General features: G+C 70.4%; 49 protein-coding genes (2 of these 49 cut by a window edge). 25 read left to right on the top strand and 24 right to left on the bottom strand.

What is annotated here, in order from left to right:
• Positions 1 to 316 carry the 3' portion of a hypothetical protein gene (locus ABFX50_RS17330; RefSeq protein WP_346147570.1) on the top strand. Its footprint begins 74 nt before the window's first position, so 316 of the gene's 390 nt are visible here — the last part of the coding sequence; its start codon lies off the left edge, out of view; its stop codon occupies positions 314 to 316.
• A 227-nt stretch (positions 317 to 543) separates the two neighbouring features.
• Here the strand turns inward: ABFX50_RS17330 and ABFX50_RS17325 are convergent, their stop codons facing one another.
• The 3 genes from ABFX50_RS17325 to ABFX50_RS17315 form a co-directional block, all read right to left on the bottom strand.
• Positions 544 to 1,446 carry a septal ring lytic transglycosylase RlpA family protein gene (locus ABFX50_RS17325; RefSeq protein WP_346147568.1) on the bottom strand — a complete coding sequence of 301 codons (903 nt, stop codon included), beginning with the start codon at positions 1,444 to 1,446 and terminating at the stop codon, positions 544 to 546.
• A 248-nt stretch (positions 1,447 to 1,694) separates the two neighbouring features.
• Positions 1,695 to 3,221, bottom strand: coding sequence for an ATP-dependent DNA ligase (locus ABFX50_RS17320; RefSeq protein ID WP_346147566.1), 1,527 nt, complete (start codon positions 3,219 to 3,221; stop codon positions 1,695 to 1,697).
• A gap of 190 nt (positions 3,222 to 3,411) precedes the next feature.
• Positions 3,412 to 3,786: an FKBP-type peptidyl-prolyl cis-trans isomerase gene (locus ABFX50_RS17315; protein ID WP_183647212.1), complete on the bottom strand. Its 375-nt coding sequence runs from the start codon at positions 3,784 to 3,786 to the stop codon at positions 3,412 to 3,414.
• Between the two features lie 114 nt (positions 3,787 to 3,900).
• Between ABFX50_RS17315 and ABFX50_RS17310 the strand changes: the two genes are divergently transcribed.
• Positions 3,901 to 4,485 (top strand): SDR family NAD(P)-dependent oxidoreductase, encoded by a 585-nt coding sequence (locus tag ABFX50_RS17310; RefSeq protein ID WP_346147564.1) that lies wholly within the window; start codon positions 3,901 to 3,903, stop codon positions 4,483 to 4,485.
• Here the strand turns inward: ABFX50_RS17310 and ABFX50_RS17305 are convergent.
• Positions 4,449 to 5,888, bottom strand: coding sequence for a GuaB1 family IMP dehydrogenase-related protein (locus ABFX50_RS17305; RefSeq protein ID WP_346147562.1), 1,440 nt, complete (start codon positions 5,886 to 5,888; stop codon positions 4,449 to 4,451). The genes ABFX50_RS17310 and ABFX50_RS17305 overlap by 37 nt on opposite strands.
• Before the next feature lie 96 nt (positions 5,889 to 5,984).
• On the opposite strand from ABFX50_RS17305, the gene ABFX50_RS17300 reads away from it, so the two are divergent.
• Positions 5,985 to 6,437, top strand: coding sequence for a GyrI-like domain-containing protein (locus ABFX50_RS17300; protein WP_346147560.1), 453 nt, complete (start codon positions 5,985 to 5,987; stop codon positions 6,435 to 6,437).
• A gap of 3 nt (positions 6,438 to 6,440) precedes the next feature.
• Here ABFX50_RS17300 and ABFX50_RS17295 read toward each other — a convergent pair whose 3' ends face one another.
• The 6 genes from ABFX50_RS17295 to ABFX50_RS17270 all read right to left on the bottom strand — a co-directional run bounded on the left by ABFX50_RS17295 (position 6,441) and on the right by ABFX50_RS17270 (position 12,452).
• Complete coding sequence (locus ABFX50_RS17295; RefSeq protein WP_346147558.1) at positions 6,441 to 8,837, bottom strand: hypothetical protein; 2,397 nt, start codon at positions 8,835 to 8,837, stop codon at positions 6,441 to 6,443.
• Positions 8,838 to 8,876: 39 nt separating this feature from the next.
• Positions 8,877 to 9,434 carry a hypothetical protein gene (locus ABFX50_RS17290; protein WP_346147556.1) on the bottom strand — a complete coding sequence of 186 codons (558 nt, stop codon included), beginning with the start codon at positions 9,432 to 9,434 and terminating at the stop codon, positions 8,877 to 8,879.
• Complete coding sequence (locus tag ABFX50_RS17285) at positions 9,434 to 9,628, bottom strand: helix-turn-helix transcriptional regulator (protein WP_203946469.1); 195 nt, start codon at positions 9,626 to 9,628, stop codon at positions 9,434 to 9,436. Before ABFX50_RS17285 ends, ABFX50_RS17290 begins: the two co-directional genes overlap by 1 nt.
• Positions 9,629 to 9,670: 42 nt before the next feature.
• A complete protein-coding gene (locus ABFX50_RS17280) occupies positions 9,671 to 10,441 on the bottom strand; it encodes an ABC transporter permease (RefSeq protein WP_183647193.1) in 771 nt (256 codons plus the stop codon).
• Positions 10,438 to 11,262, bottom strand: coding sequence for an ABC transporter ATP-binding protein (locus tag ABFX50_RS17275; protein WP_183647190.1), 825 nt, complete (start codon positions 11,260 to 11,262; stop codon positions 10,438 to 10,440). The genes ABFX50_RS17280 and ABFX50_RS17275 overlap by 4 nt, the downstream gene beginning before the upstream one ends.
• Positions 11,263 to 11,351: 89 nt before the next feature.
• A complete protein-coding gene (locus ABFX50_RS17270; RefSeq protein WP_346147553.1) occupies positions 11,352 to 12,452 on the bottom strand; it encodes a CaiB/BaiF CoA transferase family protein in 1,101 nt (366 codons plus the stop codon).
• 78 nt (positions 12,453 to 12,530) lie between these two features.
• On the opposite strand from ABFX50_RS17270, the gene ABFX50_RS17265 reads away from it, so the two are divergent.
• From ABFX50_RS17265 to ABFX50_RS17250, 4 genes are all read left to right on the top strand, one after another.
• Complete coding sequence (locus tag ABFX50_RS17265) at positions 12,531 to 14,060, top strand: serine/threonine-protein kinase (RefSeq protein WP_346147551.1); 1,530 nt, start codon at positions 12,531 to 12,533, stop codon at positions 14,058 to 14,060.
• Positions 14,061 to 14,069: 9 nt separating this feature from the next.
• Positions 14,070 to 15,038 carry an NAD(P)-dependent oxidoreductase gene (locus tag ABFX50_RS17260; RefSeq protein ID WP_346147549.1) on the top strand — a complete coding sequence of 323 codons (969 nt, stop codon included), beginning with the start codon at positions 14,070 to 14,072 and terminating at the stop codon, positions 15,036 to 15,038.
• A 150-nt stretch (positions 15,039 to 15,188) separates the two neighbouring features.
• A complete protein-coding gene (locus ABFX50_RS17255) occupies positions 15,189 to 16,538 on the top strand; it encodes an FAD-binding oxidoreductase (RefSeq protein ID WP_346147596.1) in 1,350 nt (449 codons plus the stop codon).
• Positions 16,539 to 16,541: 3 nt separating this feature from the next.
• On the top strand, positions 16,542 to 17,801 hold the full coding sequence (locus tag ABFX50_RS17250) for a class I SAM-dependent methyltransferase (protein WP_346147547.1): 1,260 nt from the start codon (positions 16,542 to 16,544) through the stop codon (positions 17,799 to 17,801).
• A 192-nt stretch (positions 17,802 to 17,993) separates the two neighbouring features.
• Here the strand turns inward: ABFX50_RS17250 and ABFX50_RS17245 are convergent, their stop codons facing one another.
• Together ABFX50_RS17245 and ABFX50_RS17240 are read right to left on the bottom strand one after the other, a co-directional pair.
• Positions 17,994 to 18,560 carry a dienelactone hydrolase family protein gene (locus ABFX50_RS17245; protein WP_346147545.1) on the bottom strand — a complete coding sequence of 189 codons (567 nt, stop codon included), beginning with the start codon at positions 18,558 to 18,560 and terminating at the stop codon, positions 17,994 to 17,996.
• Positions 18,561 to 18,630: 70 nt separating this feature from the next.
• On the bottom strand, positions 18,631 to 19,836 hold the full coding sequence (locus tag ABFX50_RS17240; RefSeq protein ID WP_346147543.1) for an MFS transporter: 1,206 nt from the start codon (positions 19,834 to 19,836) through the stop codon (positions 18,631 to 18,633).
• A 65-nt stretch (positions 19,837 to 19,901) separates the two neighbouring features.
• Here ABFX50_RS17240 and ABFX50_RS17235 point away from each other — a divergent pair, with 65 nt between their 5' ends.
• Positions 19,902 to 20,279, top strand: coding sequence for a MerR family transcriptional regulator (locus ABFX50_RS17235; protein ID WP_346147594.1), 378 nt, complete (start codon positions 19,902 to 19,904; stop codon positions 20,277 to 20,279).
• A gap of 125 nt (positions 20,280 to 20,404) precedes the next feature.
• Here ABFX50_RS17235 and ABFX50_RS17230 read toward each other — a convergent pair whose 3' ends face one another.
• Together ABFX50_RS17230 and ABFX50_RS17225 are read right to left on the bottom strand one after the other, a co-directional pair.
• The gene (locus ABFX50_RS17230; RefSeq protein WP_346147541.1) at positions 20,405 to 20,944 is read right to left on the bottom strand and encodes a hypothetical protein; all 540 of its coding nucleotides are present in this window, start codon (positions 20,942 to 20,944) and stop codon (positions 20,405 to 20,407) included.
• 49 nt (positions 20,945 to 20,993) lie between these two features.
• A complete protein-coding gene (locus tag ABFX50_RS17225; protein WP_346147539.1) occupies positions 20,994 to 21,470 on the bottom strand; it encodes a hypothetical protein in 477 nt (158 codons plus the stop codon).
• Between the two features lie 150 nt (positions 21,471 to 21,620).
• On the opposite strand from ABFX50_RS17225, the gene ABFX50_RS17220 reads away from it, so the two are divergent.
• The gene (locus ABFX50_RS17220; protein WP_346147537.1) at positions 21,621 to 22,220 is read left to right on the top strand and encodes a class I SAM-dependent methyltransferase; all 600 of its coding nucleotides are present in this window, start codon (positions 21,621 to 21,623) and stop codon (positions 22,218 to 22,220) included.
• A 37-nt stretch (positions 22,221 to 22,257) separates the two neighbouring features.
• Here ABFX50_RS17220 and ABFX50_RS17215 read toward each other — a convergent pair whose 3' ends face one another.
• A complete protein-coding gene (locus ABFX50_RS17215) occupies positions 22,258 to 23,793 on the bottom strand; it encodes a long-chain-fatty-acid--CoA ligase (protein WP_346147535.1) in 1,536 nt (511 codons plus the stop codon).
• 128 nt (positions 23,794 to 23,921) lie between these two features.
• Between ABFX50_RS17215 and ABFX50_RS17210 the strand changes: the two genes are divergently transcribed.
• The 3 genes from ABFX50_RS17210 to ABFX50_RS17200 are packed head-to-tail and all read left to right on the top strand — an operon-like array spanning position 23,922 to position 27,594.
• Complete coding sequence (locus ABFX50_RS17210) at positions 23,922 to 25,460, top strand: GMC family oxidoreductase (protein WP_346147533.1); 1,539 nt, start codon at positions 23,922 to 23,924, stop codon at positions 25,458 to 25,460.
• 51 nt (positions 25,461 to 25,511) lie between these two features.
• Complete coding sequence (locus ABFX50_RS17205) at positions 25,512 to 26,741, top strand: cytochrome P450 (protein ID WP_346147531.1); 1,230 nt, start codon at positions 25,512 to 25,514, stop codon at positions 26,739 to 26,741.
• A gap of 4 nt (positions 26,742 to 26,745) precedes the next feature.
• Positions 26,746 to 27,594, top strand: coding sequence for an alpha/beta fold hydrolase (locus ABFX50_RS17200; protein ID WP_346147529.1), 849 nt, complete (start codon positions 26,746 to 26,748; stop codon positions 27,592 to 27,594).
• Here ABFX50_RS17200 and ABFX50_RS17195 read toward each other — a convergent pair.
• Complete coding sequence (locus ABFX50_RS17195) at positions 27,560 to 28,591, bottom strand: methyltransferase domain-containing protein (protein WP_346147527.1); 1,032 nt, start codon at positions 28,589 to 28,591, stop codon at positions 27,560 to 27,562. The genes ABFX50_RS17200 and ABFX50_RS17195 overlap by 35 nt on opposite strands.
• A gap of 253 nt (positions 28,592 to 28,844) precedes the next feature.
• A complete protein-coding gene (locus ABFX50_RS17190; RefSeq protein WP_346147525.1) occupies positions 28,845 to 30,041 on the bottom strand; it encodes a beta-ketoacyl-[acyl-carrier-protein] synthase family protein in 1,197 nt (398 codons plus the stop codon).
• Positions 30,042 to 30,166: 125 nt separating this feature from the next.
• On the opposite strand from ABFX50_RS17190, the gene ABFX50_RS17185 reads away from it, so the two are divergent.
• Positions 30,167 to 31,408, top strand: a complete 1,242-nt coding sequence (locus ABFX50_RS17185; RefSeq protein ID WP_346147523.1) for a cytochrome P450 — start codon at positions 30,167 to 30,169, stop codon at positions 31,406 to 31,408.
• 16 nt (positions 31,409 to 31,424) lie between these two features.
• Here ABFX50_RS17185 and ABFX50_RS17180 read toward each other — a convergent pair whose 3' ends face one another.
• Entirely contained in the window at positions 31,425 to 32,918 is a 1,494-nt protein-coding gene (locus tag ABFX50_RS17180; protein ID WP_346147521.1) for a hypothetical protein, read from the bottom strand.
• A 549-nt stretch (positions 32,919 to 33,467) separates the two neighbouring features.
• Between ABFX50_RS17180 and leuS the strand changes: the two genes are divergently transcribed.
• The 3 genes from leuS to ABFX50_RS17165 all read left to right on the top strand — a co-directional run bounded on the left by leuS (position 33,468) and on the right by ABFX50_RS17165 (position 39,861).
• Entirely contained in the window at positions 33,468 to 35,948 is a 2,481-nt protein-coding gene (leuS, locus tag ABFX50_RS17175) for a leucine--tRNA ligase (RefSeq protein WP_346147519.1), read from the top strand.
• A 183-nt stretch (positions 35,949 to 36,131) separates the two neighbouring features.
• Positions 36,132 to 36,650, top strand: a complete 519-nt coding sequence (locus tag ABFX50_RS17170; RefSeq protein WP_346147517.1) for a DUF1697 domain-containing protein — start codon at positions 36,132 to 36,134, stop codon at positions 36,648 to 36,650.
• 64 nt (positions 36,651 to 36,714) lie between these two features.
• Positions 36,715 to 39,861, top strand: a complete 3,147-nt coding sequence (locus ABFX50_RS17165; protein WP_346147515.1) for a S41 family peptidase — start codon at positions 36,715 to 36,717, stop codon at positions 39,859 to 39,861.
• A 54-nt stretch (positions 39,862 to 39,915) separates the two neighbouring features.
• Here the strand turns inward: ABFX50_RS17165 and ABFX50_RS17160 are convergent, their stop codons facing one another.
• Complete coding sequence (locus ABFX50_RS17160; RefSeq protein ID WP_346147513.1) at positions 39,916 to 40,986, bottom strand: MalY/PatB family protein; 1,071 nt, start codon at positions 40,984 to 40,986, stop codon at positions 39,916 to 39,918.
• Between the two features lie 145 nt (positions 40,987 to 41,131).
• Between ABFX50_RS17160 and ABFX50_RS17155 the strand changes: the two genes are divergently transcribed.
• The gene (locus tag ABFX50_RS17155; protein ID WP_346147511.1) at positions 41,132 to 41,377 is read left to right on the top strand and encodes a hypothetical protein; all 246 of its coding nucleotides are present in this window, start codon (positions 41,132 to 41,134) and stop codon (positions 41,375 to 41,377) included.
• Between the two features lie 119 nt (positions 41,378 to 41,496).
• Here ABFX50_RS17155 and ABFX50_RS17150 read toward each other — a convergent pair whose 3' ends face one another.
• From ABFX50_RS17150 to ABFX50_RS17140, 3 genes are all read right to left on the bottom strand, one after another.
• On the bottom strand, positions 41,497 to 42,966 hold the full coding sequence (locus tag ABFX50_RS17150) for a glycoside hydrolase family 6 protein (protein WP_346147509.1): 1,470 nt from the start codon (positions 42,964 to 42,966) through the stop codon (positions 41,497 to 41,499).
• A gap of 1,583 nt (positions 42,967 to 44,549) precedes the next feature.
• Positions 44,550 to 45,257 carry a transcriptional repressor LexA gene (lexA, locus tag ABFX50_RS17145; RefSeq protein WP_346147507.1) on the bottom strand — a complete coding sequence of 236 codons (708 nt, stop codon included), beginning with the start codon at positions 45,255 to 45,257 and terminating at the stop codon, positions 44,550 to 44,552.
• Positions 45,258 to 45,768: 511 nt separating this feature from the next.
• Entirely contained in the window at positions 45,769 to 46,392 is a 624-nt protein-coding gene (locus tag ABFX50_RS17140; RefSeq protein WP_346147505.1) for a hypothetical protein, read from the bottom strand.
• Between the two features lie 928 nt (positions 46,393 to 47,320).
• Here ABFX50_RS17140 and ABFX50_RS17135 point away from each other — a divergent pair.
• Together ABFX50_RS17135 and ABFX50_RS17130 are read left to right on the top strand one after the other, a co-directional pair.
• A complete protein-coding gene (locus ABFX50_RS17135; RefSeq protein WP_346147503.1) occupies positions 47,321 to 47,614 on the top strand; it encodes a hypothetical protein in 294 nt (97 codons plus the stop codon).
• Positions 47,611 to 47,916 (top strand): LysM peptidoglycan-binding domain-containing protein, encoded by a 306-nt coding sequence (locus tag ABFX50_RS17130; RefSeq protein ID WP_346147501.1) that lies wholly within the window; start codon positions 47,611 to 47,613, stop codon positions 47,914 to 47,916. The genes ABFX50_RS17135 and ABFX50_RS17130 overlap by 4 nt, the downstream gene beginning before the upstream one ends.
• 97 nt (positions 47,917 to 48,013) lie before the next feature.
• Here ABFX50_RS17130 and ABFX50_RS17125 read toward each other — a convergent pair whose 3' ends face one another.
• Complete coding sequence (locus ABFX50_RS17125; protein WP_346147500.1) at positions 48,014 to 48,190, bottom strand: hypothetical protein; 177 nt, start codon at positions 48,188 to 48,190, stop codon at positions 48,014 to 48,016.
• 933 nt (positions 48,191 to 49,123) lie between these two features.
• Between ABFX50_RS17125 and nrdR the strand changes: the two genes are divergently transcribed.
• The 5 genes from nrdR to ABFX50_RS17100 all read left to right on the top strand — a co-directional run bounded on the left by nrdR (position 49,124) and on the right by ABFX50_RS17100 (position 55,713).
• Positions 49,124 to 49,579 (top strand): transcriptional regulator NrdR, encoded by a 456-nt coding sequence (gene nrdR, locus ABFX50_RS17120; protein WP_183647109.1) that lies wholly within the window; start codon positions 49,124 to 49,126, stop codon positions 49,577 to 49,579.
• Positions 49,576 to 52,383, top strand: a complete 2,808-nt coding sequence (locus tag ABFX50_RS17115; RefSeq protein WP_346147498.1) for a vitamin B12-dependent ribonucleotide reductase — start codon at positions 49,576 to 49,578, stop codon at positions 52,381 to 52,383. The genes nrdR and ABFX50_RS17115 overlap by 4 nt, the downstream gene beginning before the upstream one ends.
• Before the next feature lie 309 nt (positions 52,384 to 52,692).
• Positions 52,693 to 53,649, top strand: coding sequence for an ABC transporter ATP-binding protein (locus ABFX50_RS17110; protein WP_346147496.1), 957 nt, complete (start codon positions 52,693 to 52,695; stop codon positions 53,647 to 53,649).
• Entirely contained in the window at positions 53,646 to 54,494 is an 849-nt protein-coding gene (locus ABFX50_RS17105; RefSeq protein WP_346147494.1) for an ABC transporter permease, read from the top strand. Before ABFX50_RS17110 ends, ABFX50_RS17105 begins: the two co-directional genes overlap by 4 nt.
• Before the next feature lie 28 nt (positions 54,495 to 54,522).
• On the top strand, positions 54,523 to 55,713 hold the full coding sequence (locus ABFX50_RS17100; RefSeq protein ID WP_346147493.1) for a DUF418 domain-containing protein: 1,191 nt from the start codon (positions 54,523 to 54,525) through the stop codon (positions 55,711 to 55,713).
• Here ABFX50_RS17100 and ABFX50_RS17095 read toward each other — a convergent pair.
• Positions 55,662 to 56,591 carry an erythromycin esterase family protein gene (locus tag ABFX50_RS17095; protein ID WP_346147491.1) on the bottom strand — a complete coding sequence of 310 codons (930 nt, stop codon included), beginning with the start codon at positions 56,589 to 56,591 and terminating at the stop codon, positions 55,662 to 55,664. The genes ABFX50_RS17100 and ABFX50_RS17095 overlap by 52 nt on opposite strands.
• Positions 56,592 to 56,641: 50 nt before the next feature.
• Between ABFX50_RS17095 and soxR the strand changes: the two genes are divergently transcribed.
• A protein-coding gene (gene soxR / locus ABFX50_RS17090) for a redox-sensitive transcriptional activator SoxR (RefSeq protein WP_346147489.1) crosses the window boundary here: on the top strand, positions 56,642 to 57,065 show its 5' portion. Its footprint extends 17 nt past the window's final position; only the first 424 of its 441 coding nucleotides appear in the window; it begins with the start codon at positions 56,642 to 56,644; its stop codon lies beyond the right edge, outside the window.

The raw sequence follows: 57,065 nt of genomic DNA, 5'->3' as shown, positions 1-57,065 counted from the left end.
CGTCGTCATCGCTGATCCGGAAGCGCCGTTCGTCCATCAGGTGATCGAGCGCGCGCCGGTCGTCGCCGAACCGCTCCTCTGGCCAGGTTGGGTTGAAGGAGACGGCCATGCGCCCGTCACGGGCGTAATCGACGTAGGCGTTGCCGTTGATGTCCATGCCGAGGCCGAGGGCCTGACGGCCGCCTTCGGTGATGGAGCGCACTCCGCTGGCGGGCACGTGACGCGGCAGCACGGCGACCAGAGGCGTCACCTTGGCGGTCTGCTGTTGGGTGGCGCCGCGGGACGGCTGGGCTGGGGCTGCGGAACCTGGGGGTGATGCCGTGGGATGGCCCGTGGGACGTCAGACGGTTTCGCGGGGCGTGGATGGTGAGGTCGCGTGACGGCTTGGATCGGGGTGGCGTGGAAGGCCAGCGTGATGGCTGCGGCTGGGAGAGCCCCGGGGTGAGGTCGCGAAGGCGGTCTGGGGTGGCTGCGACCAGGGCATCATCGTGGGCGGGGCGGGGCGGGGCGGGGCGGGGCGGGACGGGAGGAGGTGTGGTGCGGTCAGCCGGCGAGTACCTGGTATTTGACGGTCATGACGCCCGCGTTGGTGTCGCCGATCGTGGAGAACGCGGCCTCGGACAGGTCGAGGCAGCGTCCGCCGGTGTACGGGCCGCGGTCGTTGATGCGCACGACCACCGCCTTGCCGTTCGACGGGTTGATGACGCGGACCTTGCTGCCCAGCGGCAGTGACTTGTGCGCCGCCGTCAGGGCCGACGGGTTGAATCGCTCGCCGCTGGCGGTCATCTGGGGCTCGTCGTAGAAGGAGGCCCCGCAGCGTCCCGACGAGAGCACGCGGGCCTTCCGCTTCGCGGGCGCGGCGACGGCCTTCGGAGCCTGGGAGGCCTTGGCCTGAGCGCCGTCGGGAGAGGTGTCGGCTCCCTTGGAGCCCCGGGCGCCCTTGGAGCCCGTGACGTCCTTGGAACCGGCGGTGCCCTTCGAGCCTGAGACGCCCTTCGAAGCCGATTCCGGGGAGGTGAAGTTACCGGTGCCGCTGTCCGGCGAGGTGGCCGAGGTGCCGGGGGAGGCCGGCGTCCTCGGAGTCCCGCCGGTCGTGCCTGGAACGGTCCCGGTGGTGCCGGGAGCGGTCGCGCCGGTGGTGGGGGAGACGGTTCCGCCGATGGTGGCGGGAGCGGTGCCGTCCGTGGTCCGGGAGACGGTCCCGGAAGAGGTGCCGGACAAGGTGCCGGACGAGGTGCCGGGGCTCGCGGAAGGGGAGAGGGTGGCGAAGAGGCCCGCGCCCGCCGTGGTCCGCGGGCTGTCGTCGGTCGCGACGGCGGCCCACGCGGTGGTCGAGGCGGCCAGTACGGCGGCGCCCGCGGCGACGGTGGTCCAACGGCGTCTGCCCGGAGCCGTCAGACGGCTCAGCGGGTTGCGGCGCGACGGCTTGCTCGAATGCTGACCCAAGAGAAACACAGTCCTTGATCGGGGGACAGGACACGGAAGGGCCAGACGGGGGAGGGGAAGAGGGGACGCGCGTCGGCCGATTCCCGTGGCGGGGCGTCGAGGCCCCGCAATGCGCTTGAAGATATGCGACAAAGGAGCGGTAAAGGCAAATTAATGCCACATACCGTGACACATCTCACTCAGGTCACGGCGTGGTGAGAAGACCCAGCGTACGCACTGGATCTTTGGGTTTTCGCCGAAGTGCGAAATCAGAACATGAGCGAGCGAACCGTCTCCACGGTGTCGGCCTCGTCGGCGCGCTTGTCGGGCCGGTAGCGCAGCACGCGGGCGAAACGGAGCGCCATGCCGCCCGGATAGCGCGGCGAGCGCTGCACACCGTCGAAAGCGATCTCCACCACCAGCTCGGGCCTGAGCGTGACGGTCCACTCGTCGGTGGGGCCTTCGGCGATCTCGAGGAAGCGCTGGGTCTGCCAGGCGAGCAACTCGTCGGTCAGCCCCTTGAACGTCTTGCCGAGCATCACGAACGAGCCGCTGTCGGGGTCGCGCGCGCCCAGGTGAAGGTTGGACAGCTTGCCCTCGCGCCGCCCGTGCCCCCACTCCGCGGCCAGGACCACGAGGTCGAGCGTGTGGCGCGGCTTCACCTTGATCCAGCCCGCGCCCCTGCGGCCCGCCGCGTAGGGCGAGGTGAGGGACTTGGCGACCAGGCCTTCGTGGCCCCGCCGTACGACCTCGGTGAAGAACGCCTCGGCGGCGGGCAGGTCGGCGGTGACCAGGCGCGGGGTGAGCAGAGCGGGGGGAACGGTGGCGGCGAGGACCTCCTGCCGCTCGCCGTACGGCAGGTCGAGCAGGTCGGTGCCGCCGACCCTGAGGGCGTCGAAGAAGAAGACGCTCAGCGGCGTGGCCTCGCGCAGCTTCGGGACGTCGGTCTTGCTGCTGACCCGGCTGGCGGTCACCTGGAAGGGATGGGGACGGCCGTCCTGCTGCAGCGCGAGGACCTCGCCGTCGAGCACCAGGTCGTCGGAGGGCAGCGCGAGCACCGCCTCGACCAGTTCGGGGACCTGGGGCGTGATGTCGTCGAGGGTGCGGGTGAAGACCCTCACCGTGTCGCCCGAGCGGTGCGCCTGCACGCGGATGCCGTCGAGCTTCCACTCGAGCGCGGCCTCGCCGCCGATCTTCTCCAGGGCGGCGGCGACGTTGGGGGCGCTGCCCGCGAGCATGGGGGCGACAGGGCGGCCCACCTCGAGCTTGAAGGCGCGCAACGCCTCGACGCCGCCCGACAGGGCGGCCGCGCCGACGGCGGGCAGCCAGCCGCGCAGCGTGAGCGCCCGCCGTACGTCGGCCGAAGCGGCGCCGGAGGCCTTGGCGACGGCCTCGATCATCACCCCGTCGAGCGCGCCCTGGCGCAGCTCGCCGGAGAGCAGGCGGAGCAGGAACGACTGCTCCTGGCTGGTGACGGCGGTGAACAGCTCCTCGACCAGCGCCTTGCGGGCGGCCTGGGAGCCGGGGCCCGAGACGGCCTTGATGCGGGTGAGGAGGGCGTCGACGTCGGTGAGGGTGGCGGTGGCGACCAGTTTGGGCGGCGGAGGGTCCTGCAGGGTGCGCCAGCCGACGCCGATCTGGCGCTGGGGGAGCTCGCCCGAGAGGTAGGCGATGGCGATCTCGGCCTCGTCGGCGCCGACCCGGCCCAGGAGCTCGGCCAGATGGCCGATCTTGCCCAGGCGGGCAGAGGTCCTGGACACGGCCTCGGAAACGCGAACGACGTCGATCAGTAGCACAACGCTTATGTTGCCCTACAGGAGCGACAAAAGTCCCGCTTGACCTTTGGATCCAGTGTCTGGGGCCTTTGGGGTCAGCCGTCGTGCGGGGATCGGCGAGGCGGTGGTGGCGGTTCCCCGAAGGCCGCGCGGCCGCCGAGGGCGCGGGTGGTGCCGGGCACGGCGGGCCGTACCCGACACCACGCGAGCGTCAGCGAACGCCGAGCAGGTCGACGACGAAGATGAGCGTCTCGCCCGGCTTGATGGCGCGGCCCGCGCCCTGGTTGCCGTAGCCCAGGTGCGGCGGGATGACCAGCTTGCGCCGTCCGCCGACCTTCATGCCCGCCACGCCGCGGTCCCAGCCGGCGATGACGCGCCCGCCGCCCAGCGGGAACTCGAACGGCGTGCCGCGGTTCCACGACGCGTCGAACTCCTCGCCGCTGGAGAAAGCGACACCGACGTAGTGCACCTGGACGCTCTGTCCAGGCTTGGCCTCGGGGCCGTCCCCCTCGACGATGTCGACGATCTCCAGGTCGGCGGGCGGGTTGCCCTCCGGGAAGTCGATCTCCGGCTTCTCGAGTGCCACGTTGTACTCCTTGGTGGATGTCTTCTGACCTAGAAGACTCTAGGGGGCGCGGCGCTCGTGACGGGTGACGGCCATGCTGTGGTGGCCAGAGCTGTTCCGTGGTGAACTGATCGCATGGCCACCCCGTTGACCGGACGAGTCGCTGTGATCACCGGCGGGTCGAGGGGCGTCGCCGAGACGTTGCGCGCCCAAGGCGCCGTCTGCGCGATCTGCGACCGCGGGAACGCGGCCTCCCACGACCGCGGGAACGCGGCCCCTCCCGCACGCGATCGCAAGAGCCCCCATGACGATCTCGTGATGACGCTGGACCTGCGCGACCCCATGGCCGTGGACGTCTTCGCCACCGCCGTCGAGGAGCGCTACGGCCGCGTCGACATCCTGGTCACCAGCGCGACGGCCACCACCGCGGCCCCCTTCGAGAGCGTGAGCGCGCGAGCCGAGCGCGCGCTCATCGAGGACAACTTCCTCCAGGTCACCGGCCTCATCAGGCGGATGCTGCCGTTGATGGGCGACGGCTCGGCGATCGTCAACCTCGTCCAGGACGAGCGGTGTCACGCTCTCGACGCCGCCGTGAAGGCCGCCGTCGAGAGCCTCAGCGGCTCGCTGGCCGTCGAACTGGCCCCTCGCGGGATCAGCGTCATGGCCGTGACGGTGGAGCAGGCCTACCAGCTCTGGTGGAGCGGCATCCCCTCGGTGTAGCCGGACGAGCTCTGGATGCCGACCACGGCCCGCTCGTGGAACTCCTCCAGCGTCGTGGCCCCCGCGTAGGTGCACGAGGAGCGCAGACCGGCCACGATCGCGTCGATCTGGTCCTCGACGCTGGGCCGCTGCGGGTCGAGGTACATGCGGGAGGTCGAGATGCCCTCCTCGAACAGCGCCTTCCTGGCCCGCTCGAACGGGGTGTCCTCGGCGGTGCGCAGCCGGACGGCCCGCGCGGAGGCCATGCCGAAGTTCTCCTTGTACTTGCGCCCGTCGGCGTCGGTGCGCGCGTCGCCGGGCGACTCGTAGGTGCCCGCGAACCAGGAGCCGATCATCACGTTGGCCGCGCCCGCCGCCAGGGCCAGCGCCACGTCGCGCGGGTGCCGCACGCCGCCGTCCGCCCAGACGTGCCTGCCCAGGCGGCGCGCCTCGGCCGAGCACTCCAGCACCGCGGAGAACTGCGGACGCCCGACTCCGGTCATCATCCTGGTGGTGCACATGGCGCCGGGGCCGACGCCCACCTTGATGATGTCGGCTCCCGCCTCCACCAGGTCGCGCACGCCTTCCGCGGTCACGACGTTGCCCGCGGCGACCGGCACCGAGGGGCCGAGCGCCCGTACGGCACGCAGCGCCGTGATCATCTTCTCCTGGTGGCCGTGCGCGGTGTCGACGACCAGGCAGTCGACGCCCGCGTCGAGCAGCTCCTTCGCCTTGGCCACCACGTCGCCGTTGACGCCGACGGCCGCCGCGATCCTCAGCCTGCCCTGGGCGTCGAGCGCGGGCTGGTAGAGCGTGGCGCGCAGGGCGCCGGTACGGGTCAGGATGCCGACCAGCCTGCCCTCGCCGTCGACGATGGGCGCCAGGCGGTGGCGGCCCTCGTGCAGCATGTCGAAGGCCTCGCGCGGGTCGAGGCCCGCGGGGAGCGTGAGGAGGCTGGCCGACATCACCTGCGACAGCTGGGTGTACATGTCGACGCCGTGGCAGTCGGCCTCGGTGACGACGCCGATCGGGCGGTTCTCCCAGTCGACGACGATGACCGCGCCGTGGGCGCGCTTGGGCAGCAGGTTCAGCGCCTCGCCGACCGTGTCGTGCGGGGTGAGCGTGAGCGGCGTGTCGTGCACCAGGTCGCGCTTCTTGACCCAGTCGACGACGTCGGCGACCACGTCGATCGGGATGTCCTGCGGGATGACCGTGACGCCGCCCCTGCGGGCGACGGTCTCGGCCATGCGGCGGCCGGCGACGGCCGTCATGTTCGCGACCACGATGGGCAGCGTGGTGCCCGTGCCGTCGTTGGTCGACAGGTCGACCGCGAGCCGGGAACCGATCGAGGACCGCGACGGAACCATGAACACGTCGCTGTAGGTCAGGTCGTGGGACGGCTCGAGACCGTTGAGAAACTTCACGTTCGTCCATCATATGTGGTGACTGGTCAGGAGGGGTCATTCCCTCTTTCCGTGGCCATATGATCTGCGGGACAGACCTGGGGGATGGAGGACGCGGTGGACATCGTGGAGCGGTCCGAAGTGCTGGTGGTCGGCCTGGCCGTACGCACCAGCAACGCCGACGAGATGGACCCGTCGCGGGCGAGGCTGCCGATCCTCTGGCAGCGGGCGGGGGCCCCTGGGGCGTTCGCCCATGTGCCGGGGCGGCTGGACGAGAATCTCTACGCGGTCCTGACCGACTACGAGAGCGACCACCACGGGGCGTACACGCAGATCGTCGGTGTGGGGGTGCGCACGGTGCCGAGGCTGCCCGAGGGCATGGTCGCGGTGCGCGTGCCGGCGGGGCGGACGCTGAAGGTCGAGGCCAGGGGGCAGATGCCGCAGGCGATCATCGACGCGTGGCAGCGGGTGTGGAAGCACACCGAGTCCGGCGGCACGCCCGCCAGGTCATTCACCACCGATCTCGAGGTGCACCACCCGGCGGGCGCCGATCTCTACATAGCCGTGTGAGGCTCAGCTGGAACAGCTGGACTGATAGCCGACAGGAGACGAGACCGTCTCGTACGGCGTGCGGACCTCGAGCCTGAACTGCCCGTTGTCGCGCGAGCGCGCCGTGTACGTCTTGGAGACCTCATTGACCCCTGCGGCCGCATTCACCGTGACCCAGTCGCCCTCCCAGGTGCTGAGGGCCGTCCTGCGCGCCCACCGGTAGCTGAGGGAGGCGGGCCGGCTGAGCGTGATCTTGCCGCTCAGCGCCCAGTTCCCGCACGTGTTCGGCACCTTGGTGGCCTTCACGTCGCTGAAGGTGACCTTGTGGCAGGTGACGTCGACAGGGATGGTCTGGCTGCGATATCCCTCGGCGGGCGAGGTGATCCGCAGCTGTGTGTCCACCTTGAGCGTCACGCTGAAGAATCGGTTCATCGTGACGGTCTCGGGCAGGTGGGCCAGAACCCTGTGGTCGGCACGCTCGATCACGGAGCCGCTGTGCGCCTCGACCAGTTCGACGCGCACGTTCTGGTGCTTCGTGGAGTGCAGCTTCGCGGTGAAGACGAACCGCTTGCCCGAGCAGTCGCCGCTCCAGGTGGCGGGGTCGACCTTGGCGTCGGTCAGCCACGCCGAGGGGCACGACAAGGTGTAGTCCTTGCGGGCCGCCGGGCGGTTGTGCTCCTTGGTCTCCAGGGCGACCGTGCCGGTGACGGTCCTGGCGGCCTGCCACTCGTGCGGGCTCACCGCCTGCTCGCCCGCCGAAGCGAACGTCACCGTCCTCCAGTCCGTCGCCTTGCCGTCGACCACCCAGCGGTAGGAGACCGTGCCCTCACGGTTCAGCCCGACGGCGCCGGTGCCCCTGAAGGTGTGCGGCCTCACGCAGTCGGTATGCGTGGTGACCTTCGCCACCTCGGCGTTCACGGTGACCTTGGGCTCGGCCGCGCAGGTGACGGTGTAGGCCGCCTCCTTGGTGGGCGCGTTGTGGTTCTTCACCTCCAGCCGCACGGTGCCGCTGGTGGCCGAGGCCCACGCGTCGGACTCCACGGTGACGCCGGAGCCGCCGGCGACCGTGACCTTCCTGTAGGGGAAGGCCAGCTTGTCGATCACGAACCGGTACTCGATCTCGCCCGGCCGGCTGAGAGAGAGCACGGCGCGGGCCCGGTGGTTGGGCACCCTGGCGCAGTCGCCGGTGTAGGCGGGCGTGGTGATCTCGCCGATGGTGACGACGGGCTTCGGCGTCTCCTCGCACGTGAGGGTGAAGGACTTCGTGGCGGGTGAGCCGCCCGCCGCCCTGAGGGACACGACGTGCTCACCCGCGTCGGCCTTGGTCAGCCGCCACGTCTTGACGACCCGGACGGTGCGCGGCTTGTCGTCGGCGACGAAGCTCGCCTCCTCCACACCGTCCTGGCGGCCGTCGAGCCCCCAGGCGTACTTCACCGTGGTCGCGGGGCCCGCGGGCAGCGCGAGAAGGCCGGTGGCGCGGTAGTCGACCGGCGTGTCGCACGAGCCGATGTGGTCACCGGGGTCGATCTCCACGATCGACGGCACCGCGACCACCGGCGGCGGGCTGGACGGCGGCGGCGACGAGGGCGGCGGTGAGGTGGGCGGCGGCGACGTCGGCGGCGGTGAGGTGGGTGGGGGCGACGTCGGCGGCGTGCTGGAGCACGTCACCGTGTAGAGGGCCCTGCCCGAGTCGTGACCCGCGCGGTCCAGGATCCTGACGGCCTTCCAGCCGCTCGTGCTCGCGCTGACCGTCACGGGCAGCGACACCTGGCGCAGCCTGGGCCCTCCGGCGGGGAAGTCGAGGTACTCGGGACGGCTCTCGCCCCCCGCGCCGTCGATCCACTGGTAGCCGACCCTGGCGGGGGTGCGGGAGACCTGGAGCGTGGCGGTGAACCGTACGGTCGTGGGGCACTGACCCGTGTAGGCGGGCGGGGTGACGTCCACGTCGGCGGCGGCGATCACCGGACGGCCCGCGTGGCTCGCGGGCAGCGGGTGGCCCACGTCGTAGAGCTCGCCCCCGCCCGCGCAGGTCACGCTGAAGTACGCCTTGCGGGACAGGCCCTTGCGGCCCAGCACCTCGACGGCCTGCCAGCCGGTGACCGAGCGCTCGAACGTCTGCCGGTCCCTGACGGTCGCCCTGCGGGCGCCGTCGACGCGGAAGCTCTTCACGGCGCCCTTGCTGCCGTCGCCGCGCACCCAGCGATAGCGCACGACGCCCTTGCCCTTGGCCGCGACCACGGCGGAGAAGCCGACCGTGGTGGGGCAGTCACCCGACTGCCGCGCGGGGCTCGCCTCGGCCTTGGCCACCGACACGGTGACCGGGGCCGCGGCCGTGGGGGCCGCGAGCGCCGCGAGCGCTGGAGGGGCGGCCAGCAGCCCGCCGAGCATCATCGCGCTCAGCAGCAACGCTGTCCTGTTCACATCGTTCCCTTCCTGTACTGAGAAGGGAACACATGATTCTCAGGTGTCCTTGGAGGTCACTTGGATCTCAGAGGGATCATCGTCGTCGGGCGGGGGGTCGGTGAGCCGCCACCCGGTGATGAGGACGGGGATCGTGTAGTGCGTCGCGAACAGCGTCAGCGCGAGCGGTGCCACCAGGGCCATCGGGATGGTCAGCGTGAGCTGGCCGTCGGCGTGGCTCACCACGTTCGTCAGCACGAAGAGCAGGCCGAGCACGACGCTGGTGGCGCGGTGCGCGGAGGTGTAGGCCCTGCGCCGCTCGGCCAGCTGCCGCTCGTCGAGGAAGCGCTCGGGCAGCGAGAGGGCGCCTCGCGCCGCGGCGTTCAGCCATCCCATCACGGGGAAGCCGACCAGCAGGCTGACCGCGAACATCGACAGGTAGACGTTGCGCGCCAGGTCACTCGGCGCGTACCGGACGATCACCACGAGCCCGGCCCAGAGCAGGCAGAGCGCCGCCACACCGACCGCCACGAGACGGCGGCGGGCAGGGCGGGTGGCCCAGAGGCGCTGCGCCGGCATGTTCTCCAGACGCTCGCGCTGTTTCTCCCACCTGTTCATCACGACCCCAACCTGGCGAACGGATGGAGGGAGAAGACGACCTCCACCGGCACCTCGAAATACTCAGCGATCTTCAGGGCCAGGAACAGGGACGGGCTGTACTCGCCCCGCTCGAGATAGCCCACGGTCTGGTAGTGGACCCCGAGCGCCGCGGCCAGGTCCTTGCGGGAGATCCCGCGTTCGGCCCTGAGCATCGGGATCCTGTTGTAGACGACCTCGTTCGACACCGCGAATCCTCACTTGCGAGTGACCCTGCGCAGCAACCACGGTGCCAGCACCATACCGGCGAGCGCCCACGCGCCCATCACGATCGCCGCGGTGCCCAGCTGCCAGACGCCGTGCAGCTCGCCAGCGGGGGAGTCGAAGAACGCCGCCCGCAGCGCGTGGCCCTGCCAGTAGAGCGGGAAGGCCTGCGCGACCCACTGGACCGCCTCCGGCATCATCCGCACGGGCAGCATCACCCCCGAGCAGATCATCAGGAGCATCGTGGGTACGCCGATCACCGCGGCGGCCGTCTTCGCGCTCGGCAGCATCGCGCCGATCGCGGTGCCGAGCGGGACCACCGCGAGCGTGCCGAGCGCCAGCGACCACAGCAGGGTCGGCCAGTGCGCCGGCGCGCCCAGCCCGCCCACGGCGGCCCCGAGCGCCAGCATGATCGCCGAGTGCCCCGCGATGTGCAGCATCAGGGAGACCGCCCTGCCGGTGACGTAGACGCGCAGGCCGCGGGGCAGGGCGCGCAGCCGCAGCAGGGCGCCCTCCTCCCTGTCGGTGGCGATCAGCAGCGGCAGCGACATGGTCCCCGCCGAGAAGACGGTGAAGGCCATGAACCCGACCGCCATGAACGCGCTCATCCCGACCCCGCCGCCCGCGGGGTTGTCGCCGATCCAGAGCATCAGCAGCACGAACATCACCAGGCCCGCGAGCTGGCCGCTCAGCTCCCTGCCGTCCCTCATGATCGAGGCCTGCTCGATCAGGCCGCGCCTGACCCCGAGTGCCAGCGTGCTCATGCCGCGCTCCTTTCCACCAGGTTGAGGTAGCTCTCTTCGAGGGTGGGCCGCCTGATCTCCAGGTCGGGGACCGGCCCTCCGTACTTCTGGTGCAGCTTCCACGCCAGCTCCGAGGGCTGCGCCGTCTGCTCGGAGCCGTCCCTCCAGCGCACCAGGGAGGGCGCCTGTACGGCCCGCGCCAGCTCGTCGGGCGTGCCGAAGACCGCGATGCGCCCTTCGAGGAGGACGGCGATGCGGTCGGCCAGCTTCTCTGCCTCGGCCAGGTCGTGCGTGGTCAGCATGATCGTGGTGTCGAGGTTCGCGATCAGCTCGTGGAACTCCCTGCGAGCCTCGGGATCGAAGCCCGTGGTCGGCTCGTCGAGGAAGAGCAGCTCGGGCCTGCCGACGATGCCGAGCGCGACGTCGAGCCTGCGCCGCTGACCGCCGGACAGCTGGCCGACCTTGCTGGCCGCCTGGCCGCCGAGGCCGAGCGCTCTGAGCAGCTCGCCGGTGTCCCACGGGTCGGGGTAGTGGGCCGCCACGTGGTCGATCAGGGTGGCGACCCGCCACCGGGGGTGGTCGCGCCAGTCCTGCAGGACCACGCCGACCCTGGCCCGCCAGTCTTCGCCGCCTCGGGAGGGGTCCTCGCCCAGCACCTCGACCTCACCGCCCGCGCGGTGCCTGAAGCCCTCGAGGATCTCGACGGTGGTCGTCTTGCCCGCGCCGTTGGGGCCGAGGAGCGCGACGGTCTCGCCGCGCCGTACCTCGAGATCGACGCCGCGCAGGACCTCGCGCTTGCCGTACGACATCCGCAGCCCGCGGACACTCACCACAGTACTCATGCGGTCGAATGTAGTACGTCTACTACATTCGTGACAACTTCTACGACAGGGTGAGAGGGGACACGGACCGGCGGGCGGCTACTGCGCGCTCACGCCAGGACGCCGGCCTGCCTGAGTTTGGCCGCTCGCTCCTCGTCGAGGCCCCACTCCGACAGGTCGAGCAGCCTGGTCGCGGGGGACAGGTCGGGCTCGGGCGCGCCGAGCAGCCGGGGCGCGGGCCTCGGCTGGGTGGAGTCGCCGACCTTCACGAACGTGCCGCGCGCGACGTTGTGCGGGTGCTCGGCGGCCTCGGCCGGGGACAGCACGGGCGAGACGCACGCGTCGGAGCCCTCGAAGACGGCCTCCCACTCGGCCCGCGTCCGCTCCTTGAAGGCCGCCTCCAGCCGTCGGCGCAGCGCGGGCCACTGGGCGCGGTCGTTCCTGTCGGGCAGGTCGGTCAGGCCCATCTTCTCGGTGAGCGCCGCCCAGAACTGCGGCTCGAGCGCGCCGACCGCCATGAACTGCCCGTCGGCGGTCTCGTAGGTGTCGTAGACGGGGGCGCCGGTGTCGAGCAGGTTCGTGCCGCGCGCGCCCCATCCCGAGTTGTAGAACATCGCGAACAGCACGGCCGCGCCGTCCACCATGGCCGCGTCGATCACCCGGCCCCTGCCGGTCCTCTCGCGCTCGAACAGGGCGAGCAGCACGCCGTAGGCCAGCATGAGACCCCCGCCGGCGAAGTCGCCCAGGATGTTGATCGGCGGGGTCGGCTTGTCGCCCTCGCGCCCCAGCATGGACAGCGCCCCTGAGATCGCGATGTAGTCGATGTCGTGGCCCGCGGTGGGCGCGAGCGGCCCGTCCTGGCCCCAGCCGGTCATCCTGCCGTAGACCAGACGCTCGTTGACCGCGTGCAGGTCGTCGGGGCCGATGCCGAGCCGTTCGGCGACGCCCGGCCTGAACACCTCGATCACCACGTCGGCGCCCGCGGCGAGCTCCTTGAAGGCGGCCACGCCCTCCGGCGACTTCAGATCGAGGCCGATCGTGCGCTTGCCCCTGTCCATCACGTCCCTGCGCGGCCGGTCGGAGACGGCCTTGACCCGGTCGACCCGCAGCACCTCGGCACCGTGGTCGGCCAGCATCATCCCGGCGAAAGGGCCGGGCGCGAGCCCGGCCAGCTCCAGCACCTTCACCCCGGCGAGCGGTCCCTGCGTCATGTTCAAGAACTTTATTCGGTACGGCGTCGCCGCGACACCCCCACGAGAGATCCGCCAGTTATGGGAAACTTGCGCCTTATGGCTTCGGAATCCGATCGGATGATCGCCCACCGCTACCGCCTCGCCACAGAGCTGGGCAGGGGCGGCATGGGCGTGGTCTGGGAGGGCCACGACACCCTGCTCAACCGGCCGATAGCGGTCAAGGAGGTCTTACTCCCTCCCGAGCTGTCCGCTCTCGACCGCGAGAGTCACCTGGTGCGCACCGCCCGTGAGGCCCGCACGGCCGCCCAGCTCAACCACCCCAGCGTCGTGGCGATCTACGACGTGGTGGAGGAGGACGGCCGGCCCTGGATCATCATGGAGCTGGTCAGGGCCCCCTCCCTCGAGGAGGTCGTGGCCACCCACGGCGCCCTCCCCGTCCGGGAGGCCGCCGACGTCGGCCGCCAGGTGCTGTCGGCGCTGAAGGCCGCGCACGAGGTCGGGATCCTGCACCGCGACGTCAAGCCGAGCAACGTCCTGCTGTGCGACGACGGCCGCGCGGTCCTGACCGACTTCGGCATCGCCACCGCCGAGGGTGACTCCTCCCTCACCAGGACCGGCATGGTCACGGGCTCGCCGGCCTTCCTCGCCCCCGAACGGGTCCGCGCCCTCGACTTCGGCCCGCCCTCCGACCTCTGGTCGCTCGGCGCCACCCTGTACGCCGCGCTGATCGGGCGCTCGCCCTTCGAGCGGGGCGACCCCATGGCCACGCTGTCGGCGCTGATGCGCGAGGAGCCCGACTACCGCAGGATCCCGCCCGCGCTGCACCCCGTGCTGAAGGGGCTGCTGAAGAAGGAGCCTGACGAGCGGCTGACCGTCGCACAGGCCGACGCGATGTTCGCCGAGCTCGGCACGCCGCAGGAGGCCAGGCGGCACAGGGAGGACGACGACGAGGAGCCGCCGAGCAGGCGCGGCAGCCGTACCACCCTGATGGCGGCCGCGGCCGCGGTGCTGGTCCTGACCGTGGGAGCGGGCGCCTACCTGAAGTTCACCCCCAGTCAGGCGGAGGGCAGCGCGCGCGTGCCGCAGGCCAGGGCCAGCACGCCGGTCTCGGCGCCCGCCACCAGCGCGGCGCCGTCGGCCTCGCCCACGCCGACCCCGGCGACCAGCAGGACCCCTGTCGCGCTCACCCGCCCGTGGACCTCCCCCGACGGCTGGTCCATCCAGCGGCCGACCAGGTGGAAGGGGGCGCGCGCCGAGGCCTACACCCAGTGGACGCGTCCCGACCGCGGCGCGCACCTCGGCGTCGAGCAGCAGTACGCCACGCTCGACCCGCACCAGATCCTGCGCGACGCGGAGGAGAGCATCCAGGCCGCGACCGGCGTGCGCACCGTGCGCCGCGGCTCCGTCGCACAGGGCACGGCGGAGTGGGAGTTCACCTGGACCGCCGCCGCGGGCCACCCGTGGGCGACCGCCGGGCGCCGGTACCGCGAGGTACGGCGGGCGACCGTGGCGGACGCGACGGCCTTCGTGCTCTCCTGGACGGTCGCCGAGGACCAGTGGCGCAGGCAGGGCCGGTTGATGCGTCAGGTCCTGGGAAGCTTCTCCCCGCCGGGGGCGGCGTCCTAAGGTCCAGGCATGACCCCTTGGAACCTGCTGGCTCTCACCCCGCTGCCGCCCGAGGCCCTTCGCGGCCTGCTCGCCCCCCTCGGCGACCGCGTCACGCTGTCCTTCGCGCGCGACAGGGCGGCCATGGAGGCCTACCTGCCGCAGGCGGAGATCGTGCTCGGCGACTGGAGCGCCGGCCTGGCCATGGACGCGGCCGCCGTGGCCGCCGCGCCCCGCCTGGCCTTCGTGCAGCAGCCGTCCGTCGGCGTGGACGGCCACGACCTGGCCGCCCTGTCGGCGGCGGGCGTGCCGCTGGCCAACACCGCGGGGGTCAGCGCCGTCGCGGTGGCCGAGTGGTGCCTGGGCGCCGCCCTCACGCTGAGCCGCCGCCTGGTCGCCGCCGACGCGGCCGTGCGGGCGGGTGGCTGGCCGCAGCTCGACCTCGGCCCCCGCGAGCTGTCGGGCTCCCACGTCGGCGTCGTCGGCTACGGCCCGATCGGACAGGAGTGCGCCAGGCTCTTCGGCGCGCTCGGCTGCCGGGTCTCCCACTGGACGCGCACGCCGCGCGGCGAGGGCTACGCGCCGCTCGAGGAGGTCGTCGCCACCGCCGACGTGCTGGTCGTGGTGATCGCGCTGTCCGACGAGACGCGCGGCCTCGTCGACCCCGCCCGGATGAAGAAGGGCGCCCTGCTCGTCAACGCGGCCCGCGGAGGGGTCGTCGACCAGCGGGCGCTTGCCGCCGCGCTGCGGGAGGGCCACCTGGGCGGCGCGGCGCTCGACGTCTTCGACACCGAGCCGCTGCCCCCGGACGACCCGCTGCGCGACCTCCCGAGCGTACTCCTGTCACCCCACGTGGCGGGCGTCACACCCCAGTCGACGGGCCGTCTGGTCGCCTCGGTGGTCGGCAACCTGACCGCGGCCGTGGAAGAAAAGAAGATCGAAAATGTGGTCAACGACGCGCCCGCCAGGATCCGGAGAAGGGACGGATCGGGAAAGTAGAGTTTCCCCTGCCCGTACATGGGGCGTGACCTGCGCCGTTATGGAGATCTCGGACGTTTCACCACCCCGATCTGTTCTGTCGAGATTTGGGGAGATACGGTCTTACGGACGATCTCGACCGCAGCTTCTGGGGGTGTTTCTGTGACAACGATGTCGGCACACCAGCGGGCCGTCGAACAGATCAGGCAGTCCTACGCCGAGATCCCCGCGGACGCGGCGCCTCGGCTGGCCAAGGCGACCTCGAACCTGTTCAGGTTCCGCGACTCCGGCAAGGCCGCCAAGCTTTCGGCCCGCGACCTCGACCAGGTCATCAGCGTGGACCCGGTCACCATGACCGCCGAGGTCCAGGGCATGACGACCTACGAGCATCTGGTGGACGCCACACTGCCGCACGGGCTCATGCCGTACGTCGTGCCCCAACTCAAGACGATCACCCTCGGGGGAGCGGTGACAGGGCTCGGCATCGAGTCCACCAGTTTCAGGGACGGGCTGCCGCACGAGTCGGTGGAGGAGCTGGAGATCCTCACCGGCGACGGGCGCATCGTGGTGGCCCGCGACGACAACGAGCACCGCGACCTGTTCCGCTCGTTCCCCAACTCCTACGGCACCCTGGGCTACGCGCTCAGGATCCGGATCAAGCTCAAGCCGGTCCAGCCGTACGTCAGACTCACCCATCTGCGCTTCACCGACGCGGCCAAGTGCATGCTCGCCATGCAGGAGATCTGCGAGGCGATGACGCACGACGGCGAGCCCGTGGACTTCGTCGACGGGGTCTTCTTCGACCCCTCGGAGATGTACATCACGCTCGGCCGCTTCGCCGAGCGCGCGCCGTACACCTCCGACTACACCGGGATGCGCATCTACTACCAGTCGATCCAGAAGCGGGGACGCGACTGGCTGTCCGTGCGCGACTACCTCTGGCGCTGGGACACCGACTGGTTCTGGTGCTCGCGCGCCTTCGGCGTCCAGCAGCCGCTGGTGCGCTCGCTGATGCCGCGCAAGTGGATGCGCTCGGACGTCTACCGCAAGCTGGTGGCCCTGGACCGCAGGTACGGGGTCGTGGCCAGGGTCGACAGGTGGCGCGACGCCCCTGTCCAGGAGTCGGTCATCCAGGACGTGGAGACCCCCGTCGAGCGGGGCGCGGACTTCCTCGAGTTCTTCCACTCCAAGGTCGGCATGACGCCGGTCTGGATGTGCCCCCTCCGATCGTCGAGTGAGTGGCCGCTGTACCCGTTGGAGACGGGCAAGCTCTACGTCAACTTCGGCTTCTGGGGCCTGGTCCCGTTGCCGCGTGGGCAGTTCGACGGCTACTACAACAGGCTCATCGAGAACGAGGTGCACGCTCTCGACGGCCACAAGTCGCTCTACTCGACCTCTTTCTACGCCCGTGAGCAGTTCTGGCAGCTGTACAACGGCGATGCTTACTGGCCGGTCAAGCAGGCGTACGACCCGAACGGTCGCCTGCTGGACCTGTATGACAAGTGTGTGCGGGGAAGGTGAGAGATGGGTCTCGCGAGCATCTTTGAGAAGATCGTTGGTCCGAACTCCAACATCGCGTTCATGGCCTACGACGGCAGCAAGGCCGGTCCTGACGGCTCGGACGTGACCATCGAGGTGAAGTCGCCGATCGCCGTGGCCTACCTGGCCCAGGCGCCCGGCGAGCTCGGCCTGGCAAGGGCGTACGTCTCGGGGCACATCGATGTCCATGGCGACATGTACACCCTGCTCGACCGCATGTGGAACATCACCACCAACGACCTGACGCTGGCCGAGAAGCTGGACGCCGTACGGGCGCTCGGCCCGAAGCCACTGCTGATGCGCGTGCCGCCGCCGCCCCAGGAGATGCGCAGGAGCACCCTGGCCAGGCTCGGCTCGCGTCACGCCAAGCAGCGTGACGCGGAGGCGATCCACCACCACTACGACGTGTCCAACCGCTTCTACGAGTGGGTGCTCGGCCCGTCCATGGCCTACACCTGCGCCGTCTTCCCGCGGCAGGACGCGACGCTCGAGGAGGCGCAGTACACCAAGTTCGACCTGGTGGCCCGCAAGCTCGACCTCAAGCCTGGCATGCGCCTGCTCGACGTCGGCTGCGGCTGGGGCGGCATGGTCATGCACGCCGCGCGCGAGTACGGCGTCAAGGCCCTCGGCGTCACCCTGTCCAAGCAGCAGGCGGAGTGGGCGCAGAAGGCCATCGTCGACGCCGGGCTGCAGGACCTGGCCGAGGTGCGCTTCATGGACTACCGCGACGTGCCCGAGGGCGGCTTCGACGCGGTCAGCTCCATCGGCCTCACCGAGCACATCGGCAAGGACCAGCTGCCCGCCTACTTCTCCTCCCTCTACAGGAAGCTCAAGCCGGGCGGGCGGCTGCTCAACCACTGCATCACCCGTCCGACGAGCACCGAGAAGACGATCAACAAGGGCGGCTTCATCAACCGCTACGTCTTCCCCGACGGTGAGCTCGAGTCGGTCGGCCACCTCACCACGCAGATGGAGAACTCCGGCTTCGAGGTCCGTCACGAGGAGAACCTGCGCGAGCACTACGCCCGCACGCTGAAGTTCTGGTGCGAGAACCTGGACGACAACTGGGAGGACGCCCTCCAGGAGGTCGGCCACGGGACGGCCAGGGTGTGGCGGCTGTACATGGCCGGCTGCATCGTGGGCTTCGAGCGGAACAAGGTGCAGCTGCACCAGGTGCTCGGCGTGAAGCTGGACGACGAGGGCGCCGCCCACTTCCCCCTCCGTCCCTCGATCGACTGGCCCTGACCGGCCGGCCCCTCCCGGGGAGACGACGACCCCAACCCCCGCGAGGGGCTCCGGCCCCTCGCGCCCCTGGCTTCGGCGCAGGAGACCCGCAGGGGAGGGGTGCGCTCGGACGGGATGCGATGTCCGGCCCGCACGGAACGACCGCACGTCCGGACCCGGCGCCGCGCCTCGGTGCTCGCCGAATGCGGGGCCTCAGAGATGGCGCAGGAAGTCCAGGCTGCGCCGCCAGGTGAGGTCGGCCGCCGCCCGGTCGTGATCGGGCAGGCTCGCGTCCGTGTAGAAGTGCCCGACACCCGGATAGGTGAAAACCCGCAGATCGACGCCCGTGCCCGCCGCGGCCTTCTCCAACGCGGCGACGGCGGCGGGAGGCGCGAACACGTCAGGGTCGGCGACGTGCACCTGCACGGGCAGACCGGCCCGCGCCGTCGTGGGCAGCTCCGCGATCGCGTGCAGGAACAGGACACCGGCCGTATCGGGCCGGTCGGCCAGCAGGTCCCCGACAACCCCCGTGCCCATCGAGACGCCGGCGAGAACGGTGTCCGCGGGCATCGTGCGGACCGCCTCACGCGCGCGTTCCACGATGACCTCCCACCCGATCCGCTCCACCAGGACGAAGCCGTGGTCGATCGTCGTGGCGGTCTCACCCGCGTACAGGTCGGGCGTGACCACCTCGTGCCCGGCGGCGCGGAAGCGGTCTGCGGCGACCCGTTCAACGGAGCGCAGTCCGTACACGGAATGGAACAACGCGAGGTGAGCCATCCCGCCATCCTCTCCGACCGGCGTCGATCCTCGCCAGAGATGAACGGCGGTGGCCGCCGGCTCCCTCGGGTCAGGACCTCCTGCCGGGGAAGCCGTGGGTGCGGGCGGCGAGCACCACGACCAGCACCGGAGCGAGGAGCGCGAGGACGCTCCAGGGGAAGGACGTGGCGCCGAGCAGCCCCAGCAGGACGCCGCCGACGACCCCGCCGCCCGCCATGGCCGCGTTCCACAGCGTGACGAGCATGGCCTGCGCGGCGTCGGCGGCCTCGCCTGCCGCGTCGCCCACGGCGGTCTGCAGGAGCGTGGGCGCGCCTCCCCACCCGAGCCCCCACAGCGTCACCGCCACGTAGACCAGCGCGGGACTGCCTGCCAGTACGGCCAGGACGGCGGCCGCCGCGGCGACCAGCACGGTGCTGGCGATGGTGAGAGCGCGCAGCCTGCGGTTGATGTGCGCGGCCACGATCCAGATGCTCACCAGGGAGGCGGCGCCGAAGACCAGCAGGACGAGGTCGGTGGAGCCGCCCATGCCGAGCCGGCCGAGGAAGGTGGCGATGTAGGTGTAGAGGATGGTGTGCGCCAGGACGAAGACCAGGGTGACGAACAGGACGGGCGCCACACCCGGGACGCGCAGGGTGCGCAGCATCGGGGTACGGCCGCCGCGCGGCTGCCCCGGGTAGTCGGGGACCGCCGCGGTGATCCACAGGAGCAGGACGACGGTCAGCACGGTCATGATCAGGAAGGCCACCTGCCAGCCGAGCGCCTGACCGAGGAAGGTGCCCGCGGGCACACCCAGCGACAGGGCGACGGGAATGCCGGACATGGCGATCGCTATCGCCTTGCCCTGCAGGTGAACCGGGGCCATGCGGCGGGCGTACCCGGCGAGCAACGCCCAGGCCAGACCGGCGGCCACACCTGCGACGAACCTGGCCACCATGGTCACGGGGAAGTTCGCCGAGACGGCGGTGACCGTGTTGGCGACGGCGAAGGCCGCCATGGCCGTCAGCAGCAGGCGCTTGCGCCGCCATCCCGCAGTGGCCGCGGTCAGCGGGATCGCCGTGAGGGCGGTGCCGATCGCGTAGATCGTCACGGACTGGCCCATCGCCGACTCGCTGACGCCGAGGTCGGCGCTCATCGCGGGCAGGACGCCGGCCGGCAGCGTCTCGGTGAGGCTGGTGACGAAGACGGCGGTGGCGAGCGCCAGCAGCGCCGCCATGGGAAGCTTGCCCTGTTCGGAGCCGGTGGGGGAAGCGGCAAGAGGGGTGGCGTCGTTTCTCATGTTCCGTATGCTTGAACCATCACACCGATGTGAAGGTCAACGTGGCGGGATATGAGGTGGGTCACATGCTCATCGGAGAGCTGGCGGAGCGCACCGGCACCCCCAGGCGGCTGCTGCGCTACTACGAGGAGCAGGGGCTCATCAACCCCAGCCGCTCACCGAACGGCTACCGCGACTACGACGAGTCGCTCGTGGACAGGGTCGCCCAGATCAGGGGCCTGCTCGACGCGGGACTGCCGACCAGGATCATCAAGCAGATCCTGCCCTGCCTGAACAAGCCCAGGGTCATCCACTTCCCCGACGCGACGCCCGAGATGATCGCCACACTGGAGCACGAACGCGATCGCATGAGCGAGCGCGTCGCGTGCCTGACCCGCAACAGGGACGCCATCGCCGACTACCTCGAGGCCGTGCGCGCAGGCGATCACGCGGGCCAGCCATGAGCCTCTCGCCGCCTCACTCGATGGGCCTGCCATAGGTCACCGCGTCGAGCACGGACCGGCTGCTGGCCATAGTCATCTGGGCGCGACCGTGCGGGCCCGCCGGGGGAAGGAGCGTTGCGACGGGGTCAGTTCGTGGGGTTCAGGGAGGCCAGGGCGCGCCTGCTGTAGGCGAGGGAGCCGGACAGCAGCGTCACGCCCGACGCCACGCCGCTCACGATCGGCACCCAGGCGATGGCCGAGGTGAACGTCATGACCAGGCCGACCACGCCGAGCACCGTGAGCACCACCCCCGGGATGAGGATGCTGGGCTCCTTCCAGACCGGCGCGAGGGCGACGAAGTGGAGGCCGACGACGAGCGCGATCCACGCGACGTTGGTCTCCTCGGGCCTGCCCAGCGCTCGCAGCACCGCGATGCCGCCGAAGAGCAGGATCGCCTCGGCGGCCACGATCAACAGGTAGCCGCGGCCGTAGAAGCTTCCTCCGGGCTCTCGGGCGGGGGCGGCGGCGCCGGTCCTGAGCCGCTTGCCCGCGGTGAACCACATGAAGACGATGAAGGCCAGGGCCACGGAGGCGGCCACCTGAAGGACGGTGGCGAGCACCGTGTTCAGCGGGCTCGAGGCGTTCACGAAGACGAAGACGGCGCCGAAGACGGCGCCGATCAACATACCGGTCAGGCGATTTTGCACGACCGCAAACCCTACACGGTCGTCCGAATCACCGCTTGCGCCGGAAGTAGGCGTTCGCCGAAGGGCTGAACATCAGCATCATGGCGCCCAGCACCGCCGCCAGGTGCAGGATCCTGCTCACGGTGAACGTCAGGGTCATGGCGTCGGCCGTGGTGAGGAACGTCGTGACGGAGTTGCCCGCCAGCAGCCACTGGATCGGCTCGATCACCAGCGAGACGGTGCCGAAGACGCCCAGCGACACCGCCAGCGCGATTCGGGCCCAGCCGCGTCCCTGGCGCAGCATGACGGCCAGGAAGACGGCGGCCGCGAAGATCGCCAGCCGTACGGCCAGGCCGCCCGCGAGCTCGGAGAAGGGCGTTCCCGCCGACAGCGCCTGGCCGACGGCCAGGGCCGCCTCGAAGGCGCCGGCTCCTACGGCGGCGAACCAGAGGGCGGAGGCGGCCTTGACGGGGTCGGGGACGGCCGTGGCGGTCGTGGGGGTCGTGGTGGTCATGGTGGTGGTCATCGGGGGTCCTCCTGAGCAGGTGGTGGCGTGCCTCCAGTCTTCAGCCGGGCCCCTGTCCGGATCATCCCTGCGCGCACCCATGTCGGGGGTAGGGCCCGCCCTACCCCGCGCGTCGCCTTCTCTGGGAACGGGCGACGTTAGGGTGTCCGGATGCCGGATCCGTACTGGAATCACAACGTCCACTACCACCCGCTGGTGCTCGGCGCGGTCCCCGACGGGTGCCGCGCGGCGGTGGACGTGGGCTGCGGCGACGGCCTGCTGGTCCGCAAGCTGGCGGGGCGGGCGCGGACCGTCACGGGGGTGGACCGCTTCCCCGAGGCGATCAGGCAGGCCAGGCGGCAGAGCGCGCAGGTCGCCAACGCCGACTTCGTGGAGGCCGACTTCCTCGACGACCCGCTGCCCGAAGGCGCGTACGACTTCGTCAGCGCCGTCGCCGTCGTGCACCACGTGGACTTCTCCAAGGCGCTGAGCGCGATGGCCAGGCTGCTGGCGCCCGGCGGGCGGCTGGTCGTCGTCGGGCTGGCCGGCAACCGCACCCCGCTCGACTGGATCATCAGCGGGGCGGGCCTGCCCGCCGCGCGGTTCCTGGCGTGGCGACACGGCGGCAAGGGCGGTCCCGCCGTGCCGATCGAGCCGCCCGACCTGTCGTGGGCGCAGGTACGGCAGGCGTCGCGGACCCTGTTGCCCGGCTCCCGCTTCCGCCGTCACCTGCTGTGGCGCTACTCCCTGATCTGGGAGCGGCGCGACTGAGCGGCCGGGGCCCCGAGAGCGGCCCCGGCGCCCGCGGCTAGCGCAGCTCGCGCTTGAGGATCTTGCCGGTGGCGGTCATCGGGAGGGAGTCGCGGAACTCGATGACGCGCGGGTACTTGTAGGCGGCCATGTTCTCCCTGCACCAGTCCACGAGCTCCGCCTCGGTGATCGAGGCCCCCGCGGTCAGGATGACGTACGCCTTGACCTCCTCGCCGTGCGACTCGTGCGCGACCCCGACCACGGCCGCGAGGGACACGGCGGGGTGGGTCATCAGGACCTCTTCCAGCTCCCGCGGGTAGACGTTGAAGCCGCCGCGGATGATCATGTCCTTGGCCCTGTCGATGATCGCGTAGTAGCCGTCCGCGTCGCGGGTGGCGATGTCGCCGGTGCGGAACCAGCCGTCGTTCATGACCTCGTCGGTCGCCTCGGGCCTGCCGTAGTAGCCCTTCATGACGTTGTGGCCGCGGATGGCGATCTCGCCGGGGCCCTCGCCCTCGATCGTCTTCCAGTCGCTGTCGATCAGCTTCATCTCCACCCCCCAGATCGGGGTGCCGATGGTGCCGGGCTTGGTGGGACGGCCCAGCTGGTTGAAGCTGGCCACCGGCGAGGTCTCCGACAGGCCGTAGCCCTCCAGGATGCCCACGCCGAAGGTCTGCTGGAAGTCGCGCAGCACCTCGACGGGCGAGGAGGCGCCGCCCGCGACGGCCAGCCTGAGCGCGGAGGGCACGGGGGCGCCCTCGGCGTGGATCTTGGTGAGCATCGCCCAGAACATCGTGGGCACGCCCGCGAGGAACGTGACGTTCTCCTTGGCCATGAGCGCCAGCGCCTCGCCCGGCTCGAAGCGCGGCATGAGCACGATCGTGCCCCTGCGGCGGAAGCCGGTGTTCATCACGACGGTCTGGCCGAAGGAGTGGAAGAGGGGCAGCACGGCCAGGTAGGTGTCGCCGCCCGGCGTGCGGGGGAACATCTCGTCGCTGACCATGGCGTTCATGAGCATGTTCTGGTGGCTGAGCTCGGCGCCCTTGGGCTGGCCGGTGGTGCCGGAGGTGTAGAGGATGACCGCGGTGTCCTCGGGGGCGGTCTGCACGGTCTGGAACTCACCCGCCATGCCGTTCAGCGCGGCCCAGATCGACTCGCCGTACGCCGACTCGGTCGCCAGGGCCGTGGCGGGCAGCACGAAGAAGTGCTCGCAGCCCTCGGCGGCCTCGAACCCGGCCTTGCCGCGCTCGCCGAGCGGCAGCTCGGGGCTGCCCTCGAAGCAGAAGAGCGCCTTGGCGTCGCTGTCGTCGAGGTGGTAGGCGATCTCCCTCGACTGCAGGAGCACGTTCAGCGGCACGACGGTCGCGCCCGCCTTGAGGATGCCGAAGTAGACGAAGGGGAAGTACGGCAGGTTCGGACAGGCCAGCGCGACCTTGTCGCCCTTGCCGATGCCGCGGGCCACGAGCAGGTTCGCCACCTGGTTGGCGATCGTGTCCACCATCGAGTACGGCAGGCGCAGATCGCCGAAGACGACCGCGGTGTCGTCGGGCGCGGTGCGGGCGCTGTCCTCGAGAACGATCGACAGGTTGAGCATGGCAGGCCTTCCTCCCTCGCGCGTATCACTACGCGCGACATCTTCGCAGTCACCGCATACCAACCGGTAGGTAACAAAGGTTACAGATGGATATGGACGGCGGCGGCCAGGTGAAGTAAGCACTGTCTGTGGAGTATGACTTCGTGATCGTCGGTGCGGGCTCGGCGGGCTGCGTGCTCGCCAACAGACTCTCCAGTGACCCTTCGGTGACAGTAGCGCTGGTCGAGGCGGGTGGGCAGGACGACAAGCTGGAGATCCGCATGCCTGTCGCCTTCGCCAAGCTCTTCAGGACCGACTACGACTGGAACTACTCCACCGCCAAGCAGCAGGAGCTGGCGGGGCGCGAGCTCTACTGGCCGCGCGGCAGGGTGGTCGGCGGTTCCTCCTCGCTCAACGCCCAGATGTGGGTGCGCGGCCACCGGCGCGACTACGACCAATGGGAGATCCCCGGCTGGTCCTACGACGAGGTCCTGCCCTTCTTCCAGCGGGCCGAGCGCCGCACGGGCGGCAACGCGGGCGGCGTGTACGGCGAGGCGGGCCCGATCCACATCTCCGAACTGCGCAGCCCCAACCCCGTCACGCACGCCTTCCTGCGCGCCTGCGAGGAGCTCGGCCTGCACAGGCTCCCCGAGCTGAACGGCCCCTCCAACGAGGGCTACAGCCCGACCCCCGTCACCCAGCGGCGTGGCCGCAGGTGGAGCGCGGCCGACGCCTACCTGCGTCCCGCGCTCAAGCGCCCCAACCTCACGCTCATCACCGGCGCAACGGTCGAGCGGGTGGTGTTCGAGGGCAGGAGGGCCGTCGGCGTCGAGCACGACGGCGGCGCCCAGGTCAGAGCCAGGCGCGAGGTCATCCTGTCGGCGGGCGCGATCGGCTCGCCGTACCTGCTGATGCGCTCGGGCGTCGGTGACGCCGACGAGCTGCGTCAGTCGAGCGTGCCCGTCATCCACGAGCTGCCGGGCGTCGGCAGGAACCTGCAGGACCACCTCGCCTCCGCCGTCTACATGAGCTGCCCCCGCCCGATCACGCTCACCAAGCAGGCCGAGACGATCGGCAACCTCCTGCGCTACCTGGTGCTGGGCAAGGGCATGCTGACCACGAACGTGGGGGAGGCGGTCGCCTTCATCAGGACCGCCGAGCAGGAGCCCGCGCCCGACATCGAGCTGGTCTTCGCGCCGGGGTTCTTCTTCGAGCACGGGCTCACCGCTCCCACCGAGCACGGGCTGACGATCGGCGCGGTGCTGCTGCAGCCGGAGAGCAGGGGCAGGATCGGGCTGCACGGGCGTGACGTGGTCATCGACCCCGGCTACCTGACGGCCGAGGCCGACCTGCGCAGGCTGGTGGCGGGGCTGCGGATGGCCAGGCGGCTGTTCGCGACGACGGCGCTCGGGCCGTACGCCACGGCTCCGATGGCCCCCTACCAGGGGCAGGAGAGCGAGGACGAGCTGGCGCAGTGGGTGCGCGAGCGCGCCGAGACCCTCTACCACCCGGTGGGCACCTGCAGGATGGGCCTCGACGAGGAGTCCGTGGTGGACCCCGAGCTGAGGGTGCGCGGCCTGGAGGGGCTACGGGTGGCCGATGTCTCGATCATGCCGACGGTCAACAGGGGGCACACCCACGCGCCCGCCGTCATGATCGGCGAGAAGGCCGCCTCGATGCTCGTCTGACCACGGCGTGGACCCTTGACGTAAGTAATCACTTGCGTCAAGCATGGAGCCATGAGCGTCGATCTGTCGCAGATCCCGTTCTGGGGGCTCCCGCAGGCCGAGCGGATGGACGCGTTCAGACGCCTGCGCGAGCTCGACAGACCGGTGTTCGTCAAGGAGAACGTCGTGCCCTTCATCGGCGCGGGCGAGGGCTACTACGCCCTGGTCAGGCACGCCGACGTCACCGAGGCCAGCCGCAACGCCGCGCTGTTCAGCAGCGAGCCGTGCTCCAACAGCATCCCCGACATGCCGCGATGGCTGGCGGTCTACTTCGGCTCGATGATCAACATGGACGATCCCAGGCACGCGCGCCTGCGCAGGATCGTCTCCAGGGCGTTCACGCCGCGCATCCTGGCCAAGATGGAGGACGACCTGGCCGTCGCGGCGGCCGAGATCGTGGACCAGGCGATCAAGGAGGGGCCGGGCGACTTCGTCGAGCAGATCGCCGCCAGGCTTCCCGTCCGGGTCATCTGCGACATGATGGGCGTTCCGCCGAAATTTCATGACATGGTGCTGCGCCGTACCAACGTGATCCTCGGCAACGCCGACCCCGAGTACACCGGCATCAGGCCCGACCTCAACCGGTGGAACGTCGCCAAGGGCCTGGGCAAGCTGCTGCACGCGGGGCACTCGCTCAACAGGCTGGCCGCCAACCTCGGCGACGAGCGGCGCAAGCGTCCCACGGGCGACCTGGTCAGCCTGCTGGTCAACGGCGAGGAGCGGCTGTCGTCCCAGGAGCTCGGCTCGTTCTTCATCCTGCTGGTCGTGGCGGGCAGCGAGACCACCCGCAACGCGATCGCCTACGGGCTCAAGCTCTTCACCGACCACCCCGAGCAGCGCGAGCACCTCATGGCCGACTTCGACGGGCGCATCGTCAAGGCGTGCGACGAGATCGTGCGCTACTCCACCCCGGTGATCCAGTTCCGCAGGACGGTCACCCAGGACCACGGGATGTACCGCAAGGGCGACAAGGTGCTGCTCTTCTACAACTCCGCCAACAGGGACGAGGCGGTCTTCACCGATCCCGACGCCTTCGACATCACCCGCGACCCGAACCCGCACGTCGGCTTCGGCGGACCGGGACCGCACTACTGTCTGGGCGCCCACCTGGCGCGCAGGGAGATGACGGTGATGTTCCGCGAGCTGTTCACCAGGTTGCCGGAGATCCGGTCGGTGGGTGAGCCCGACTTCCTGCTGTCGAACTTCATCAACGGCGTCAAGCACCTGCGCTACGCGCACTGAGGCGGTGGCAGACTTGTCCGCCATGGAGATCAGGACCATCCACGCCAACGGGGTCGAGTTCACCTATCTGGCGTTGGGCGACGGCCCCCTCGCCCTGTGCCTGCACGGCTTCCCCGACACCGCGCACACCTGGCGCCACCTGATGCCCGAACTGGCCGAGCGCGGCTACCGCGCGGTCGCGCCGTTCCTTCGCGGCTACGCGCCCACCGAGGTGCCAGCCGACGGCGCCTACGAGGGCGCGGCGCTGGTCGCCGACGTCGTCGCCCTGCACGAGGAGCTCGGCGGCGACGAGAACGCGGTGCTCGTCGGCCACGACTGGGGCGCCTTCCCCGTCTACGGCACGACCGAGCGCTTCCGCAGGTCGGTGGCCATGGCGGTGCCTCCCGTCGGCGCCCTGCTGGCCGGGTTCATGAAGTACGAGCAGCTCAAGCGCTCCTTCTACATCTTCCTGTTCCAGACCGGGCTGGCCGAGCAGGCCGCGGCGGCCGACGGCTTCCTCGAAGGACTGTGGCGCGACTGGTCGCCGGGCTACGACGCCACCCAGGACCTCGAGTTCGTCAGGCGCAGCCTCGGCGCTCCCGCCAACCTCGCCGCCGCCATCGGCTACTACCGCGCCATGCTCGGCGCCACCCCGCCCAGCGGCAGGTACCCCAAGCCCTCGGAGCCGACCAGGCCCGTCCTCTACCTGCACGGTGCCCAGGACGGCTGCCTCGGCGAGCACCTGACCAAGGACGCGCTCGCCCACCTGCCCGAAGGCTCGAAGGCCGAGCGCGTCGAAGGCGCGGGTCACTTCCTCCATCTCGAGCAGCCCCGCAGGGTCAACGACCTCGTCCTCGACTGGCTGCGAGACTGAGCACCGCGATCACGGCGTGCCGTCCCATGAGGCTCACCGCGATCGCGTCCCTCACCTCGAAGCCCGGAGGATCCGCGGGGCCGGGCAGCAGCGCCACCACCCGTCCCCGCTCGGCCAGGACCCGCCGCAGCTCCCGCCAGAACCCGCCGAACGAACCGCCCGAGGCGACCTGGCGCTCCCACGGCGGGTTGACCAGGACTCTGTCGACACTGCCTGACGGCAGCGGCAGCCGCCCTGCGTCGGCGACGGCCCAGCCGATGCCGCCCCCGCCCGCGTTCCCCACGGCGGCCGCGACCGCCGAGGGGCTGAGGTCCACGCCCAGACAGCGGACCACGGGCGCATACGCGCGGGCCTCGATGAGCGTGGTGCCCGCCCCGCAGCACGGATCGAGCACCGTGCGCGCCCCCTCGAGCCCCGCCAGCCTGGCCATCGCCGCGGCCACCGGAGGGTGCAGCGTGCCCGGCACCGTCCTCGTCTTGTACGGCCTGCGGTGCAGCGGCCTGTCGGCGATGCGCAGCCCGATCGCCGCCTCGTCGCCCTCCACACTGACCCGCCACGACAGCGTGCCGGGCGGCGGCGGACCGTGCCTTCTCGAGTGGTACGGCACGCCCAGCCGGGCGGCGAGCGCGCCGCCCACCGCGTCCTCCATGTCGTAGCGGTTGTAGGCACGGCGGCCGAGGAAGGAGGCGGACACGTCCACCCCCTTGACCAGCGGCGAGCCGCCGAAGGCCGTCTTCAGCTCGACCATGGCCGCGGCGTCCACACCGGCCGCGAGCGCCCTCAGCCGGTCGAGAGCCGTCTTGGCCCGTCCCACCCCGCCCGCGACGGCCGCCGGCAGCAGCACGTCGTCGGCCGTCCTCAGCTCGAGGACACCGGGATCGGGGCTCTGCCGTTCGAACCACACCTCGCGATGCCTTCGCCGTACGGTGTGGCCGACCTCCTCGGCCACCAGCGGCTCCAGGCCGCGCACGGTCCTGGCCACCAGGAGCGTATGCACTTGTCTTCTCCCACGACGCGACCCGGGACGGCGGACAGCCGTCCCGCATCGCCGGCGGTGGGCGCGAGCCTCAGGCCTGCCTCGGGCCCGCCGGCGGTGGTCAGCGCAGTCGGAAGAAGAACGTCACGCGGCGAACCTAACGGGCGCCGCCTGACGGGTTCAACGCATTTGTCGCAGGAGGTGGATCAGCTGCGGCGCCAGCGCCTCGGCCGCCGTGTCGTGGCCCCGGCCTCTGATCGTCACGTGACGGCCGTCAGTGGCTCAGGACGAGAGTGACGTTGTGCCCGCCGAACCCGAAAGCGTTGACGATCACCGCCCCTTCGGGCAGTGGGCGCGGCGAGCCCGTGACGACGTCGAGCTCGATCGCCGGGTCCTGGGAGTCGAGGTTGAGGGTGGCGGGGATGCGGCCGTCCATGAGCGAGCGCACCGCCGCGACCGCCGCCACGCCGCCCGCCGCCCCGCACAGGTGGCCGAGCATCGACTTGATCGCGGTGACCGGCGGGTGCGCGCCGATCGACTTGACGATCGCCCGGGCCTCGACCACGTCCCCTTCGGGAGTGGAGGTGGCGTGCGCGCTGACGTGGCCGACGTCCTCGGGGGAGATGTCCGCCTCACGCAGCGCGATCGCGACCGCGCGGGACTGGCCGTCCAGGCCGGAGGCGGTGATGTGGACGGCGTTGGAGGTGATCCCCGCCCCCGCCAGCCGCGCCAGCACCCTGGCCCCGCGCGCGGCGGCGAACTCGGCCCGCTCCAGCACCACCAGGCCCGCGCCCTCGGCCATGACGAACCCGTCACGGGCCACGTCGAACGGCCTGGAGGCGCGCTCAGGCTCGTCGTTGCGTCTGGACAGCGCCCTGGCCTGCGAGAAGCCGGCCAGCGTCAGAGGGTGGACGCACGCCTCCGCGCCCCCCGCCACCACCACGTCCGCCCTGCCCAGCCTGATCAGGTCGAGCCCGAGCGCGATGGCCTCGGAGCCCGAGGCGCACGCGCTGACGGGGGCGTGCGCGCCGCCCTCCGCACCCAGCTCGATGCTCACCCAGGCGGCGGGGCCGTTGGCCATCAGCATCGGCACCGTGTGGGGCGAGACCCTGCGCACGCCGTCCCTCTCCAGGATGTCGTCCTGGCCGAGCATGGACAGCGCACCGCCGGTGCCGGTGCCGATCACCACCGCCAGCCGTACGGGATCGACCTCGGGTGCGCCGGCGTCGGCCCACGCCTCCCTCGCGGCCACCAGCGCCACCTGCTCGCAGCGGTCGAGACGGCGGGCCAGCGGCCTGCCGAGGATCTCCGCGGGGTCGTCGGTCAGCAGCGCGGCCATCCGCACGGGCAGGTCCCATTCCGTGGTCCGCACCCCCGACCGGCCCGCGAGGAGCCCCTCCCACGTTCGGGCCACGTCCCCGCCCAGAGGTGTGGTCGCGCCCAGTCCGGTGATCACCACGTCAGATCTCATGCCTCCACGCTGCATCGTGATGATCGCCGGGGCGGATGCCGGGAGCCACGAACGTTGAGGCCGATCATTGTCGAACCCCGACACAATCTTGACGTAAGTACTTACTTCCGCCAACCATGGAGCTCATGACGCTCGTGGACTTCGACCTGTCGGATCAGGCTTTCTGGGCGCTGCCCATGACCGAGCGCGAGGCCGCGTTCGCCAGGCTGCGCGCCCTCGACGCGCCCGTCTTCTTCGAGGAGATGGACGTCTCCTTCGCGCCGAAGGGGCCGGGGTACCACGCGCTGGTGCGGCACGCCGACATCCTGGAGGCCAGCCGCAACCCCTCCGTCTTCAGCTCGGGACAGGGCGGCGCGACCAACATCCCCGACATGCCCGCCGAGTTCACCGAGTACTTCGGCTCGATGATCAACATGGACGACCCCCGCCACGCCAGGCTCCGCAGGATCGTCTCCAGGGCCTTCACCCCCAAGATGATCAAGCAGTTCGAGGCCGACGTGGAGTCGGCCGCCGCCCGCATCGTCGACGACCTGCTGGCCAAGGGGTCCGGCTGCGACTTCGTCACCGAGGTGGCGGCCAGGCTGCCCCTGAAGATCATCTGCGACATGATGGGCATCCCCGAGAAGGACTACCGGTTCGTCTTCGACCGCTCGAACTTCATCCTCGGCGGCTTCGACCCCGAATACACCGGCGGCGACGTCAGCGACATCGCAGGACGCCTGCTCAACGCGGGCCTCGAACTGCAGCAGCTCGTCCAGGACCTGGCCGCCTACCGCGCCGAGCACCCCACGGCCGACCTGACCTCCTCGCTCGTCAACGCCAACCTCGACGGCGAGCGGCTCACCATGCAGGAGCTCGGCTCCTTCTTCATCCTGCTCGTCGTGGCGGGCAACGAGACCACCCGCAACGCCATCTCCTACGGCCTGCGCCTGCTCACCAAGAATCCCTCCCAGCGGGCGCTGCTGCTGTCGGACCCCGACGCGCACCTGCCAGGAGCGGTGGAGGAGATCGTCCGGCTGGCCTCTCCTGTCAACTTCATGCGCCGCAAGGTCACCCGCGACTTCGAGATGAACGGCCATCTCTACCGCGAGGGCGAGAAGGCGGTGCTCTTCTACTGGTCGGCCAACAGGGACGCCGCCGTCTTCGACGACCCCGACACCTTCGACATCACCCGCGACCCCAACCCGCACGTCGGCTACGGCGGGCCCGGCCCGCACTTCTGCCTCGGCGCGCACCTGGCCCGCAGGGAGATCACGGTGATGTTCCGCGAGCTGCTGCGCCGCGTGCCCGGCATCGAGGGCGGAAAGCCCGACCGGCTGCACTCCAGCTTCATCAACGGGATCAAGCACATGGAGTGCACCTTCTGACCCCCTGAGCGCGGGGTCAGGAGGCGGCGGTGACCTTGATCTGCTTGAAGACGCTGTTGACGTCGGGCAGCAGCTCCTTGTGCTCCGACGGCACCGACATGTAGACGATCGCCGGCACGTCCGCGCCGGTGACGATCGCCGCGGCGACGACCGTCGTCCTGACCCCGTCCACGGTCACCTCGTAGGCGTTCAGCTGCCCGGGCAGGCCGCCCACCTTGAGCGTCTGGGTGGCGGTCTTCTTCGCCGTGTTCGGCGTGGAGAAGTACAGCTTGCGGGCCGAGACCACGACCGCCTTGATCACCGGCTCCAGGCTCTCGGGCGAGCTGAAGGAGCCGGCCAGCTTGGCGGGCAGCGGGCCCGTCATGACCTGGGCGAAGACCTGCTTGCCCGCCGAGTCGGTGCCGATGACGGCGAACTGGCGGGTGCTGTAGCCGTAGGTGGACTTCATGGTGGAGCGCACGTCGGCCCTCCACGGGCCGCCCAGGCGGGGGACGGAGATGCCCGCGTCGGGGTCGGCCAGGGCGCCCGTGACGGGGGAGGCCTCGCCGGGGAACCTGGGCAGCCGGCCCACCGTGGACTTCCTGGCCGTGGGCTTGCCCGCGGGGGCCGTGGTGGACGGCTCGCTGGAGGGCGTCGCCTCGGGCTCGGAGGCCAGCGGCCCGGCCAGGAAGGCCCACAGCAGGGCGGCGACCAGCGCGATCGCGACCGAGCCTGCCAGGGCGTAGAGCCACACGGGCTTGCCCGGCTCGTCGTCGGAGCCGTCGTCGCCCATGGACTCGTAGCCCTCGCCGAAGACGGTGTCCCAGAGCTCCTGCTGACGCTCGGGGGGAGGCGTGCGTGAGCCGCTGATCTGGCCCGCGGTGACGAAGCGGTGGTCGGGGTCGGAGGGGTCGCGGCTCAGGTTCGAGCCGGGCCGCGCCTCGCCCTGGGCCTCGCGCGGGTGGGTCTCCTGAGGGTGGCTGTCCTGCGGCTGGGGCGGCGCGGCGTGGGCGCCCACGACGACGGTGCGGTCGGCGGGGCCGCCGAGGGGGTCCTGCCTGCCGGGGGCCGCCAGGGGGTCGAGGCCCTGCGTCCCTGCGAGGGGGTCGGCGTTGCGCGGGGCGGAGGAGGCGCCGGTGAGGGGGTCGAAGCCCGGCTGGGCGCTCGGGGGGCCCGCGAGAGGAGCGAGCCCGGGGTGGGTGCTCGGAGGGCCGGTGAGGGGGTCGAGCCCGGGGTGGGCGCCCGTGTGGGCTCCCGTGTGCGTGGCCGCGTGGGCGCCGCTCGCGGCGGTGCCGTAGGAGGAGGAGAGCGGGTCGTTCTCCGGGCCGGACGGGCCGGAGGGGCCGGACAGGGGGTCCTGCCGGGGCGGCGGCCACGGTGCGGGACTGGACAGGTTGGACCAGGCGGGCAGCGGGTCGCGGACGGGCGGAGGCTCGGATCTGTTCGGCGCGGCGCCGCTCGCGCGGGGGGCCTCGGGCCACGACCCCGAGGCGGGCTCGATGCGCGGGGCCTCGGGCCAGGACGTGGGCACCGGCTCGTTGCGAGGAGCCTCTGGCCACGACGTCGGCACTTCGGGCCAGGACGGCGGCAAGGGTGACGCTCCGGAATTCTCCGTTGCCATTGCTGCCGTACCTCCCGATGTTATGTCCGGATTGGACGCACCCGGCATGATCTCATGCGATGCCGGTGGTTCCGCAGCCAAACGTGAGAAGCCGGTGGGATCGGTCGGCGGATCCTGCATGGGCAGGTCGTCGGGCTCCCACCCGGGCTCAGCGGAGCGCGCCACAGTGACGAGAGTAGACTAAAGGGACATACGGGGGCACGTAGCTCGAAGGTTCTCGGGGTGAGACGACCGGAAAAGGTTGCATACACCACCCTCGGTCCGACGGGAGCAGAAGGGTCCATTGTGCCCGCACGTCTCCTGCCTGGCATGGCTTTCCCTGAAGACGAGGGGTTGCGGGCTGCGCTAGTCTTGACGTATGCGTTCCGCGACCCAGCTCCTTAGCGGGCCGCGACGGCCGTCGAGCTGAACCTCCCGTCGTCGCGGCAGCCCCTCGTTGCGTGAACGAGGGGTTTTCTTATGGGTCAGAGTCAACCGAAGGACATCGCCGTGAGTGAGTACGATCCGCAGGCGCTGCAGGCCAAGTGGCAGCAGCGATGGGAGGAGCACGACCCCTTCCGGGCGAGCGAGGACGCCGCCGACCCCCGGGAGCGGCGCTACATGCTCGACATGTTCCCCTACCCCTCCGGTGACCTGCACATGGGGCACGGCGAGGTGTTCGCCATCGGCGACGTCGTCGCGCGCTACTGGTTCCAGAAGGGCTACAACGTCCTGCACCCGATCGGCTGGGACTCCTTCGGCCTGCCGGCCGAGAACGCCGCGATCAAGCGGAACGCCCACCCCGCCGAGTGGACCTACGCCAACATCGAGACGCAGGCCAACTCCTTCAGGCGCTACGGCATCTCCTTCGACTGGTCGCGCCGCCTGCACACCAGCGACCCCGAGTACTACCGCTGGAACCAGTGGCTGTTCATCCGCTTCTTCGAGCGCGGCCTGGCCTACCGCAAGGGCGGCCTGGTCAACTGGTGCCCCAACGACCAGACCGTGCTGGCCAACGAGCAGGTCGTCGCGGGCAAGTGCGAGCGCTGCGGCGCCGACGTCGTGCGCCGCGAGCTGACCCAGTGGTACTTCAAGATCACTGACTACGCCGACAGGCTGCTGGACGACATGGCGGGCCTGGAGGGCGGCTGGCCCGAGCGCGTGCTGACCATGCAGCGCAACTGGATCGGCCGCTCCACGGGCGCGGACGTGAAGTTCGAGATCGAGGGGCGCGAGGAGCCCGTCACGGTCTACACCACCCGCCCCGACACCCTGTACGGCGCCACCTTCTTCGTCGTCGCGGTCGACGCGGCGCTGGCCGAGGAGATCGTCACCGACGAGCAGCGGCCCGCCTTCGAGGCCTACCGCGCCGAGGTCGCCAAGCTGAGCGACATCGAGCGGCTGTCGACCGAGAAGGAGAAGACCGGCGTCTTCCTGGGCCGCTACGCGATCAACCCGGTCAACGGCCAGCGCATCCAGGTCTGGGCGGCCGACTACGTGCTGTCCGACTACGGCCACGGCGCGATCATGGCCGTGCCCGCGCACGACCAGCGCGACCTCGACTTCGCCCGCACCTTCGACCTGCCGGTCAAGGTGGTCGTCCACACCGGCCTGGCCGACCCGGGCGAGACCGGCGTCGCCACCCCCGGCGAGGGCAAGCTGGTCAACTCGGGGCCGCTGGACGGCCTGAGCAAGGCCGAGGCGATCGAGAAGATCATCGAGGTGCTGGAGGAGCGCGGCACGGGCGTCGCGACCGTCAACTTCCGCCTGCGCGACTGGCTGCTGTCCCGCCAGCGCTTCTGGGGCACGCCGATCCCGATCATCCACTGCCCCGACTGCGGCGAGGTGCCCGTCCCCGACGAGCAGCTGCCCGTCACGCTGCCCGACCTGCGTGGCGAGGCGCTGTCGCCCAAGGGCGTCTCCCCGCTGGCCAGCGCCACCGACTGGGTGAACGTCGAGTGCCCCAAGTGCGGCGGCGCGGCAAGGCGCGACACCGACACCATGGACACCTTCGTCGACAGCTCCTGGTACTACCTGCGCTACACCGACCCCGGCTACACCGACGGCCCGTTCGACGTGGAGAAGGTCCGCGAGTGGGGCCCGATCGACCAGTACGTCGGCGGCGTCGAGCACGCGGTGCTGCACCTGCTGTACTCCAGGTTCTTCACCAAGGTGCTGCACGACATGGGCATGGTCGACTTCACCGAGCCGTTCCTGCGCCTGCTGAACCAGGGTCAGGTCATCAACGGCGGCAAGGCGATGTCGAAGTCGCTGGGCAACGGCGTCGACCTGGGCCAGCAGATCGACTCCTTCGGCGTCGACGCGGTCAGGCTGACGATGGTCTTCGCCGGTCCTCCCGAGGACGACATCGACTGGGCCGACGTCTCGCCTGCCGCCTCGCAGAAGTTCCTGGCCAGGGTGTTCCGCGTGTTCAACGAGGTGGCCAGCGAGCCGGGCGTCTCCTTCGCCGACGGCGACCTGGAGCTGCGCAAATTCACGCACAAGACCATCGACGAGGTCACCAAGCTGGTCGAGTCCTACCGCTTCAACGTGGCGGTGGCCCGCATGATGGAGCTGACCTCGGCGATCCGCAAGGCCATCGACTCGGGCCCAGGCGCGGCCGACCCGGCCGTGCGCGAGGGCGCCGAGGCGCTGGCGGTCATGCTGTCGCTGGTCGCGCCGTACACCACGGAGGAGGGCTGGGAGCGGCTGGGCCGCACGGGGTCGGTCGCCCACGCGGGCTGGCCTGTCGCCGAGCCCGAGCTGCTGGTGCAGGACTCCGTGACCTGCGTGGTGCAGGTGGCGGGCAAGGTGCGCGACAGGCTGGAGGTCTCGCCCGGCATCTCCGAGGACGACCTGCGCACGCTGGCGCTGGCCTCGGACAAGGTGCGCGCGCACCTGAGCGGTGAGCCGCGCAAGGTGATCGTCCGCGCGCCGAAGCTGGTCAACATCGTTCCTTAGTCCGATCGCGGGCGTTCCTCAGGAACCTCCCGTACGGCAGGGCAGGCCGACGGCCACCGGGGTCACCCGGTGGCCGTCCGTCTTTCACGCCCCTCCGGCCGACGTCGGCGCTCGCCGGAACGTCGCCTCCGTTCGCCGGATACCTGACAGCGGCCGGCAGGTTCGCGGCGTAGCGTTCGGGACATGCGATACGTGGCGCTCCTGCGGGGGATCAACGTCAACCCCGGCACCAAGGTCGACATGGCCGACCTGCGCGACCTGCTCCAAGGGCTCGGCTACACCGACGTCCGCACCCACCTGCGCAGCGGCAACGCCGTGTTCACCGCCGAGCCGCAGCCGACGGAGGCGATCGAGCGCGCCATCGGCGAGCGCCTGGCGCGGCCCGTCGCGGTCATGGTGCGCACCGCCGACGAGTGGCGGGCCGTGGTCGAGCGCAACCCGCTGGAGGTGCGCGAACCGGCCAAGTTCGCGGTGGTGTTCCTGGCCGCGCCGCCCGACCGCGAGGCGCTGGAGGGCATCGACCCCGGCAGCTACGCGCCCGAGGTCATGCGGATCGGCGAGCGCGAGCTGTACATCGACTTCCCCAACGGCCTCGCCAGGCCGAAGCTCCCGCCGCTGCTGGAGAAGCGGACGAAGAACGCCGGCACGATGCGCAACTGGAACACCGTGACGAAGCTACTTGAGCTAGTCGATACCGCCTGAGCGGCGGGGATTCCAGGCAAGAAAATCTTCAACCGCCGACGAGGTCGCGCATTAGTGTGCATCTGTGACAAATGGCGCTTACCTGAGGTACCCACACCTGCACGGAGACCTGATCACCTTCGTGGCCGACGACGACGTCTGGCTGGCCCCCGTGGACGGGGGCAGGGCATGGCGGTTCACCGCCGACCGCACCCCCGTCTCCTTCCCCCGCTTCTCCCCCGACGGCGCCCGGCTGGCGTGGACCAGCACCAGAGAGGGCGCTCCCGAGGCCTTCGCCGCCGAGATCGACGGACCCGAGGGCGAAAGACTCACCCACTGGGGCAACGCCGTCACGGGCGTGCGCGGCTGGACGACCGACGGCAGGGTCCTGGCGATCAGCCCCGCGGGGCAGCCCTCCCGCGACAGGATGTGGGCCTACGCCGTGCCGCTGGACGGCGGCCAGGCCGAGCGCCTGCCGTACGGGTGGGTCAGCGAGGCGGCGGTCAACGAGGGCGGCGGCGTCGTGACGGTGTCGGCCATCTGGCGCGAGCCCTCGCAGTGGAAGCGCTACAGGGGCGGCACCGCGGCCAAGATCTGGATCGACGCCGACGGGTCGGGGGAGTTCACCAGGCTGTTCGCCGACAGCACCGCGCAGTACTGGTCGGCCATGTGGGTCGGCGACAGGATCGCCTTCCTGGCCGACCACGAGGGCACCGGCAACCTCTACTCCGCCCTGCCCGACGGCTCCGACCTGCGCAGGCACACCTCACACGACGGCTTCTACGCCAGGCACGCCGCCACCGACGGCGCCCGGGTGATCTACAGCCATGCGGGCGCGCTCTGGATGCTCGACTCGCTGGACGGCGAGCCGTACGAGCTGGAGGTCAGGCTCGGCGGCCCTCGCCCCGCACGAGCCAGGCGCCCCGCGCCGGCCAAGGTGGCCGACTTCTCGCCCGACGCCACCGGCAGGGCCAGCGCGGTCGAGATCCGCGGCACCGCCCACTGGGTCACCCACCGCGACGGACCCTCCGGCGTGCTGAGGGCCGAGCCGGGCGTCAGGGTGCGGCTGCCGCGCGTGCTCGGCGAGGACGGCCTGGCCGTCTGGGTGAGCGACGCCTCAGGCGAGGACGCCCTGGAGGTCGGCAGGCCCGGCGGAGAGATCCGCACGCTCGCCGCCGGCCAGATCGGACGGGTCCTCGACCTGGCCGCCGCCCCCGACGGCAAGCACGTCGCACTCGCCACGCACGACGGACGCCTGCTCGCCGTCGACACCTCCGCGGGCTCGGTGAGGGAGCTCGACAGAACCGTCAACGGCGACATCAACGGCATCACCTTCTCGCCCGACTCGGCCTGGCTGGCCTGGTCGCACCCGCACCACGAGCCGCTGCGGCAGATCAAGATGGGGCGCGTCGACGGCACCTCCACCATCGACGTGACCTCGCAGCGCTTCAGCGACTACGCCCCCGTTTTCACCAAGGACGGCAAGCATCTGGCGTTCCTGTCGATCAGGACGTTCGACCCCGTCTACGACGCGCACGTGTTCGACCTGTCCTTCCCCGCGGGCGCCAAGCCGTACATCGTGCCGTTGCAGGCCACCACGTCCTCACCGTTCGCGCCCTCGCTGGAGGGCCGCGGCTTCAACGGCGCGGACGACTCCGGCGAGGAGGGCAAGGACAAGAAGAAGGACGTCAAGCCGGTCACCGAGGTGGACGCCGAGGGACTGCCCGCCCGTGTCGTCGCCGTCCCCGTCCCCGCCGGCCGTTACAGCAACCTGCGCACCGGCAAGGACGCGCTGCTCTGGCTGCGACACCCCCTCGCGGGCGAGCTCGGCGACGGCAACGAGCGCGAGGAGGTCGTGCTGGAGCGCTACGACCTCAAGAAGCGCGGCAAGTGCGAGCTGGCCAGGGACGTGCGCAGGTTCGAGGTCAGCGGCGACGGCACCCGCCTGGTCGTCACGGGCAAGGACGGCCTGCAGACCCGCGCGGCGGGCGAGAGCGAAGAGGTCATCACCATCGACCTCGGCAGGGTCCCTGTCACCATCGACCCCGTCGCCGAGTGGCGGCAGGCCTACCACGAGGCGGGCCGGCTCATGCGCGACCACTTCTGGCGCGAGGACATGAACGGCGTCGACTGGGCGGGCACGCTCGAGCGCTACGCGCCGCTGGTCGAACGGATCGGCAGCTACTCCGAGCTGATCGACCTGCTGTGGGAGGTGCAGGGCGAGCTGGCCACCTCGCACGCCTACGCCAGACCCAACGGCCAGCCGGTCGACCCCAGACGCCGCCAGGGCCTGCTCGGCGCCGACCTGGCGCTCCAGGAAGGCTCCTGGGTGGTCACCCGCATCCTGCCCGGCGAGTCCTCCGACCACGCCGCCCGCTCGCCGCTGCTCGCGCCGGGCGTGGCCGTCCGCGAGGGCGACGCCATCGTCGCCGTCGGCGGCCGTCCCGTGGACCCGGTGCGCGGCCCGTCCCCCCTGCTCGCGGGCACGGCCGACCACCCCGTCGAGCTGACGATCAGGCCGGCCGCCGGCGGCGACACCCGCCGCGTGGTCGTGACGCCGCTGGCCGACGACACCGCGCTGCGCTACCACGACTGGGTGGAGGACCGTCGCGCCTACGTCAGGCAGGCGTCGGGCGGCAGGCTCGGCTACCTGCACGTGCCCGACATGGTCGCCAACGGCTGGGCGCAGTTCCACCGTGACCTGCGCACCGAGATGCCGCAGGAGGGGCTGATCGTGGACGTCAGGGGCAACGGCGGCGGCCACCTGTCCGAGCTGGTGCTGGAGAAGCTGTCGCGCAAGGTGACGGGGTGGGCGATCTCGCGAGGATACGAGCCCATGCGCTACCCGGAGGACTCGCCGCGCGGGCCGATCGTCGCGCTCACCGACGAGTTCGCCGGCTCCGACGGCGACATCGTCAGCGCGGGGATCAAGAACCGCGGCATCGGTCCGCTCGTCGGGACCCGCACGTGGGGCGGCGTGATCGGCATCGACGGGCGCTACCAGCTGGTCGACGGCACCATCGTCACGCAGCCCCGCTACTCCTTCTGGCTGGAGGGACAGGGGTGGGGCGTCGAGAACTACGGCGTCGACCCTGACATCGAGGTGGTCATCACGCCGCAGGACAGGGTGGCGGGACGCGACCCGCAGCTGGAGAAGGCGGTGGAACTGGCGATGGCGGCCCTGAACGAGCATCCGGCCGTCACTCCGCCGGCGCTTCCCCCCGTGCCGTGACGACCCGGTCGCCCGTGACCGTCACCGGTGACGGGCGACCCCCTCATGGCGCGGTCAGCGCAGGAGACCGGCGGAGCGGGCTCGGTCCAGGCGGTCCAGCACCTCGGTGAGGATGGCCTCCGAGGTGGCGAAGTTGAGCCGGACGAAGCTCTCGCCTCCGGGCCCGAAGGCGGCGCCGTCGCTCACCATGATCTTCGCCTCGCGTTCCAGCACCTCCGCCATGCCCGGCCGCCCCAAGTCCAGCCATGCCAGGTAGGCGGCTTCGGGCGGCACGTATCCGGGCAGGCGCTCGGCGATCAGGCGCCGGTTGCGGTCGAGGACGGTCATGGTGTCACGTAGCCATCCGTCGGCGTGCCGCCAGGCGGCGACCGTGGCCTCGACGCCGAAGACGTTGGCTCCGCCGTACAGGAAGGAGGGTTGCGCCCTGAGCGCCTCGCGCACCTGCGGAGGGCCCATGTGGGCCAGTGCGCAGCGGACGCCGCCCAGGTTGAAGGCCTTGGTGGCCGAGGTCAGCGTGATGGTGCGCTCGGGGAGGATCGAGGCGAAGGGGGTGTGTCGCCCAGGCGCGTAGACGAGGTCGGCGTGCACCTCGTCGGCGATGACGACCAGGTCGTGCCGCTCGGCCTGCTCGGCGAGCGCGACGAGCTCCGGCCTGCTGAAGACCTTGCCCGTGGGGTTGTGCGGGTTGACCAGGACGAGCGCGCGGCATCCGCTCAGGTCGGACACGTCGGTGCGCAGGCGGCGGCCCATCTCCGCGATCGTGCCGAGGAACGGCGGGTAGGCGGGGGCGTGCATGGCGACGGTGTCGCCGGGTCCGGTGGTGAGGTGGAGCATCACCTGGAGCGCCTGGTTGAGGTCGGAGAACGAGCGCACCCATGACGGCTCCGCGTCCCAGCCGTACGTCGCCAGCATCCGCTCGGCGAACGCCTCGGCCAGGGGACCGGACTGGGGCTCGGCGGCCCAAGCGGGGTAGCCGAGATCGCCGCGCGCACGCCGCTGAAGGGCTTCGACGATCTCGGGGGCGGTGGGGAAGTCCATGTCGGCGATCCAGCAGGCGATGACGTCCGGCCCGGCGCCGGCCCACTTCAGACCGTCCTTGGGGGGCCTACGGATGGTTTCGTCCACCTGATCAGTGTCACCCATGACGCACGAATTGTCCGTTCCGGCTTGCCCTGGCGTCACGGTCGAGGAGATGATCAGGTCCTTCTCACGCTCGACGGTCATCCGTGCGGGTGAAGCAGCTCGGGTTCGGGCATCGAGCCGGGGTGGCATGATCGGCTGGCTGATCTCGATGGTGGTGCTCTTCCTGGTCATCTACGGGGCGATCCGGCTGGCGCTCAAGCACGACAGGCGGAGCCGGATCCCCTCTCCTCGCGAGGTCGAGGACCGGCAGCTCAGGGAACGTGTCGCGGCCGAACGGGCGCGGCACAAGCGAGAAGCAGAGCAGCGGGCTGCTCGAGGTCGCGACGATGGCCTTGGCGGTTCCGCGGCCCATTCGACCAGGCCAGGCCGTTGACTCGTCGGCTGAAGAACCGGGTTCTCGTCGTCCGCATCAGTGTGGTCTGACGGGTTCCGAACCGGATGGAGGAGGATGGCCCGACCCGCTCTCGCGCGGGCCGGGCGCTCACGCGTTGGTCAGGTGCCGTCGATCAGGCGGATGGCGATGGCCGGGCTGAACTGGCCGGCGGGGATGTTCGGCGCGATGCCGCAGTTGCCGTCGGAGTCGCCGGGAATCTTCACCCACAGCAGCATCTCGGCTCCGCCGTCACCGCCGAGCTGGGTGGGGGTCCCGAGCTTGCGGCCCGCGGGGTTGCACCACTCCCCGTTGGAGCCGTTGCCGTTGCGGCTGGTGTCGATCACGAACGTGGCGGTGCCGCCGAGCGACGCGTTGACCGAGCTCGCGTAGGTGGCCGACTGGGCGGTGGTGTAGTAGTTGGAGACGTTCACCGAGAAGCCGCGGATGTTGCCGACGCCCGCGTTCTTCAGGCGGGTCGCCATCGTCCCCGCCGCGACCCAGCCGGCGTTGCCGCCGTCGAGGTAGGCCCACGCGTTGGGGGCCTTGTCGCGGAACTGCTGGGTGGCGTACACCAGCATGCGGTTACGGGCCTGGATGGCGGTGTCGGTCATGCAGCCGAAGTCGCCGAGGGAGTCGGGCTCGATGACGACGATCGCCGGGCGGTTGCCGATCCCGGAAGCGAACGCGGAGATCCACGTCTTGTACGCCGACTCACTGCCCGCGCCGCCGCCCGAGTGGCCGCCACAGGCGTCACGACCGGGGATGTTGTAGGCCACCAGGACCGGGAGCTTGTTCGCGGCGTCCGCGGCGGCCACGTGGCGGGAGACCGCCGCGCCGACGTCGCCGCTCCAGTTGCCGAACCAGCGCGCCATCGGCTTGTCCGAGATCGACGACTTGATGCGCGCCGCCCTGGAGTCGCCCGCGTTGGCGCGCACCCAGATCGCCGGATTGGACTGCGGATCGACATAGAAGCCGTCGGTCATGGCGACCGGCCCTGAGCCCGGCTCCTCCGGCTTCGGCGTCGTCGTAGGAGACGTCGTGGGTGTCGTCGTGGGGGAGGGAGTAGGCGACGGTGATGTCGATGACGTCTCGGTCAGCGAGACGTTGTCCACGTAGAAGCTGAAGCCCGCGTTCTTGCCGAGCTGGAACGACACCTGGCCGCCCGACGTGCTCAGGCTTGAGGTGAACGGGAAGCTGAAGCGCTTGCTCGTCGTGGTGAGCGAGATCGTCTTGGTCAGAGTGTTGGTGTACGGGGGGTTCGCGAGCTGGACGGTGGTGACCGCGGTGACCGGAGCGGACGCCGAGGCGTCGAACGACAGCTTGTAGGCCTTGCCGCTGGTCAGCTTGATGTCGTTATGGCCGATCATGGCGTCCCACGGGTTGGCGGTGCCGCCCGGGACGTTGACGCGCAGACGCTCCGCGTCCAGGGCCATCGTGGTGTTGGCGGACTTCCACCAGGGAGCGGTGCCGCTGCCGAAGGTGCCGTTGACCACGAGTTCGGGAACCGCGGCGGCGGAGACGGCGGCTGTCACCGACAGCACGGTCACCGTCGAGGCGGTGACCGCCATCAGGCGGGTTAACAATCGCACGAAAGGCGTCCCTTCTGGATTCCAACATCATGTCGGTGATCCAATATCACAGGATTTAACCGCTTCCGTGACCTTTTGTGGAATGCAGTGGTCCGCCAAGGGCTCGCGCAGCTCGCTTGAGGAGTGGGCGTGTCGCCACCGTGCGCCGCGCCGTACGGGGGCACCGCCAGACTGCTCAGCCGAGGGAGCGCAGGTCCGGCCGTCTTCGCAGGACGGCAGGGCGCAGCAGCCGAGCCCGGAGGCGCTCCTGGGCGCGGCTTCAGGGGGCGTGCCATTCAATTCGCTTAGGGTGGCTGGTTCACTTCTGGTGTCAGTACGGCCAGGTCGTCTCCACGCCCCTTCCCCAGTTCCTCTCGCTAGAGACGTGCCCTTCCGGCGAGCCCCGGAGGAATCGTAGGGGTCGCTGCCGCCTCGAGAGTCCACTGAGATGGGCCGCTCGATCGGACGCCCCCGCCGGAGGACCGATCGAGCGACCCAAGACTGCGCTCCGATGCTGCAAGCGATGAGGGGAGGGGTGCCATGCGCTCACCCCGTCAGGCCGCGAGGTGAGACACGCGCCACGGCCTCGCGACCAGGCGAGGGTGGACGACGTCTCGTTCGTCGTCGACGAGGGCGAGATCTTCGGCGACCTCTCGGCTCGTGCCGTACCCGATGACTGACTGTGAAACGGCCCATGCCAGCCATTGACCGACCGCGACGTGGACTCTCCTGCCAGCCCATTGACCGACCGCGAGGTGGACTCTCATGTCAGCCATGGGTTGACCGCGAGGCCGACAGGCATGCCAGGCTGCAAGATCCTGCGTGAGCCTCAACCTCACCGACGCCCAACCCGCCGTCTCAGGGGCGGCATCATCCGGCGTTCCGCGTGCACGCTGCCGAGGCATGTGCCCGACGCCGTTCGAACAGCCCCAGATGCAACACTTAGGCACGGTTCGCGCAGGCCACGATCATTGCCTCACGCGCCGTTGGATCCGACCGCGTTCGCACGACACCTCAGACACTGGTCGATCAGCCCGAGCTGTTGAGCGCCCAGGCACCGTTCGAACAGATCGCGCTCGCTACCTCATATGCCACCCGACAGCCCGCGTTCGCGTGATGCCACAGGCACTGGCGAACCGTCGCGCCTGTAGGGCGCTCAGGCATCGTCCGAGCAGGCCGCGCTTGCTGTCTCATGCGTCGTTCAATCAAACCGCGGTCGCACGACGCTCAGACGTGGGCGAGATACGCGACATGAATAGGAAGCCGTGCGATCGGCCGTCGGACCGGCGTGGCGATCTAGCAACCTGAGCTCGCACGATACTCGAGCAATCGCGATACTCGATTACGGGGCTCGCGCGAAATTCGGACGATGGGAAGCCGCACGTCAAGCGCCCGAGCCCGGGCAGCCAGCCAACCTGGCCCGGCGATCGGACTGTAGAAAGTTCACGACCTCTCGCGGTCGAGGAACCGTGTGGCACCCGCGCCTCACGGCCTTCTCGAAGGGCTGAAGGTCGCGGGCTTGGAGAGCTGTGCGGCATGCACCACGGGCCGCTCGATCGGCCGTCTCCCAGTAGAGGCCGATCGAGCGGTGGAGAGCCCCGCGGCTAGAGGCGGCGGAGAACCGCGACGACCTTGCCCAGGACGCTGGCCTCGTCGCCGGGGATCGGGTCGTAGTTGGAGTTGTGCGGGACCAGCCAGACATGGCCGTCCTTGCGCTTGAACGTCTTCACCGTCGCCTCGCCATCGATCATGGCCGCCACGATGTCGCCGCTCTCGGCAACCGGCTGCTGCCGTACGACCACCCAGTCCCCGTCGGCGATGGCCGCCTCGATCATCGAGTCACCGGTGACCTGGAGGAGGAAGAGGGTGCCCTCGCCGACCAGCTGCTTGGGTAGCGCGAAGACGTCCTCGACGCTCTCCTCGGCCAAGATCGGACCACCGGCGGCGATGCGCCCGACCAGCGGAACATACGCCGCGGTCGGCCTGTTCACCGGGGCTTCGTCGACGCCGCCGTCGGGGTCGACCCACAGCACCGGCTCGCCGGGCAGCCTGACCTCAAGAGCGCGGGGCCGGTGTGGATCACGCCTCAGATAGCCCTTGCGCTGCAACGCCGTCAGCTGGTGCGAGACGCTGGACGTGCTCGTCAGCTGCACAGCCTCGCCGATCTCGCGCATGGACGGCGGGTAGCCCCGCTGCTGCACCGAGTCGCGGATCACCTCAAGGATCTTGCGTTGCCTGGGCGTCAGGCCCAGGGAGTCGCGACGGCGAACCGCAAGGTCGCTGACGCCGTTGTCGTCACTCCGCTCGCTCATGCTCTCCTCCTCGCCCGGCGGCCCGCTTCATCGGCGCGCCTTCCGGTCCGTGGTCTTCATGTCGCACACAGCGACCGTACCGCCGATTGAGATCAACTTCAAACAATTGTTCGAGTCTTCCTCGAAATCGTCGGCGACGTGGTGTACAACATCGTACGGGAGTTCGATCGACACCGTGTTCGATTCGCTGATCTTTATTCGACCTTTTCCGTGGGTCGACGGTGGCGGGAGGTCATCAGTGCGGGCGACCACAAGCACAGATTCAACCAGCCAAGACAGCCAACTCACCCTGATCGCCGACATCACGAGAGAGGAGCGCCGGCGCGCCCCCGAGGGCGCGCGCCGCCTCCGTCTGGTGCCGCCACCCCGCTCATTCGCCGGTACGGCCTGCGACCCCCCAATGGAGCACGACCGTCAGGCGGGTTCCAGAGGCCGAGGTCGCGCCGACCCCGCCCCCGCTGCCGCTGAGACACCCAGTGCGCCTGGTGGCGTGGGTCCGGAGCCGGATGGGCTAAGGAGCGCAGAAGCCGCAGAACGGTACGGCGAAGGCTCCAGGTCGAGGCAGAGCGCGCCGTCGCAAGGGGGTGGCCATCGGGTGCGGGGCGAAACCGGGGCGTACGGGAAAGCCCGCCGGGCATGGCAGGAGGCCGACCCGGACGGTGAAGGCTGCAGAGAGAGTGCCACGGCGGAGCGTGTTGACGGGGGTCGCGGGGCGAGGGGCGCGGCGGTACGGGATGGCGGGGGTCGTGCAGGACGGGGTGGGGCGGATCGGGATGGCGGGGGTCGCGGGGCGAGGGATGCGACGGTGCGTGACGGCGGCGGTCGTGCAGGGGGTGGGCGCAACCGCGTTGACGGAGGCCGTGCAGGACGGGGTGAGGTGGAACGTGTTGACGGGGGTCGCGGGGCGAGGAGTGCCACGGTGCGTGACGGCGGCGGTCGTGCAGGACGGGGTGAGTGGAAGCTCGATAACGAAGATCGTGCAGGACGAGGCGCGGCGGTAGGGGATGGCGGCGGTCGCGCAGGCCAGGGCCGGCGGGAGCGCGTTGACGGAGGCCATGAAGGACGGGGTGAGGGGGAGCGGGATGGCGGGGGTCACGGAGCGCGGGGTGCGGGGGAGCGGGGTGGCGGAGGCCATTGGGAGAGGGGGGATATGGCGTCGGACGGGGGAGGCCGCGGGGCAAGAGAGGAGACGGGGCGGGATGGCGAAGGTGGCAAAGCGAGGGGCAGGGTCGGGGCTGACCGCGGAGGCCGAGGGGCGCGGGAAGCGGGAAGGCCGTATGGGACAGATCGCAGCACGGTGGCCGGGTCGTACGGCAGAGAACGCAGCACGGTGGGGGAGGCCGGGCCGTACGGGGGAGGTCGCAGCACGGTGAGGGAGGCCGGGCCGTACGAGAAGCGTCGTAGCACGGTGGACGAGGTCGAGTCGGAGCGGCGGGGGCGCCGTGCGGGGGCTCGGCGGGGTGGCGGGGGGCGAGGTGAGGAGCGTCCTGTGACGGGGGCAGGCCGGTCGGGGGACAGGCGGTTGCGGGTACTGCAAGGCGGCGCGAGCCAGGAGCCGGTGCGGCCGCGACGCGAACCCGGCACGGGAGGCAGAACGGAACGGCTGGGGGCGGTGACGAGTGGGCCCAGGGGAATCGCTGAGGTGCGGGACGGCGGATCGACGCGCCCGCCGGGCGACGCGGAGGTCAGAGGAGACCGGTGGATCCGTTCCCGGTCTCGCGGTGACGCAGGCACAGGTCGGCCCAGCCGCCGGCCGGTCGGCGATGAGGTGAAGTCGGGCTGGTGGGCGCGTCTGCGAGCCGGCGCGGGAGCCGTTCGGCAAGCCCGCCCGCCCGCCAATGCTGAGGGGAAGGTTTTTTCGCGTGTGGGTGACGATTCGCGAGCTGTCCGATCCACCGGCCTGCCGGTCGGTGGTGAGGCGCGGGGTCTCCGGCTGGCCTACTCGGACGTGGGCGCGGAGAAGCGAGGCGGGCGCTCCGAACGCCCGCAGGTGAGAGAGCAGCGGCGCTCGGAGGAAGGGCAGCGGCGCCCGGTGGGGAAGGGGCGCCGGGCGGGACGGGGCCGTGCGGAGGCCCAGGTGCGAGGCGACAGGCAGGGGCGAGGGGAGAGGCAGGGGCGAGGCGGCAGGCAGGGGCGAGTCGACAGGCCGCGCGACGGGGTCGGTCGACCGCAGAGCAGGAATCGCGGTGCTGTGCGCGGGCTGGATGGTCTGCGGGGTCCGCGGCTGGCCGTGCTTCGGGTCCGGCGGGCGCTCGGCAGGCGAAGGGCGGGAGATCGTGCTCGAGGGTGGCCCGACCCGCGCGTACGGCTGGCGGAGGCAGGCCCGCGAGGTGAGGCGGTTCGGCGAGCTCCGATGAGGTTGACCAGGCGGGGTCGGATCGTGCTCGTGGGGCTGTTCGCGGCGTTGACGCTGGGCGGGTTCGTGCTCGGCGCCAAGGCGACCAGCTGGGCGATCGCGCAGGAGTCGAGGGGCATGGGACGCGAAGGGCTGCCGTGGGTGGTCGTGGAGAAGGGCGACACGTTGTGGACCATCGCCGCCGCGGTGTCACCTGGCGACGACACGGCCGCGACGGCGGGGGAGATCATGCGGCTCAACGGCCTGAGCAGCTCACTGATCCGTCCCGGCGGCCGACTGTACCTCCCGGACCGCACGCCCTGACGACGGTGTCTTGGGTCCGTGCGTCTTGACGACGGTGTCTTGGGTCCGGGCGTCTCGACGACCGTGTCTCGAGTCCGTGGGTCTTGACGATGGCGTCTCAGGTCAGTACGCCGACGGAGTCGTACATCTGCTGGGAGTCGCTGACGACGAAGATGTTGGTCAGCCCCTTGCCTGACCGGTCAGGCTCGGCGGGATCGTGGAGCTGACCACGATGCCGCCGGTCTCGCCGCCGGAGGCCCGGTAGAGGCTGGGCGATGGGCTTCCCGGACCGCACAGCCTGACGACGCCGCCTCTCGGGGAGCGGCCTCCTGGATGGTGTGAGAGCCCGCCGCAGCGTTGGCTGAGCCCTCGCCCCGAGTTTCCAACGGGTTGCTCTGCCCTCCGGGGTCGTCGTTCTGTGCTTCGGGCTGCGCTTCCCGCTGGGTTGCGCTTTCCGCTGGGTCGCTCTCCCCTCTGTCGCCCTTCGGGTCGGGTCGCCCTTCGGGTCGGGTCGCCCTTCGGGTCGGGTCGCCCTTCGGGTCGGGTCGCCCTTCCTCTGGATCATTCGGCCCTCTGGGGCGCCCCTCGGGTCGCTCTCTGGGGCGCCAGTTTTGCGTGCTGCTCCGTGTTGCGGGTTGCCGCGTGCTGCCTCATGCTTGCGGGTTTGCCGCGTGCTGCTCCGTGTTCCGGGCTGCCCCGTGTTGCCTCATGCTTTCGGGTTGCCGCGTGTTGCCGGTTTCGTGCTTCGGGTCGATTCGCTCCCTGAAGCGTAGGGCGTGCTCTGGCGGGTCTGACGGCGGGCGCGAGGGGTCGTGGCCGGGGGAATCCAGGAGGGTGACCCGTTGCTCCATCTACGTGAACCCAAGCGGTCACGCCTCCGTACTGGACACTCCGGCATGCCGCCTCACATCACCCCCATCCAAGGGTGATTCGGCCATCGGCGACACCCGTCACGCAACCCCATCCCCGTCCCACCAGTGCGACACGCCGACGTTCCAGGGCTCCAGCGCGGCTGATCAGCGACTTCGGTTGGATGGGCCGGGCCAACTTGCGTTCATGGTCGCGCGCTTCTACGGTTGGACCACAACATCTAGTAGTTACACCGATGTAGTTCACCACAACTTGTGTTTCCGTGACCGCTCCATGGCAGCCCGTGGCGCGGGCGCGAGCGTCTGCCGACGAGCATTTTACGAGTGGTGAGCCCATGTCGCGGCCGAGGAGGCGAAGGGTGCACTGTCCGTTCTGTCGTCACCCGGACACCAGGGTCATCGACAGCCGCTCCACGGACGACGGAGGCGCCATCAGGCGTCGCCGTACCTGCCCTGAATGCGGGCGCAGGTTCACCACGCAGGAGACGGTCCTGCTGATGGTGAGCAAGCGCAGCGGAGTGACCGAGCCGTTCTCGAGGGACAAGGTGGTCGCCGGCGTCCGCAGGGCGTGTCAGGGCAGGCCCGTCACCGAGGACTCGCTCGCGCAACTCGGGCAGCGCGTGGAAGAGGCCATCAGGGCCAGAGGAGCGGCCGAGATCCCCTCCAACGAGGTCGGTCTGGCGATTCTCGGGCCGCTGCGGGACCTGGACGAGGTGGCGTATCTGCGGTTCGCATCGGTATATCGCGGTTTCGAGAGCCTGGCGGACTTCGAAGCCGAGATCAAGCAACTGAAAGCCGAGAAGGGGGAGTCATGACGGAGACGGTCAGCGGTTCAGTGACGCGTGGGGGCAAGCGCAAGGGGTTGAAGATGAAGCGGATCTTCACCAAGCCCGGAGTGCATCCCTATGACGAGATCACGTGGGAGCGCCGTGACGTCGTCATGACCAACTGGCGGGACGGCTCGATCAACTTCGAGCAGCGTGGTGTGGAGTTCCCCGAGTTCTGGTCGGTCAACGCGGCCAACATCGTGACGACGAAGTACTTCCGCGGCGCCGTGGGCACGCCGCAGCGCGAGTGGAGCCTGAAGCAGCTGGTCGACCGCGTGGTCGGGATGTACACCAGGACCGCGGTGGAGAACGGCTACTTCGCCTCCGACGAGGACGTGGAGATCTTCGACCACGAGCTGAAGCACGCGCTGGTCCACCAGATTTTCGCGTTCAACTCGCCGGTGTGGTTCAACGTGGGCACGCAGAGCCCGCAGCAGGTCAGCGCCTGTTTCATCTTGGCCGTGGACGACACCATGGAGTCGATCCTCGACTGGTACAAGGAAGAGGGCGTGATCTTCAAGGGTGGTTCGGGTTCGGGGGTGAACCTCTCCCGCATCCGCTCCTCCAAGGAGCTCCTGTCCAGCGGCGGTACGGCCAGCGGCCCTGTCAGCTTCATGCGCGGCGCCGACGCCTCCGCGGGCACGATCAAGTCGGGCGGCGCGACCCGCAGGGCCGCCAAGATGGTCGTCCTCGACGTCGACCACCCCGACATCGAGGAGTTCATCGAGACGAAGGCGCGCGAGGAGGACAAGGTCCGCGCGCTGCGCGACGCCGGGTTCGACATGGACCTCGGTGGCAAGGACATCGTCAGCGTCCAGTACCAGAACGCCAACAACTCGGTGCGCGTCTCCGACGAGTTCATGCGCGCGGTGGACAAGGGTGAGCAGTTCGGCCTGCGCGCCCGCCTGACCGGCGAGGTCATCGAGCAGGTCGACGCCAAGGACCTCTTCCGCAAGATGGCCAAGGCCGCGTGGGAGTGCGCTGACCCCGGCGTGCAGTACGACGACACGATCAACGACTGGCACACCAGCCCGGAGACCGGCCGCATCACCGCGTCCAACCCGTGCTCGGAGTACCTGCACCTGGACAACTCCTCGTGCAACCTGGCCAGCATCAACCTGATGAAGTTCCTGAGGGACGACAACAGCTTCGACGTGGCGAGCTTCGTCAAGCTCACCGAGCTGATCATCACGGCGATGGACGTGTCGATCACCTTCGCCGACTTCCCGACCGAGAAGATCGGTGAGACCACCCGCGCCTACCGTCAGCTGGGCATCGGCTACGCCAACCTGGGCGCGCTGCTCATGGCGACCGGTCACGCCTACGACTCCGACGGCGGTCGTGCGGTCGCGGGGGCGATCACCTCGCTGATGACGGGCGTGTCCTACCGGCGCAGCGCCGAGCTGGCCGCGGTCGTCGGGCCGTACGAGGGTTATGCCAGGAACGCCGACGCCCACAAGCGCGTCATACGCAAGCACGCGGGCGCCAACGACGGCCTGCGCACCCTCGGCACGATGGACGGCAAGATCCACGCCGAGGCGTCCAAGCAGTGGTCGGAGTGCCTCAAGCTGGGCGAGAAGAACGGCTACCGCAACGCCCAGGCGTCGCTGCTCGCGCCGACCGGCACCATCGGCCTGATGATGGACTGCGACACCACGGGCATCGAGCCCGACCTGGCGCTGGTGAAGTTCAAGAAGCTCGTCGGCGGCGGCTCGATGCAGATCGTCAACCAGACGATCCCGAGGGCGCTCAAGCAGCTCGGCTACCAGCAGGAGTCGATCGAGGCCATCGTCGAGTACATCGGCGAGCACGGCCACGTCGTCGACGCCCCCGGCCTCAAGCGTGAGCACTACGAGGTCTTCGACTGCGCGATGGGCGAGCGGGCGATCGCGCCCATGGGCCACGTGCGCATGATGGCCGCCGCGCAGCCGTTCCTGTCCGGCGCGATCTCCAAGACCGTCAACCTGCCCGAGTCGGCGACGATCGAGGACATCGAGCAGGTCTACATGGAGGGCTGGCGTCTCGGCCTCAAGGCCCTGGCCGTCTACCGCGACAACTGCAAGGTCGGCCAGCCGCTGTCAGCGGGCAACGGCGCCAAGAAGGACGAGACCAAGGCCGCGGCCGAGCCCGAGGTCAAGGTCATCGAGGTCAACCGCCCGACCCGGCGCAGGATGCCGAACTCCAGGCCGAGCGTCACCACCCGCTTCACCGTGGGCGGCGCCAAGGGTTACATGACCGCTTCGTCCTACCCCGACGACGGGCTCGGCGAGGTCTTCCTCAAGATGTCCAAGCAGGGTTCGACGCTGGCGGGCGTCATGGACGCCTTCTCCGTGGCGATGTCCATAGGCCTGCAGTACGGCGTGCCGCTGGAGACCTACGTCAGCAAGTTCGTCAACATGCGCTTCGAGCCCGCCGGGATGACCGACGACCCGGACGTGCGGATGGCGACCTCGGTGATGGACTACATCTTCCGCCGTCTGGCGCTCGACCACCTGCCCTACGACGAGCGGGCCGCGCTCGGCATCTTCTCCGCCGCCGAGCGCACCGCGCAGCAGCGCGGCGAGGACCCCGCGGTCGACAAGGAGGCGCTGGCGCAGTCGGCTCCGATCGAGGCCAAGGCGGTGCAGCCGGCCGCTCCCGAGCCGGTGCGCGAGGTGAAGGAGCTGACGCTGGAGAGCCACCAGCGCTTCACCGCGGACGCTCCGCTGTGCATGACGTGCGGCACCAAGATGCGTCCGGCCGGCAGCTGCTACGTCTGCGAGGGCTGCGGCTCCACCAGCGGCTGCAGCTGAGGTCGCTGACAGGTAGATAGCAGGTCCGTCAGGGGAGTCGACCATGGGTCGGCTCCCCTTTCGGCGTCGTCACCGTTGATTCCGTCGAGGGGGAGCCGGGCCGCTGCCCGACTCCCTCTTCGTTTAAGCAACCTGTGTTGCTAAGGGGCCATTAGTCAACTAAGGTTGCTTGCATGGCCGCTGCCGGCGTCGACCCGGCCGGCCTGATGGCGCGCACCCTGCCGGGCCCTTTCGCGCGAGGGCCGGCGGCGAACAGAGGCGGCTGAAGCCGTCCCCTTTGTTCCAGACCCTCTGCCGAGACGAGGCACGATGAATAACCCTCTATCCAGATCGTTAATACCGACCACCGGCACGGTCGTGCTCGACGTGGACGGCCTGCGCATGCGTTACGGCTCGACCGACGTCCTGCACGACGTGACCTTCCAGGCGCGTCAGGGAGAGGTGCTGACCCTGCTCGGCCCGAACGGCGCGGGCAAGACCACCACGATCGAGATCTTGGAAGGGTTCCGGATGCGGTCGGCGGGACGCGTCCAGGTGCTCGGCACGGATCCCGCGCGCGGCGACGAGGAGTGGCGGGCCAGGCTGGGCGTCGTGCTGCAGTCGTGGCGCGACCACGGCAAATGGCGGATCGGCGAACTCCTCACGCATCTCGGCGCCTACTACGCCTGCTACTCCACCCCTCGCGTCCGCAGGCCGTGGGACACCGACGAACTCATCCAGGCGGTCGGCCTGACCGCGCACGCCGACAAGAAGATCAGAATGCTGTCCGGCGGGCAGCGGCGCAGGCTCGACGTGGCGATCGGCATCGTCGGCCGTCCCGAACTGCTCTTCCTGGATGAGCCCACCGCAGGGCTCGACCCGCAGGCGCGCAGGGAGTTCCACGACCTCGTGCACAACCTGGCCGGCGAGCAGCAGACCACGATCCTGCTCACCACGCACGACCTCGACGAGGCCGAGCACCTGGCCGACCGCATCGTCATCCTCTCCGGAGGGCGCGTCATCGCCGACGGCTCGGCCGAGGAACTCGCGCGGCAGATCGCGGGCCAGGACCAGGTGCGCTGGACCCTCGACGGGCAGCACAGGACGCACTCCACCACCGACTCCACCCGGTTCGTTCACGAGCTCTTCAAGCAGCACGGCGACGCCGTCGGCGAACTCGAGGTTCGCAGGGCCTCACTGGAGGAGACCTACCTGACCCTGGTCAGCCAGGCCGAGTCCGGCCGTGGCGCAGCGGCGGCGCGCGCGTCGAAGGAGGCGGCACGATGAACCCGACCACCACGGCGGTGCGGGCAGGGTGGGCCAGAGGCCTGATCGAACTACGGCAGTCTTTCACCAACGGACATGATCTGTTCAGCCACCTGTTCTGGCCCACCCTGATGCTGGTCGTCATGTACTTCACGCGGGACGTGACGCTCGGGGCCGGCGGGCTCGTGCTCGGGACCCTCATGCTGCCGAGCGTCCTGGGGATGAACGCGGCGATGGGCATGGTCACCATGAGCCAGCTGCTCACCGCCGAACGCGAGGACGGGACACTCCTGCGCGCCAAGGCGACGCCGAACGGCATGCTGGGCTACCTCGTCGGCAAGGTCGTCACGGTCTCCGGCGGCCTGCTCGCCGACCTGACGATCCTGCTGGTTCCAGGGCTGATCATCATCGGCGGCCTGGCCGTCGCCGGCCCTGGTTCGTGGCTGACCCTGGCATGGGTGCTCGTGCTGGGCATGGTGGCGACCCTGCCCATCGGCGCGGTCCTGGGCTCGGTGTTCACCAGCGCCCGCGGTCAGGGCCTGATCCAGCTGCCGATCCTGGGCCTGATCGCGATCTCCGGCATCTTCTATCCGATCACGGCGCTGCCCGAGTGGCTGCAGTGGATCGCCCAGGCGTTCCCGATCTACTGGCTCGGCCTGGGCATGCGTTCGGCCCTGCTGCCGGACGGCGCGGTCGGCGTCGAGATCGGTGAGTCGTGGCGGCACGTGGAGACCGTCGGGGTGCTGGGCGCCTGGGCCGTGCTCGGCCTGGTCCTGGCGCCGATCGTGCTGCGCAGGATGGCGCGCAGGGAGTCGGGATCGAGCGTGGCCGAACGCCGCGAGCAAGCCCTGCGGCGTGTCGGATGACCGCCACAGCCCCCCGGAAGGATCAGGCGTGACCACCGCCCTCTCCGCCGCTGCGCCCACGAGCGTGAGCGCCCGGTCCCTGGCGCCGGACCTGGCTCGCGGCTTCATGCTGCTGGCCATCGCCCTGGCGCACGCGCCCGTGTTCGTCAGCGACCCCGCCCACGGGCCTGCCGCGCTCAACACGGCCGCGCAGTTCGTCAAATCGCTCTTCACCGACAACCAGGCGCGCGCCATGTTCGTGTTCCTGTTCGGCTACGGGCTCGGGCAGCTGGCCCAGCGCCAGCACGCCAGGGGCAGCGACTGGATCTCCCTGAGAACGCTGCTGCGACGCAGGAGTCTCTGGCTGACCGTCATCGGCTTCGCGCACGCCGCGTTCATGCCGATGGACATCATCGGCGTCTACGGGCTGACGCTGCTCGCGCTCACCCCGCTCGTGCGAGCCAGGGACTCCACGCTGTGGTGGACGAGCGCGCTGACGCTCCTGCCCGCGACCCTCCTGATCTCCTGGCAGGGCATGGTGGCGCGGGAGGCCGCCGCCGCCGGCAGGCCGTTCATGCTGGCCGACACCATGGCGGAGACGTTCGGCGCGCACCTGGCCGACGGCATCGCGTCGTGGCCGATCGAGACGCCGATCGCCACCGTCGTCGTGGTGCCCGGCATGCTGCTGGGCATCTGGGCAGCCAGACGCCGGATCCTCGACGAGCCCGAGCGGCACCTGCCGTTGCTGCGCAGGGTCACCGCGCTCTTCCTCGGGGTGTCCGTCCTCGGCAGGCTGCCCGCGGCCCTGCTGGCGACCGGCGCGTGGACGACCACCTCCCACCCCCTCGCCTGGACGGTCACCACCGCGCACACCCTCACCGGATACGCGGGCGGCATCGGCATGGCAGCCGCCGTCGGCCTGGTCGCGGCCAGGATCGGACGCGACCGCGGACGGCTCACCGTCGCCCTCGCGGCGCTGGGACAGCGGTCGATGACCTTCTACCTGTTCCAGTCGGTGGTGTGGGTGGCGCTGTTCTATCCCTTCACCCTGGGCCTGAGGGACCACATGGGCTCCGCCGCCACGTTCGCCGTCGCCGTCGGCGTCTGGACCGTCTCGATCCTGCTGGCGGAGTGGATGCGTCGCGCGGGACACCGCGGCCCCGCTGAGGTCCTGCTACGCAGGCTGTCCTACCGTGAAGGCCGCTCGAACTCCAGGAACCGGGCGGGAGTGACGTCGTGAGAGTGGACGATCACGTCGAACCACGCGGCGGGCGAGCCGTCCGACAACTGGTGGTCGGCGTCGCTCTCGGTGGTGTAGCCGGGGCCGATCACGCGCGTGGCGGACGGCGCGCCGAGCCAGGCCCTGACCGGTTCAGGGGCGTCGGCCCGCAGGTCGAGGAGGTAGGTCTGCGGCATGGCGGCGCTCAGGGCGGACTCGGCGTAGTGGGCGGGAGGGAAGGGGACGGGCTCGGGCAGCGAGCCGTGGTGGAAGGTCAGCCCGAGTGAGAGGTAGCCGGAGCCGTAGCGCTCCCTCAGGTGGGCTCCCGCCGTGCGATGGGGCAGGCCCGCGGCCACGGTGTGCGCGATGCCTCCCCAGTAGACGATCCTGTCCCCGGTGTGCTCGTGCCACCGGATCGTGTGCTCGGCGAGCGAGCGCTCCATGGACTCGAGGCTGTCGAGCCGTACGGCCTGGGGCGTGCCGTCCGGGGTCCCCGCGAACCTGACGGGATCGCCGGGATGGCGCTCGTTGTGGGCGCGCATCCATCGGACCACGTCGAGGATCTCCTCGGTCTGCCAGAAGGAGCGAGCGCCGGCCAGCAGCGCCCGGGGCTCGCCCCTGCCGGTGCGGACGTACTCCGCCAGCCCCACGCGCTCGGGGTCGTCGCCCTCCAGCGCGAGCGAGCGAAAGCCCCGCTCCTCGACGAGGAGCCGCAGCATCCGGTGGGCGAGAGCGGCGGGTTCGCGGGCCTGGCGGGTGGCGGCGCCGAGGGCGACGATCCGGGCCTCGCCCACCATGTCGAGCAACGGACGCAGGTCGGTCAGCGGGGCGAGGGGATCGTGCGTGCCGAGCGGGTGGGCCTGGTTCCTGATCCACTGGGACAGTGAGGCGTTTGTCATGCGCTCAGGCTCGTACTTAAACCAAGGTTGAAGTCAACTAGGGTGAGAAGGTGATAGCCAAGGAACTCACCATCGGAGAGCTCTCCGAGCGCAGTGGCGTGCCCTCTTCCGCGCTGCGCTTCTACGAGCGCCAGGGCCTCATCACCAGCCGCCGCACCGCCGGCAACCAGCGCCGCTACCACCGCACCACGCTGCGCAGGGTGGCCTTCATCCGCGCCTCTCAGAGCGTGGGCATGCCTCTGTCGGTGATCGGCGGGGTGCTGGGCTTCCTCCCCGAGGACACCCCGCCGACGCGGGAGTTCTGGCTGCGGGCGTCCGCGTGCTGGAGCGAGGAGATCAACGCGCGCATCGAGAAGATGGAGCGGATGCGCGACAGGTTCACCGAGTGCATCGGCTGCGGCTGCCTGTCCTTCGAGCAGTGCGCGCTGGTCAATCCCGGCGACGCGCTCGCCGAGCACGGCCCGGGGCCGCGCC

This window comes from Nonomuraea recticatena (assembly GCF_039533245.1).
GTDB classification, from domain to species: Bacteria; Actinomycetota; Actinomycetes; order Streptosporangiales; family Streptosporangiaceae; genus Nonomuraea; species Nonomuraea roseola.
The sequence above is the reverse complement of the archived record's forward strand: the minus strand, read 5'-3'. Positions and strand labels throughout refer to the sequence as shown.

Bases quoted from the DNA above. Each gene is read 5' to 3' on its own strand.
- ABFX50_RS17310 (WP_346147564.1), top strand. From the start codon at position 3,901: ATGGCCACCCCGTTGACCGGACGAGTCGCTGTGATCACCGGCGGGTCG.
- ABFX50_RS17290 (WP_346147556.1), bottom strand. From the start codon at position 9,434: ATGAACAGGTGGGAGAAACAGCGCGAGCGTCTGGAGAACATGCCGGCG.
- ABFX50_RS17285 (WP_203946469.1), bottom strand. From the start codon at position 9,628: ATGCTCAGGGCCGAACGCGGGATCTCCCGCAAGGACCTGGCCGCGGCG.
- ABFX50_RS17280 (WP_183647193.1), bottom strand. From the start codon at position 10,441: ATGAGCACGCTGGCACTCGGGGTCAGGCGCGGCCTGATCGAGCAGGCC.
- ABFX50_RS17275 (WP_183647190.1), bottom strand. From the start codon at position 11,262: ATGAGTACTGTGGTGAGTGTCCGCGGGCTGCGGATGTCGTACGGCAAG.
- ABFX50_RS17270 (WP_346147553.1), bottom strand. From the start codon at position 12,452: ATGACGCAGGGACCGCTCGCCGGGGTGAAGGTGCTGGAGCTGGCCGGG.
- ABFX50_RS17265 (WP_346147551.1), top strand. From the start codon at position 12,531: ATGGCTTCGGAATCCGATCGGATGATCGCCCACCGCTACCGCCTCGCC.
- ABFX50_RS17260 (WP_346147549.1), top strand. From the start codon at position 14,070: ATGACCCCTTGGAACCTGCTGGCTCTCACCCCGCTGCCGCCCGAGGCC.
- ABFX50_RS17255 (WP_346147596.1), top strand. From the start codon at position 15,189: ATGTCGGCACACCAGCGGGCCGTCGAACAGATCAGGCAGTCCTACGCC.
- ABFX50_RS17250 (WP_346147547.1), top strand. From the start codon at position 16,542: ATGGGTCTCGCGAGCATCTTTGAGAAGATCGTTGGTCCGAACTCCAAC.
- ABFX50_RS17245 (WP_346147545.1), bottom strand. From the start codon at position 18,560: ATGGCTCACCTCGCGTTGTTCCATTCCGTGTACGGACTGCGCTCCGTT.
- ABFX50_RS17240 (WP_346147543.1), bottom strand. From the start codon at position 19,836: ATGAGAAACGACGCCACCCCTCTTGCCGCTTCCCCCACCGGCTCCGAA.
- ABFX50_RS17235 (WP_346147594.1), top strand. From the start codon at position 19,902: ATGCTCATCGGAGAGCTGGCGGAGCGCACCGGCACCCCCAGGCGGCTG.
- ABFX50_RS17230 (WP_346147541.1), bottom strand. From the start codon at position 20,944: ATGTTGATCGGCGCCGTCTTCGGCGCCGTCTTCGTCTTCGTGAACGCC.
- ABFX50_RS17225 (WP_346147539.1), bottom strand. From the start codon at position 21,470: ATGACCACCACCATGACCACCACGACCCCCACGACCGCCACGGCCGTC.
- ABFX50_RS17220 (WP_346147537.1), top strand. From the start codon at position 21,621: ATGCCGGATCCGTACTGGAATCACAACGTCCACTACCACCCGCTGGTG.
- ABFX50_RS17215 (WP_346147535.1), bottom strand. From the start codon at position 23,793: ATGCTCAACCTGTCGATCGTTCTCGAGGACAGCGCCCGCACCGCGCCC.
- ABFX50_RS17205 (WP_346147531.1), top strand. From the start codon at position 25,512: ATGAGCGTCGATCTGTCGCAGATCCCGTTCTGGGGGCTCCCGCAGGCC.
- ABFX50_RS17190 (WP_346147525.1), bottom strand. From the start codon at position 30,041: ATGAGATCTGACGTGGTGATCACCGGACTGGGCGCGACCACACCTCTG.
- ABFX50_RS17185 (WP_346147523.1), top strand. From the start codon at position 30,167: ATGACGCTCGTGGACTTCGACCTGTCGGATCAGGCTTTCTGGGCGCTG.
- leuS (WP_346147519.1), top strand. From the start codon at position 33,468: ATGGGTCAGAGTCAACCGAAGGACATCGCCGTGAGTGAGTACGATCCG.
- ABFX50_RS17170 (WP_346147517.1), top strand. From the start codon at position 36,132: ATGCGATACGTGGCGCTCCTGCGGGGGATCAACGTCAACCCCGGCACC.
- ABFX50_RS17155 (WP_346147511.1), top strand. From the start codon at position 41,132: ATGATCGGCTGGCTGATCTCGATGGTGGTGCTCTTCCTGGTCATCTAC.
- lexA (WP_346147507.1), bottom strand. From the start codon at position 45,257: ATGAGCGAGCGGAGTGACGACAACGGCGTCAGCGACCTTGCGGTTCGC.
- ABFX50_RS17140 (WP_346147505.1), bottom strand. From the start codon at position 46,392: ATGGCCTCCGCCACCCCGCTCCCCCGCACCCCGCGCTCCGTGACCCCC.
- ABFX50_RS17130 (WP_346147501.1), top strand. From the start codon at position 47,611: ATGAGGTTGACCAGGCGGGGTCGGATCGTGCTCGTGGGGCTGTTCGCG.
- ABFX50_RS17115 (WP_346147498.1), top strand. From the start codon at position 49,576: ATGACGGAGACGGTCAGCGGTTCAGTGACGCGTGGGGGCAAGCGCAAG.
- ABFX50_RS17110 (WP_346147496.1), top strand. From the start codon at position 52,693: ATGAATAACCCTCTATCCAGATCGTTAATACCGACCACCGGCACGGTC.
- ABFX50_RS17105 (WP_346147494.1), top strand. From the start codon at position 53,646: ATGAACCCGACCACCACGGCGGTGCGGGCAGGGTGGGCCAGAGGCCTG.
- ABFX50_RS17095 (WP_346147491.1), bottom strand. From the start codon at position 56,591: ATGACAAACGCCTCACTGTCCCAGTGGATCAGGAACCAGGCCCACCCG.